53 protein-coding genes and 1 tRNA gene (2 of these 54 only partly in view) are annotated in these 57,671 nt (G+C 44.5%); 43 read left to right on the top strand and 11 right to left on the bottom strand.

The window, feature by feature from the left end:
- The 11 genes from AB1I50_RS03850 to AB1I50_RS03800 all read left to right on the top strand — a co-directional run.
- On the top strand, nt 1-215 hold the 3' portion of the coding sequence (locus tag AB1I50_RS03850; protein WP_407724931.1) for a hypothetical protein. The gene continues 76 nt to the left of window position 1, outside the view; 215 of the gene's 291 nt are visible here — the last part of the coding sequence; the start codon falls outside the window, past its left edge; it ends in the stop codon at nt 213-215.
- A complete protein-coding gene (locus tag AB1I50_RS03845) occupies nt 206-451 on the top strand; it encodes a TOTE conflict system archaeo-eukaryotic primase domain-containing protein (RefSeq protein ID WP_407725316.1) in 246 nt (81 codons plus the stop codon). Before AB1I50_RS03850 ends, AB1I50_RS03845 begins: the two co-directional genes overlap by 10 nt.
- Nucleotides 452-1,045: 594 nt before the next feature.
- The gene (locus AB1I50_RS03840; protein ID WP_407724930.1) at nt 1,046-2,017 is read left to right on the top strand and encodes a helix-turn-helix domain-containing protein; all 972 of its coding nucleotides are present in this window, start codon (nt 1,046-1,048) and stop codon (nt 2,015-2,017) included.
- Nucleotides 2,018-2,054: 37 nt separating this feature from the next.
- Nucleotides 2,055-10,133 (top strand): BspA family leucine-rich repeat surface protein, encoded by an 8,079-nt coding sequence (locus tag AB1I50_RS03835; RefSeq protein ID WP_407724929.1) that lies wholly within the window; start codon nt 2,055-2,057, stop codon nt 10,131-10,133.
- A gap of 14 nt (nt 10,134-10,147) precedes the next feature.
- On the top strand, nt 10,148-11,602 hold the full coding sequence (locus AB1I50_RS03830) for an isopeptide-forming domain-containing fimbrial protein (protein WP_407724928.1): 1,455 nt from the start codon (nt 10,148-10,150) through the stop codon (nt 11,600-11,602).
- 125 nt (nt 11,603-11,727) lie between these two features.
- Nucleotides 11,728-12,609 (top strand): class C sortase, encoded by an 882-nt coding sequence (locus AB1I50_RS03825; RefSeq protein WP_407724927.1) that lies wholly within the window; start codon nt 11,728-11,730, stop codon nt 12,607-12,609.
- Nucleotides 12,602-13,510 carry a class C sortase gene (locus AB1I50_RS03820; protein WP_407724926.1) on the top strand — a complete coding sequence of 303 codons (909 nt, stop codon included), beginning with the start codon at nt 12,602-12,604 and terminating at the stop codon, nt 13,508-13,510. Before AB1I50_RS03825 ends, AB1I50_RS03820 begins: the two co-directional genes overlap by 8 nt.
- Nucleotides 13,494-14,189: a pilin N-terminal domain-containing protein gene (locus tag AB1I50_RS03815; RefSeq protein ID WP_407724925.1), complete on the top strand. Its 696-nt coding sequence runs from the start codon at nt 13,494-13,496 to the stop codon at nt 14,187-14,189. The genes AB1I50_RS03820 and AB1I50_RS03815 overlap by 17 nt, the downstream gene beginning before the upstream one ends.
- On the top strand, nt 14,189-14,821 hold the full coding sequence (locus tag AB1I50_RS03810) for a sortase (RefSeq protein WP_407724924.1): 633 nt from the start codon (nt 14,189-14,191) through the stop codon (nt 14,819-14,821). The genes AB1I50_RS03815 and AB1I50_RS03810 overlap by 1 nt, the downstream gene beginning before the upstream one ends.
- Before the next feature lie 390 nt (nt 14,822-15,211).
- Nucleotides 15,212-16,180, top strand: coding sequence for an aldo/keto reductase (locus tag AB1I50_RS03805; protein ID WP_407724923.1), 969 nt, complete (start codon nt 15,212-15,214; stop codon nt 16,178-16,180).
- A gap of 26 nt (nt 16,181-16,206) precedes the next feature.
- A complete protein-coding gene (locus AB1I50_RS03800) occupies nt 16,207-16,842 on the top strand; it encodes a GDSL-type esterase/lipase family protein (protein ID WP_407724922.1) in 636 nt (211 codons plus the stop codon).
- A 436-nt stretch (nt 16,843-17,278) separates the two neighbouring features.
- On the opposite strand, the gene AB1I50_RS03795 is transcribed toward AB1I50_RS03800, so the two are convergent.
- The 7 genes from AB1I50_RS03795 to AB1I50_RS03765 all read right to left on the bottom strand — a co-directional run bounded on the left by AB1I50_RS03795 (nt 17,279) and on the right by AB1I50_RS03765 (nt 23,085).
- Nucleotides 17,279-17,713 (bottom strand): hypothetical protein, encoded by a 435-nt coding sequence (locus AB1I50_RS03795; RefSeq protein WP_407724921.1) that lies wholly within the window; start codon nt 17,711-17,713, stop codon nt 17,279-17,281.
- On the bottom strand, nt 17,714-18,157 hold the full coding sequence (locus tag AB1I50_RS03790) for a LytTR family DNA-binding domain-containing protein (protein WP_407724920.1): 444 nt from the start codon (nt 18,155-18,157) through the stop codon (nt 17,714-17,716).
- Between the two features lie 2 nt (nt 18,158-18,159).
- Complete coding sequence (locus AB1I50_RS03785) at nt 18,160-19,512, bottom strand: alpha/beta hydrolase (protein WP_407724919.1); 1,353 nt, start codon at nt 19,510-19,512, stop codon at nt 18,160-18,162.
- Nucleotides 19,513-19,623: 111 nt separating this feature from the next.
- Complete coding sequence (locus AB1I50_RS03780; RefSeq protein WP_407724918.1) at nt 19,624-21,582, bottom strand: amidohydrolase family protein; 1,959 nt, start codon at nt 21,580-21,582, stop codon at nt 19,624-19,626.
- Between the two features lie 17 nt (nt 21,583-21,599).
- The gene (locus AB1I50_RS03775) at nt 21,600-21,800 is read right to left on the bottom strand and encodes an AbrB/MazE/SpoVT family DNA-binding domain-containing protein (protein ID WP_407724917.1); all 201 of its coding nucleotides are present in this window, start codon (nt 21,798-21,800) and stop codon (nt 21,600-21,602) included.
- Between the two features lie 344 nt (nt 21,801-22,144).
- A complete protein-coding gene (locus tag AB1I50_RS03770; protein WP_407724916.1) occupies nt 22,145-22,693 on the bottom strand; it encodes an NAD(P)H-dependent oxidoreductase in 549 nt (182 codons plus the stop codon).
- Nucleotides 22,690-23,085, bottom strand: a complete 396-nt coding sequence (locus AB1I50_RS03765; protein ID WP_407724915.1) for a DUF4298 domain-containing protein — start codon at nt 23,083-23,085, stop codon at nt 22,690-22,692. Before AB1I50_RS03765 ends, AB1I50_RS03770 begins: the two co-directional genes overlap by 4 nt.
- On the opposite strand from AB1I50_RS03765, the gene AB1I50_RS03760 reads away from it, so the two are divergent.
- Nucleotides 23,024-23,302 (top strand): aldo/keto reductase, encoded by a 279-nt coding sequence (locus AB1I50_RS03760; RefSeq protein ID WP_407724914.1) that lies wholly within the window; start codon nt 23,024-23,026, stop codon nt 23,300-23,302. The two genes, AB1I50_RS03765 and AB1I50_RS03760, sit on opposite strands and share 62 nt — an antisense overlap.
- A gap of 128 nt (nt 23,303-23,430) precedes the next feature.
- Here the strand turns inward: AB1I50_RS03760 and AB1I50_RS03755 are convergent, their stop codons facing one another.
- On the bottom strand, nt 23,431-23,664 hold the full coding sequence (locus AB1I50_RS03755) for a winged helix-turn-helix transcriptional regulator (RefSeq protein WP_407724913.1): 234 nt from the start codon (nt 23,662-23,664) through the stop codon (nt 23,431-23,433).
- Between the two features lie 200 nt (nt 23,665-23,864).
- Here AB1I50_RS03755 and AB1I50_RS03750 point away from each other — a divergent pair, with 200 nt between their 5' ends.
- Genes AB1I50_RS03750 through AB1I50_RS03740 form a run of 3 tightly spaced genes read left to right on the top strand, consistent with a single transcriptional unit; the run spans nt 23,865 to nt 25,744 of the window.
- Nucleotides 23,865-24,506 (top strand): flavodoxin, encoded by a 642-nt coding sequence (locus tag AB1I50_RS03750; RefSeq protein ID WP_407724912.1) that lies wholly within the window; start codon nt 23,865-23,867, stop codon nt 24,504-24,506.
- A 15-nt stretch (nt 24,507-24,521) separates the two neighbouring features.
- Complete coding sequence (locus AB1I50_RS03745; protein ID WP_407724911.1) at nt 24,522-25,160, top strand: NAD(P)H-binding protein; 639 nt, start codon at nt 24,522-24,524, stop codon at nt 25,158-25,160.
- A 14-nt stretch (nt 25,161-25,174) separates the two neighbouring features.
- Nucleotides 25,175-25,744: a flavin reductase family protein gene (locus AB1I50_RS03740; RefSeq protein ID WP_407724910.1), complete on the top strand. Its 570-nt coding sequence runs from the start codon at nt 25,175-25,177 to the stop codon at nt 25,742-25,744.
- 57 nt (nt 25,745-25,801) lie between these two features.
- Here AB1I50_RS03740 and AB1I50_RS03735 read toward each other — a convergent pair whose 3' ends face one another.
- Nucleotides 25,802-26,440, bottom strand: coding sequence for a flavodoxin family protein (locus AB1I50_RS03735; RefSeq protein WP_407724909.1), 639 nt, complete (start codon nt 26,438-26,440; stop codon nt 25,802-25,804).
- A 231-nt stretch (nt 26,441-26,671) separates the two neighbouring features.
- Between AB1I50_RS03735 and AB1I50_RS03730 the strand changes: the two genes are divergently transcribed.
- Together AB1I50_RS03730 and AB1I50_RS03725 are read left to right on the top strand one after the other, a co-directional pair.
- The gene (locus AB1I50_RS03730; protein ID WP_407724907.1) at nt 26,672-27,817 is read left to right on the top strand and encodes a ribonuclease III family protein; all 1,146 of its coding nucleotides are present in this window, start codon (nt 26,672-26,674) and stop codon (nt 27,815-27,817) included.
- A gap of 2 nt (nt 27,818-27,819) precedes the next feature.
- Nucleotides 27,820-28,032: a hypothetical protein gene (locus AB1I50_RS03725; protein WP_407724905.1), complete on the top strand. Its 213-nt coding sequence runs from the start codon at nt 27,820-27,822 to the stop codon at nt 28,030-28,032.
- A gap of 63 nt (nt 28,033-28,095) precedes the next feature.
- On the opposite strand, the gene AB1I50_RS03720 is transcribed toward AB1I50_RS03725, so the two are convergent.
- Nucleotides 28,096-28,575 (bottom strand): hypothetical protein, encoded by a 480-nt coding sequence (locus tag AB1I50_RS03720; protein ID WP_407724904.1) that lies wholly within the window; start codon nt 28,573-28,575, stop codon nt 28,096-28,098.
- Nucleotides 28,576-28,701: 126 nt separating this feature from the next.
- Between AB1I50_RS03720 and AB1I50_RS03715 the strand changes: the two genes are divergently transcribed.
- The 19 genes from AB1I50_RS03715 (at nt 28,702) to AB1I50_RS03625 (ending at nt 49,437) form a co-directional block, all read left to right on the top strand.
- Nucleotides 28,702-28,944 (top strand): helix-turn-helix domain-containing protein, encoded by a 243-nt coding sequence (locus tag AB1I50_RS03715; RefSeq protein ID WP_407724902.1) that lies wholly within the window; start codon nt 28,702-28,704, stop codon nt 28,942-28,944.
- Between the two features lie 130 nt (nt 28,945-29,074).
- Nucleotides 29,075-29,341 (top strand): DUF6809 family protein, encoded by a 267-nt coding sequence (locus tag AB1I50_RS03710; protein WP_407724901.1) that lies wholly within the window; start codon nt 29,075-29,077, stop codon nt 29,339-29,341.
- A 755-nt stretch (nt 29,342-30,096) separates the two neighbouring features.
- Entirely contained in the window at nt 30,097-31,512 is a 1,416-nt protein-coding gene (locus AB1I50_RS03705) for an IS30 family transposase (RefSeq protein WP_407723566.1), read from the top strand.
- A 450-nt stretch (nt 31,513-31,962) separates the two neighbouring features.
- Entirely contained in the window at nt 31,963-33,378 is a 1,416-nt protein-coding gene (locus AB1I50_RS03700; protein ID WP_407724899.1) for an IS30 family transposase, read from the top strand.
- A 451-nt stretch (nt 33,379-33,829) separates the two neighbouring features.
- Nucleotides 33,830-35,245, top strand: coding sequence for an IS30 family transposase (locus AB1I50_RS03695; RefSeq protein ID WP_407723566.1), 1,416 nt, complete (start codon nt 33,830-33,832; stop codon nt 35,243-35,245).
- Nucleotides 35,246-35,695: 450 nt separating this feature from the next.
- A complete protein-coding gene (locus AB1I50_RS03690) occupies nt 35,696-37,111 on the top strand; it encodes an IS30 family transposase (RefSeq protein ID WP_407723566.1) in 1,416 nt (471 codons plus the stop codon).
- A 388-nt stretch (nt 37,112-37,499) separates the two neighbouring features.
- Nucleotides 37,500-37,901 carry a hypothetical protein gene (locus tag AB1I50_RS03685; RefSeq protein ID WP_407724897.1) on the top strand — a complete coding sequence of 134 codons (402 nt, stop codon included), beginning with the start codon at nt 37,500-37,502 and terminating at the stop codon, nt 37,899-37,901.
- A 24-nt stretch (nt 37,902-37,925) separates the two neighbouring features.
- Nucleotides 37,926-38,552 (top strand): SIMPL domain-containing protein, encoded by a 627-nt coding sequence (locus AB1I50_RS03680; protein WP_407724895.1) that lies wholly within the window; start codon nt 37,926-37,928, stop codon nt 38,550-38,552.
- Nucleotides 38,553-38,704: 152 nt separating this feature from the next.
- Nucleotides 38,705-39,700 (top strand): hypothetical protein, encoded by a 996-nt coding sequence (locus AB1I50_RS03675; RefSeq protein WP_407724893.1) that lies wholly within the window; start codon nt 38,705-38,707, stop codon nt 39,698-39,700.
- A 22-nt stretch (nt 39,701-39,722) separates the two neighbouring features.
- Complete coding sequence (locus AB1I50_RS03670; RefSeq protein WP_407724891.1) at nt 39,723-39,863, top strand: hypothetical protein; 141 nt, start codon at nt 39,723-39,725, stop codon at nt 39,861-39,863.
- Between the two features lie 55 nt (nt 39,864-39,918).
- A complete protein-coding gene (locus AB1I50_RS03665; RefSeq protein ID WP_407724890.1) occupies nt 39,919-40,401 on the top strand; it encodes a hypothetical protein in 483 nt (160 codons plus the stop codon).
- 72 nt (nt 40,402-40,473) lie between these two features.
- Nucleotides 40,474-40,761: a hypothetical protein gene (locus tag AB1I50_RS03660; RefSeq protein ID WP_407724888.1), complete on the top strand. Its 288-nt coding sequence runs from the start codon at nt 40,474-40,476 to the stop codon at nt 40,759-40,761.
- 36 nt (nt 40,762-40,797) lie between these two features.
- Nucleotides 40,798-41,295 carry a hypothetical protein gene (locus AB1I50_RS03655; RefSeq protein WP_407724886.1) on the top strand — a complete coding sequence of 166 codons (498 nt, stop codon included), beginning with the start codon at nt 40,798-40,800 and terminating at the stop codon, nt 41,293-41,295.
- Complete coding sequence (locus AB1I50_RS03650; RefSeq protein ID WP_407724884.1) at nt 41,285-41,656, top strand: hypothetical protein; 372 nt, start codon at nt 41,285-41,287, stop codon at nt 41,654-41,656. The genes AB1I50_RS03655 and AB1I50_RS03650 overlap by 11 nt, the downstream gene beginning before the upstream one ends.
- A 287-nt stretch (nt 41,657-41,943) precedes the next feature.
- On the top strand, nt 41,944-42,657 hold the full coding sequence (locus tag AB1I50_RS03645) for an SAM-dependent DNA methyltransferase (protein WP_407724882.1): 714 nt from the start codon (nt 41,944-41,946) through the stop codon (nt 42,655-42,657).
- Nucleotides 42,650-44,200: an Eco57I restriction-modification methylase domain-containing protein gene (locus AB1I50_RS03640; RefSeq protein ID WP_407724880.1), complete on the top strand. Its 1,551-nt coding sequence runs from the start codon at nt 42,650-42,652 to the stop codon at nt 44,198-44,200. The genes AB1I50_RS03645 and AB1I50_RS03640 overlap by 8 nt, the downstream gene beginning before the upstream one ends.
- Before the next feature lie 10 nt (nt 44,201-44,210).
- On the top strand, nt 44,211-47,135 hold the full coding sequence (locus tag AB1I50_RS03635) for a GIY-YIG nuclease family protein (RefSeq protein ID WP_407724879.1): 2,925 nt from the start codon (nt 44,211-44,213) through the stop codon (nt 47,133-47,135).
- Nucleotides 47,136-47,156: 21 nt separating this feature from the next.
- Nucleotides 47,157-48,947, top strand: coding sequence for a GmrSD restriction endonuclease domain-containing protein (locus tag AB1I50_RS03630; RefSeq protein WP_407724877.1), 1,791 nt, complete (start codon nt 47,157-47,159; stop codon nt 48,945-48,947).
- Nucleotides 48,948-49,089: 142 nt separating this feature from the next.
- Nucleotides 49,090-49,437 carry a DUF4160 domain-containing protein gene (locus AB1I50_RS03625; protein WP_407724876.1) on the top strand — a complete coding sequence of 116 codons (348 nt, stop codon included), beginning with the start codon at nt 49,090-49,092 and terminating at the stop codon, nt 49,435-49,437.
- Nucleotides 49,438-49,723: 286 nt separating this feature from the next.
- On the opposite strand, the gene AB1I50_RS03620 is transcribed toward AB1I50_RS03625, so the two are convergent.
- Nucleotides 49,724-49,799: transfer RNA gene (locus AB1I50_RS03620), tRNA-Trp, on the bottom strand.
- Between the two features lie 557 nt (nt 49,800-50,356).
- Here AB1I50_RS03620 and cas3 point away from each other — a divergent pair.
- The 7 genes in view from cas3 to cas2 are tightly spaced (at most 13 nt apart) and all read left to right on the top strand, a layout consistent with a single transcriptional unit that may run on beyond the window.
- A complete protein-coding gene (gene cas3 / locus AB1I50_RS03615; protein WP_407724875.1) occupies nt 50,357-52,531 on the top strand; it encodes a CRISPR-associated helicase Cas3' in 2,175 nt (724 codons plus the stop codon).
- Nucleotides 52,532-52,544: 13 nt separating this feature from the next.
- Nucleotides 52,545-53,270, top strand: coding sequence for a type I-C CRISPR-associated protein Cas5c (gene cas5c / locus AB1I50_RS03610; RefSeq protein ID WP_407724873.1), 726 nt, complete (start codon nt 52,545-52,547; stop codon nt 53,268-53,270).
- The gene (gene cas8c / locus AB1I50_RS03605) at nt 53,264-55,084 is read left to right on the top strand and encodes a type I-C CRISPR-associated protein Cas8c/Csd1 (RefSeq protein ID WP_407724871.1); all 1,821 of its coding nucleotides are present in this window, start codon (nt 53,264-53,266) and stop codon (nt 55,082-55,084) included. The genes cas5c and cas8c overlap by 7 nt, the downstream gene beginning before the upstream one ends.
- Entirely contained in the window at nt 55,078-55,929 is an 852-nt protein-coding gene (gene cas7c / locus AB1I50_RS03600) for a type I-C CRISPR-associated protein Cas7/Csd2 (protein WP_407724870.1), read from the top strand. The genes cas8c and cas7c overlap by 7 nt, the downstream gene beginning before the upstream one ends.
- Nucleotides 55,926-56,558: a CRISPR-associated protein Cas4 gene (gene cas4, locus AB1I50_RS03595; RefSeq protein WP_407724869.1), complete on the top strand. Its 633-nt coding sequence runs from the start codon at nt 55,926-55,928 to the stop codon at nt 56,556-56,558. Before cas7c ends, cas4 begins: the two co-directional genes overlap by 4 nt.
- Nucleotides 56,555-57,577: a type I-C CRISPR-associated endonuclease Cas1c gene (gene cas1c, locus AB1I50_RS03590; RefSeq protein WP_407724867.1), complete on the top strand. Its 1,023-nt coding sequence runs from the start codon at nt 56,555-56,557 to the stop codon at nt 57,575-57,577. Before cas4 ends, cas1c begins: the two co-directional genes overlap by 4 nt.
- Nucleotides 57,578-57,586: 9 nt before the next feature.
- Nucleotides 57,587-57,671, top strand: the beginning of a protein-coding gene (gene cas2, locus AB1I50_RS03585) for a CRISPR-associated endonuclease Cas2 (protein WP_407724865.1). Its footprint extends 206 nt past the window's final position; 85 of the gene's 291 nt are visible here — the first part of the coding sequence; it begins with the start codon at nt 57,587-57,589; its stop codon lies beyond the right edge, outside the window.

Here is a 57,671-nt window from a genome sequence, read left to right as displayed (position 1 = left end):
CAGCTGTGCTCTTCGAGAATGAGCACGGCTGTTCTTTTATCTGCCCGGTTGAAGCTTGGCTTGAAAATGCAAAACGCGAAGAGCCTGCGTTCAATAAATACGCATCGCCCGAAAAGAAAATAGCGTTGTTCAAATCCTTATTTATCGGCAGGGAAACCGGAAAGATGATGTCACCGCTGTCAGAACCGTGTGAAGACAATTCGATATACCGTTAGCTGTTGAGCGTTCCCGTTCAGGGAACGGCGCACATGATTGGCTGTTTTTTGAAGAATCTGTTACGGCGGCAATCGCGCGGAAGCTCGGCAGTGCGATTTTGACAACAGAAAAAAATCAAATCAGCATTCAACGGTGTAAAGAATTTTTTATCAGCATTCCTGTTAGATTATCAAATGAGAATATAATAATCTCCGATAGTGAGAAAACCTATTATGAGGGGCTGTGTGAGGGGTGATCTCATGGCTGCTTAAGAAAGTCGAACGTCAAAGATTTTGTGTACTATCAGCCCGTCAAGATTACTTTTGACTCAAAGGAATACGCGGGCTGTTACTCGGATAATTTCAGGGTGAAGAAATGACAGTAGTTTGGGTTGTAAATGAAATTTTATCGGTGCACAATCCTTTTGTCGGAATGTGGCTATGATGTCAATTAAATGATTTACCGTTTGCGGGAGGTTTCATCACCTCTCGTGTTTTTGTGCTAAAAGCAGAAAAACCAAAAGAAATACATTTGCCGCCGAAACACTGTCATGTTAAGCAATAGGGTGATTCTACGAGCGCACGTTGCAGGTGCAGACATCACAGAAATCAGCGAAACGATAATTTTGAAAATTGAAAACGAGACAAGACAATTATATCATGTCCTTTTGTACTGATTTTTTTTCGAATAAAGCCAAAATAATAAGAAAATTTTACAAATCATTATGCAGATGGAATAAAAATTGACAATCGGGATAGAAAAAGTATTAAAATAGTGCTATTATCTACAATATAAGAAATTGCAAGCACATTCATTGTTATCGTGTAATATATTGGGAGGTATTGAGTATTTGACATATAACGATGTAATTAACGATAAGGATAACCGCAGGCTTGAGATATCGCTGAAAAACGGCGGAAGAATAGTTGTGTATTGTCCTTTTGAAGGAGTTTATATCTTTGCCTGTAATATAATGTGCGGAATACAAGAGGAAGTAAAAAGACTGATAATGAATAATTTATCACGGGGTCACTTTATTCTTTCTGCCGTATGCTTATCGGGTACATACAAGCATAAGAAAGACAACTGCATCAAGGTGCTTAATCCTCGCGATGGAGTTGCAGAACGGAGATTAGACGATTATCCGTTTCTTGATGTTTCGTCTGATTATCTCGGCTTGGTAACTGTATTATATTTAGATAAAATGCCTAAGGGTGATAGTATTTATTCGCTTTTGAAAGATAAAGTGGGAAAATTGGGCTTGAATAAAGAAAAAAAGGATTCCCTGTTTTATTTCCGACAGTCAAACTTGACTCGCCGTGCGGTGGAGACCCTTTTAGGCATGTGCTTCTCAAACGAGAGTCAGGACATGATTTTGATAAAAGCGATTGAAGTTGGATTGCGTTATATAGATGATATCAGCACTTCAAATTCGGGAAGCCGCAGGTTAGTAAAAAAATCTCAGCTGAAAATTGCAGAGGAGATTATGAACTGTTTAACAAAACGCTATGACGAGCCATGGACAACCAAGCGTTTTGCTGAAAAATTTAAAATAAGCGGTACCACGCTTAATAAGTATTTTTTTAGCGTGTACGGTTACGAAATAAAGGAATATCAAATAAAAGTGCGTATGGAGCGTGCTGAGGAAATGCTGCGCGAAACCGATTACTCGATCGGAGAAATAGCTCAGCGTGTCGGTTATGCTACACATACAAAATTCGGGACTATATTTAAGGATAGATACGGCGTAACACCGCGTGAGTTCCGCCGCAGATATTGTATTATGCATTTGAAAAAGCAGGATAATAACTTTAACGGATAACGAATATTGTTTTTAAACTAATGAATGGAGGGAAAGAATGATGTTGAAAAGCATTTTCTCTATTGTGATGATCAGTGTATTATTGATCAGCTCTAATCCGATCACAGTCATGCAGGCGGCTGCGGCATCGCAGGGCAAAGCGTCGAGTGACAGCGCGCTCGGCAAACCTACGTATGAAGAAGTGTTTGTCAGTGAATCGGGCGGCTTGGTTGACGCTTCAGACGGCAGCTACGTCGGTATCCCGTCAAAGAGCTACGAGCCGAGGCAGACCTTCGAGGGTATCACAATCGATGATTCCAATAAAATGAAGGACGTTGACGGCGAGGAGATCGGAACATACTCCGACCAGCTGACGGGCAAGGTCAGTGAAGAGGAGCTTGCTGCGCCCAGAGCGCTCCTGCACCTGCGCGGTACCGACGACAGCGCTCAGCAGGATATCGAGCTTAACGATTTCCGTGCGGTAGTCCGCAGCGGAGCAGTGCTCAACAGCGACGGCGACTATGTGTGGACGGCGGAGAACAGCAATTCCGGTCACAGCTTCACCTATCGCATCTTCTACGCCTTCTCGGGAGTCGGTGAATACGAGAAGAATCAGATACAGATCACGATTCCGAAGTCTATTTTGTGCGACAGGGACGGCAATTTCGCCGATAGCTACGAGCTGCCGATCCCCGAATACACGGAGGATGATCTGCCGGACAGCAATCTGTTTGTCTACAAGGAGGACGGTGAGAAGCTCGTCATCTTCAACCGTCGCTCCTGCAGCGCCGCGCAGAGCGGATATATCGAAGTCAGCTATAAGACAACTAAGCCGACTTTTGATTACGCCGACTATCTGTCAGAAGACTCATACAACGAAAATGGCGGATCCAATCCGTTCCAAGCGACAATCGTGATTGATAACGGTTCGGCTCATTGCTCCCGCGAAACACAGAAGGTTCCCGTATACATCGACACCACCGCCACATTGAGGAAAGTCGAAAAATTGAATCCCTACTCGGCATATACCGCATGGAACGACGCGTGGGGCAACACGGTCAAGCCCGAAAATCCCAACGACTATGAGTATCTGATCTGGACGATCAATACGGAGGCAGACGCTACCCAGCCATACAATCTTACGTTCAGCGACACCTTCAATGAGAAAGACGCGATGCTGTTAGGCTACAGGGACAGGGGGGCGGACGAAAAAACCTATCAGCGCTCTCTCACGATCACGAATTCACGTTCCGAGTATATGACCGTATATGTGCTGACGGCGCACAAAAAATCCACCTATGACGAGCTTCTTGAGCAAAACGGTCGCTATTCGCTGAACAATTCCGTTTCTGTCACGTTACAGCCCGCCGACATGGTCGATTCCACATCCACCCTCACGAGCCGCGCGACATATTATAAGCAAGCTCCGCGTTTTGAGCATCCGAGCGGTCACTTCTATTCCACAAAGAACGGCTATGATGTCTCGGATAGATATGTGTATAACTCTGACTATATCCGCGATTATTCGCTGCTGGAGTTCAATCAGGATGACAGCGCGACGATCGGCAATCTGAAATATTATACCGACGTATACGGCTACGCCTATCCGTGGACGCTGCCCGACGACGTCACCCTCGATCAGGCAGCTGCCGACCCCGGCAGATACTACGGTCAGAATCCGGTCACCTATACGCTCAGCGACAACACCTTCTATCTCAAAGAAATCTCCGATGAGGAATACAGCGACAAGAAGCTGACTGCCGACGACTATGAGTTTGAGAAGCTTACCCTGTATTACTACACCGTCATAGCGACGTATAACGAAGAGTCAAAGGACTTCGATACGCAGAGCTCCCTCTCTCCGGACGACGTGATCACCGTCTACGCCGAAGTCGGCGGCAGCGGAGACTATATCGAGATTGCGGATTACACGCCCTACACCGGGCAGTACGACTTTACCGACGCCGCAGAGGACATCGTCGACACGAAAAAAACAGGCGGCACGAACCTTTTCTTCCGTGGAAACGTCACGGGCTTCTGTCTTAAGACCACTAACGCCCACTGGTACACCTTGCTTGGCGCATATCCCTATGTAAAGCTGAAGCATTCCGATACGGTGGACAAATATGCAGACTCCGCCATCGGTGAAAACAGCGTATCGAAGCTCTGCCTGAAAAACACCTCCGCCTCGAAGATCAGTCAGTCAAGCAGCACCATCATCAGCTTCACGCGCAGCGCCGATGACTACATTACGGGAAAGAACAAGAGCAGCTTGCTGAAAAAATCTTTCGTGGGCGCCACCAACAGTGACAAGAAAAGGGAATATACCGTTACATGGAACGTCTCCATGTCCGAGAGCTACCGCGACAACGAAGGCACTTATCCCATTCCTCAGCAGTCGGGCGTTTTTTACGACCTGCTGCCGGACGGCGCTGTATACAAGAAGGATTCACTGTCGGTCTATGCCGGCAGCACAAAGCTGGAAAACTGGAAATACACCGTCACCGTGGATGATAACTACCGTAATTCGGGGCGGACGATGCTGAAAATCGCGATCAATGAGAGCGCGGACAGCTACCGCCTCGTCTACTCCACCGTTCATCCGTGGGAAGCGATCGCCGACTACGGCACAAAGCTTTTGAACACTGTTGCCTATGAAACGGGCAACAGCAGCATAACCGACGGCAAAACCTCCTCTCAGATGCCGGATATCAAAGAGGCGGAGCTGATGCAGAACCTCGACCTCTCCGCGGGCGACAGCAAGCGCTTTCTGTATACAGAGGACGCCCACGACGCGTCGCTGCTGGTAGCCACCAATCTCGGACTTGAGAAGAAGGTGCGCGGCACTGATGATACAAGCTATTCGCAGTCCGCGGTCACTTATAATGATAACAATTACTATTACAACGTCCGCTTCGCGACCGACGACCACTCCAAGGCGTCAGAGCTGATTGCCTTCGACTCGCTTGAGAACTACGAGGTCGTATCGGGCAAGGACGCCGGAAAGACGTCCGAATGGCGCGGTATCTTCCAAAGTGTGGATACCCACCAGCTTGAGAGACTCGGCATCGCACCGAAGGTCTACTATTCCACGGTCAGTGGGCTGGTTATTGATGAAGCTCATAAAGACCTTTCCGATACCTCTGTCTGGACGCGCAGCGACAGCTTTAAAGACGATCTATCCTCCGTCAAAGCGATCGCGGTCGATATGCGTACCGCGAAGGACAACACCCCCTATGTGATGCCTGTCAATACCGGTGCACAGTTCACTGTCTATATGCGTGCGCCGCACGGCATTGACAGCAACGAGACTACCCCGAGGGCGTTCAACAATATCTATCTGAACAACAATACCATCAACGTTGAGACCGACAGTGCATCCGGCGAGCAGTTGATCCACCAGGATTACACCGAGATCACCTTGAAGATCGTCGCCGATTTGGAGCTGTTGAAGGTCAGCAGTGAGGATCATAATGTAGTCGTGCCCGGTATAAAGTTCAACCTCAGCGGTACGTCCGTCTACGGCACCAAGGTCAATGAGACGCTCTATACAGATGAAACCGGCAGGATCACCCGCCGAAATCTGGAGAGGGGTACATACACCTTAAAGGAAACCGGGACGAACAGCGACTTCTTCCTCAACGATACCGTTTTCACCGTTACGGTCGATAAGAACGGAGATGTAAAAATAAACGGCAGCGCGGAAGACAAGCCCTATATGATCGGAAACCCGCCGCGTGTTCACGGCGATCTGGAGTTTCTGAAGAAGGGTAATATTGACGGCACCACCGATACCGCCCCGCTCACGGGTGCGGAGTTTAAGCTCGAGGGCGTTTCCAATTACGGCAATTCTGTCCTCAAATACGGCACGTCGCAGAACGGCGGCGTTGTCACCATTACCGATATTGAATGGGGCACCTACAAGCTGACTGAGACCAAGACGGCGGACGGCTATATTATTTCTACAGAAGAATATTCCGTCGTGTGCGACAAGTACGGTATCGTTACGCTCTATCAGATTAAGGACGGTTCGCCCGTTGAGGTGAAGCCGACCGAGAACGGCTATTCCGTTATCCTCAACGAGCCGCTGCATAACTTCCGTCTGGTCAAATACGACCCGCTCAATAACGCCCTGCTAAGTGGCGCGGAGTTCACACTCAAGGGTACCTCGGACTACGGCACGCCCGTTGACATGACCGCGGTGAGCGCAGCAGATTTGGCTGAGGAAGGTATCGCGACCTTCAAGGGGCTCGAGCCAGGTCATTACACCCTGCAGGAGACAAAGGCGCCGGAGCACTATCAGCTTGACCCCACCGTGCGGACAGTTACTGTCAGCAGCGCAGGTGAGGTAACCGTCAGCGGGCTGAAGAAGATGCCCTCCGACTGGCACAGCGGTCTGTACGCCGACTGCTTCGGCGTTCCGAATACACGCGCGTATGAGGGCGAAATCACCATCACCAAGCGCTGGCTCGACGCCGACGGCAACCACATTACCGATTCGTCGGATCTGCCGATACCCGTTGTTCATGTGGACACGAAGGAGCCTGTCATCAGTATCCCAATGCCTGATGCGTATGTGCGATCAGACTCCACTCTGCGAAGTAATTTAATTAACGCGACGACCTTCAAAAAAGCACAGGGACCCTATACCATCTCCACGCTCCCGAAGGGCGCGGTAAGGGTAGACGACCAAAAAACCCGCGCGTCGATTTATGTGTGGAAAGAAGGCGGCACGGATGCGTACTGGTGGTCGGACGCCGCCACGGCACATTTGCCCGATGACAGCTATGCTCTGTTCGCGGGTACATCATCATTGGTTAGTGTCGATCTAAGCGGCTTTGATACAAGTAACGTGACCGATATGAGGTCAATGTTCAGCGGTTGCAGTAGTCTGACCGATCTCGACGTCAGCGGCTGGGACACCGGCAGTGTGACCAATATGAATAGCATGTTCAAAGGTTGCAGCAGTCTGACCACCCTCGAACTCAGCGGCTGGGACACCGGCAAAGTAACCAATATGAGTGGCATGTTCTCCTCTTGCAGCAATCTTACCACACTCAACCTCAGCGGCTGGGAAACCGGCAGTGTGACCGATATGAATAGCATGTTCAAAGGTTGCAGCAGTCTGACCAATCTCAATGTCAGCGGCTGGAAAACCGGCAGCGTGACGAATATGAGTTCCATGTTCGACGGTTGCAGTAGTCTGACCGGTCTCGACGTCAGCGGCTGGAACACCGGCAGTGTGACCAATATGGAATCCACGTTCAGCGGTTGCCGCAGTCTGACCTCCCTCGACCTCAGCGGCTGGAAAACCGGCAAAGTGACCGATATGGCTTTCATGTTCAACGGTTGCAGTAGTCTGACCGATCTCGACGTCAGCGGCTTTGACACCGGCAGTGTGACGACTATGAGGATGATGTTCTTCAATTGCAGCAGTCTGCCCGACCTCGACGTCAGCGGCTTTGACACCGGCAGCGTGAAAGATATGAGTTCCATGTTCGCCGGTTGCTGCAGTCTGACCTCCCTCGACGTCAGCGGCTGGGACACCGGCAGTGTGACCAGTATGTATGGCATGTTCGGCAATTGCATCAATCTTAATACCCTCGACGTCAGCCGCTGGAACACCGGCAGTGTGACCAGTATGCGTTATATGTTCGATTTTTGCGAAAATCTGTCCTACCTCGACGTCAGCGGCTGGGACACCGGCAGTGTGACCGATATGTCATCGATGTTCCGCGAATGCATCAGTCTGCTCAATCTCGAAGTCAGCGGCTGGGACACCGGCAGCGTGACTACTATGGATGAGATGTTCACCCATTGCAAGTTACTGACCACCCTCGACCTCAGCGGCTGGAAAACCGGCAGTGTGACGAATATGAGATGGATGTTCCGCGATTGCAGTAAATTGGAAACTGTTTATGTCGGCGGCCTGTGGACTACCGAAAATGTAAATTCCTCTGATTCTATGTTTTGCGATTGTAAGGTTCTCAAAGGCGGAGCGGGCACGACATATGACCAATCATATACAGATAAAACCTACGCCCGTGTGGATAAGGGAACCGATGAGCCCGGCTACTTCACATATAACACATATAAAAAATATGTTCCGCCGACCGGTAACAAGGACTCCGAGCCGGTTGGAGCCACTCTGAATAATGTACTGGGCGGACTTATCAACAAGCTCGTCAGCGCCGTTTTCGGTGACAGCAGCGCAGAAAACAGCCAAGCCGCTCCCGAAATACAGACGGTGAAAAAACCTGAGATGTTAGCCGCGGGCAGACCCGATATATCCGCAGCTATTGATTTTAAATCGGACATCGCCTTGGGTGACCCGGGCGACTCCGATACTAATACCAATACCAATACCGTGACATTCTCTCAGACCACCAACAGCGTAATGTATGACGGCACGGGCAGCGAAGACAGCAAGTGGATCGATAACGGCGACGGAACCTGGACGTATAAGATGAAGGTGTTCAACGTCCCGGCGACCTACTACATTTGGGAGGAGCCTATCCCCGGCTTCAAGTGCGACCTTGATAACAGTACAGGCTACACCGTTATCAACTACCCCAGACAGAACAGCGCGACCATAACCAACACCCGTACAATTACCGACACCTGCTCGCTCACCCTCAAAAAGGTGCTCACGGGCAATGCGTCGGACTATCCCGAATACGACCTCGCCGGTATGGATTACCACTTCAACGTCAAACTGACGGGCGCAGGCGTTGAGGGCAAAAAGGTATTCGGCTATACAAAATTCACCAACGGCACAGCGGACGTGACCCTCAAGGCAGGCGAACAGATGACCTTTACCAACATCCCGCGCGGTGTAACGTATACCGTCACCGAGCAGGAGGAGAATTATCAGGGCGTTTTCGATACCAGATATTCGCCCTCAGGCACTCTGACCGAAAATAACAGCGACGTCACCTTTACCGTGACCAATAATATCAAGCCAAAGAAGAGCTTTGATATCACAAAGCATGTCCTGCATTATGATAACGGAGAGCTCGACGCGGAAGACCTTGACCGTGTGTTCACCTTTAACGTTGATCTGCACGCGGACATCAACGGCTTGTTCGGCGACCTTATCTTCACGGGCGGAACTGCAACGGCTTACCTAAAGCATGACGAGACCGTAAGCATAACCGGTCTTCCCGGCACGGTAGAGACCTACACCGTCACCGAGGCCGAAAACTCGCTGTACACCTGCGACAAGCCTGAACAGAGCGGAACTCTCACCGTGGGAGACACAGCTCACGTCGTTTTCAACAACAAAAAGATCCCCGAGACGGAGCGCGAGACAGGAAGCTTCACGCTCAAAAAGCTCATCAACGGCAAAACGACGACCGATAATGAATTCGCGTTCAACATCGCCATGAGCAAGCTCGACAAAAACGCGGTCTATACGCTCTCGGACGGCACGCAGTTCACCACCGACCAAAACGGTACGGTCAACCTGACCCTTACGCTCAAACACGGCGACAGCGTAACGTTCAGCGACCTGCCCGTAGGAGCGGAATACACCGTCAGCGAACAGGCGTGCAACTACACTGCGTCGTATACCATCAGCGGAACCGACAGAGTCGCACCGCTGACCGATAAAAACACCGTGACCGACCGCCAGCTTACCACCTCCGCCATCACCGTGCAAAAGGACGACGATATCACGATCACATACACCAACACCGATAAGCGCTATGATGTGCGTATCGCCAAGGTGGACGAGGACGATGAGTTCGTCACCGACGCGGTGCTGCAGATTATCGAGAAGGGCAACGAGGAGAACGTGCTCGAGGAATGGTTAACAGGCGAAGACTATCACACCGCTCAGATTCCGCAGGGCACCTATATCCTGCGCGAAAAGCAGGCTCCCTTCGGATATATGAAAGCGCCTGATATCGAATTTACCGTAAACGCAGATGGAACAATAACCTCGGGCGGCGAGAATGTTTTGATGCTTAAAATGGTGGATAAGCCCGTAGAGCTCGCTGTAACAGGTGCGGGCGGAGTGATACCTGTCGCGGCTTTAGCTTCAATTACCTTTGTAATACTGCTTGCAGCAGTTGTAATAAAGAACAGAAAAAATAATATTAAAGAGAAAAGGAGTACGACAAAAAGAGAACACTGACAAAAATCATCGCAATGACGCTGGCAGTCCTTATGCTGGCGGCTATGACCGTAGTCACATGCGGAGCAGTCTCAACCGCAACCGGAACAGTGACCGTAAAACAAGCAGTCGTGGACGAAAACCTCAAATTCTACCGCGTGCTTGACTATGTGGATTCAACCTGCTCTTACACAGTGACAAGCGATTTTAAACCGTTCTTTACTGCCAAGAGCTACAAAACAAACGACGAGATCATTGCGTATCTTGCGGGTGTGAAGTCCAACACAGCCGCTGCTCGGGATCTCGGCCGCGAGCTCGGAGAGTTTGCCGCCACCAAAAACGTTGCTGCCGCTGCGGATGTGACAGTTAACGCAGCTACCTACACTGTTTCGGGACTTCCGTACGGCTACTATGTAATGGCGCCCAAATTGCCCGGCAACACAAAGGACGCTGTTATCTACTCGCTCTTCAAGCTCGACAGCGCGAATGCGATCATCACAAACAAGCTGAGCGTGCCTACGCCCGAAAAGACTGTTTCCGACAGCGATGAGACAGACAAAAAGAGCAACATCGCCGCTATCGGCGAGAAAATGACATTTACCGTTACCGGCAAGGTGCCCAATATGTCTGAGTACGCGACTTATTACTTTGAGATCGCAGATAAAATGACCAATATGGCATATGTTGCAGATTCAATGACCCTGACCATCGGCGGAACAGACGTACCGATCTCTACTACCGACAGCACCGCAAATGTTTACGGCAAAGCATCGGGCAACAGCGTAAACGTTAAGATCAAAGACCTTAAGATCATTGCGGCTGCAACCTATGATGCCGAGATCAAGCTCACATATAAGGCAAAGCTCACAAGCAGCGCTGAAATGGGCAACACCGGCAACATCAATGAGGTAAAGTTTCTTTATTCCAATGATCCCGCAACAACAGAGAAGGGTGAATCTCCCACGAGCAAAACCAAGACCTTCACCCTCGGCATCGAGGTCAACAAGACTGACAGCAAAGGCGATGCTCTCAAAGGCTCAAAGTGGCTGCTCGAGAAGGGCAATGATAGGGTCGCTGAGATCGACGGCACAGCTCTCTCTAAGTTTGATTGGAAGGGTCTGGATGTAGGTACATACACCCTTACCGAGACTGCTGCTCCCGACAACTACACCAAGATGGAAGGCGCAATCACCATCGAGATCGTGGCTTCGGTTTCAAATCAGGTTGATACCGACGGAACATATCCTCTTACCACCTACACAGCTACAGTTAAAGGTCCTCAGGGCTATGTTACCAAGACAAACGCGAGCGGTTACGCTGATATCCAGACAGGTATCACCTCGCTCAACGTTAAGAACTTCCAAAAAGGTGCGCTCCCCTCGACAGGCGGCATCGGTCTGTATGTGATCCTCGGCTTGGCAGGCGCGGCATTTGCCGGAATGATAGTTGTTCTTATCATCAAGAAAAGGATCTCCTCTAAAGAGAAATAATACTTTTAGAGTTTAGGTGGTCCACGGTTATTCCGTGGATCACCCCCGCCTTGCGCGGGTTTGAGGCAGTAATTCTATTTAGATCGGTATTAGTGCTTCAAACGCACGCAAGAAAAGGAAGAAATATGAAAACGAAGGAAAAGAAAACCAAGCGCAATACGGTTTTTAATGTTTTTATTGTCGCTTTGTTTTTGATTTGCATTTCGCTTTTGCTTTATCCGTATATCAGCGGTTTGTTTGTAAGCAACGCGCAGAAGGAAGTTTGTGTTTCGTATGATAACCGCACGCGCGAACTGCCGGAAGCGGAAAAAAAGCGGCTCCTTGCCGATGCTCTGAGCTATAATAAAGAGCTTGCCGAGCACCCGGTGGGGTACAGCGTTGAAGAGGCGCTTACAGACGAATATATGAGCCTGCTTGACCTAGGCAGCAACGGGTTGATGGCAACTCTGGAGATACCGTGCATTGAGCTCAGCCAGCCTGTTTATCACACGGTTAGCGAGGAGATCCTGCAAATCGGCGTCGGCCATGTTCAGGGGTCATCGCTCCCGGTTGAGGGCTGTGACAGCAATGTTATGCTGATGGCGCACAGAGGACTTCCGAACTCCGAGCTGTTCAATAATATCGACAGACTTGAAGCAGGCGATACATTTCAAATCAAGGTGCTTGACACGGTTCTTGATTACCGTGTTGAAGAAATCAAAACCGTCAAACCGGATGACGTAGCAAAAATCGGGATCACAAAAGGGAAGCAGCTTTGTACGCTTGTTACCTGCACCCCTTACGGAGTTAATTCCGACCGTTTGGTCGTTTTTGCGGAGCTTACGGGAAGCAGACGCGTTGCGAACGATACAGGCGGAACAGGCGGATATTCATATACGCTGCCGTTCAGCCGCAAGGGAGGCCCCACGATTGAAGAGATACTTGCGCTGGCAGGCGTCTTGATGCTGATCATCGCGATAGCCATAGAGATATATCGCATTATAAAACGGAGGAAGAAAATTGAATAAAAAACGCAAATTTCTATCCTTTGTTTTGAATTTGATGATCGTGATGTTCTTTCTCGCATGCGTCACGCTGCTGCTGTATCCGTTTGTAAGCAACCATCTGATGTATGCACGGCAGTACGAAAGGATCGTCTCCTATGATAACCGCTCGAGCAAAATGGACGATGAGGAGAAGCAGCGGTATCTTTCGGCGGCGCGGGCGTATAACGAAAGGCTGCTGAATGATAAAATAGGCTACAGGCTGTCCGAAAAACAGATGGAGGAATACCTGTCGCTCCTCAACTATGAAAGTGACAACACTATGGGGTATATCAGGATCCCCAAAATAGATGTAAATCTTATGATTTACCACACGGTCGATGAAAAATACCTTTCTGCGGGAACGGGTCACGTGCCGGGTTCATCGCTTCCGGTCGGCGGAAAGGGAACCAACTCGATAATCATGGGGCACAGAGGGCTGACCAGCGCGACCTTGTTTACAAATCTTGACAGACTGGAAGTCAGCGACAAGTTCTTTATCAGCATTCTCGGTGATAAGCTGGCATATGAAATCGACGATATTTCTGTTGTAGAGCCTGAAAAGCTCCAAGATATTTCTATCGACCCCGATGAGGATATCTGTACGCTTGTGACCTGCACGCCTTACGGGGTGAATTCCCACAGGCTTGTACTGAGAGGCCACAGAATACCATATGATGCAGATGATGACAATCAGGGCGCAGGCGGAGAAAGCTATTACAGAATACGCGTGCCCGATATTTTGGGAGCTCCGGATCTTTCGGAGATATTAGCCATATTGGGAGCCGCTGTTTTGATAACAGGCTTGATCGTCATCATCGTTAAAAAGATAAAAAGGAAGAAATCAGATAAAGAGGGAGGAAATAAAAATGAAAAAGACAGTTAGCATTATCCTGTCAGTGTTCGTTTTGGCGTTAGCCGTATTGCCGTGTGTGAGTGCCGGCGCTGTTGAGGGTGAAAAAACACCGTCTCTGTCGCTGCGTTTCATCGCTGAAGGGATCCCGATGGATAATGTCAGTTTTTCGGCATGGAAGATCGCAGAGCCGGACGCAGAAGGCAAAATGCAGTCTAAGAAGCCGTTCGATATCAAGGATATCTCCGAAAAGACACCGGAACAGCTGGCGCAATTGTCAAAGGAACTGGAAACGTTTGTCAGCGAAAACGGTGTCGCAGCTGATGATACCGCAGTGACAGACGATCAGGGAAAGCTGCGGTTTGAAAAGATCGACAGCGCCGGAATGTATCTGGTTTTGGGCGATAGTAAGACAGTAGAGCAGGATGTATATTCGCCGACGCCGTTTATAATCTCTCTGCCGTACACTGACGAATACGGCAGGCTGATATATGAAGTAGAAGCGGATGTGAAATATGAAAAATCTACCGTGCCGCCCACGGAGCCTTCGACCGAGCCTACAACGGCTGTAACCACAGTACCGCCGACTACGCCTCCCGGAAATGATATACCTCAGACAGGTACGATGCTTTGGCTTGTTCCCGTTCTTCTGATAGCGGGCGCGGTATTGGTTGCGGCAGGAATCATAATCAAAAAGAAGATTTCCAAATAATGAAAAAACGCTCGATAATCAAAATTACTTCAACGCTTTTGATAATTTGCGGCATACTCTTGGTGCTCGGCGCCGCCGCGCTGTTTGTCAAAGTAAGCAATGACGATGCAAAGGCAAAGGCTTTTTCACAGGAGATAGTCAGCCGGCTCAAGGACAAAACGCCCGAAGCGGCAACTTCGCCGTCAGAAAAATCAGCTGACGCCGGAGAAAGCACCGTGGACCGCGTAGTATCGGAAGACGGAGAAACCCTCGCGGTCATAGATGATGTGAATTATCTCGGCTATCTCAGCTTCGTGGGGTATGATGTCACACTTCCCGTATTTGCCGACTGGAGCTTTGAAGCGCTCAATTACGCGCCGGCGCGTTATTCGGGAACTGTCAAAGGCAATGACCTTGTTATTGCTGCTCATAACTATTATTCTCATTTCTTTTTGCTCAATGAGATGGTAGAGGGGAACGAGGTCGACTTGACACAGGCGGACGGTTCGACCATCCGTTACATTGTAAAAAAGGTCGAGACCTTGGAACCTACAGAGTTGAACAAGCTGACCGCGGGGGAGTATGACCTCACGCTGTTTACCTGCACTCCCACCGGCCGCGCAAGGGCGACGGTTCGGTGCAATAAAATATGAAAGAATATACCTTTATTGTGAATCACCCCCGGTAAATGCTACGCGCTCACCGAGGGTGATTTTTTGCTGTTAGATTGATGGTTGACTTTATGAGCAGCGAGAAAATCTGACGCGCCCTGTCAGAATTTTAGCATAGTCATATCGTTTCTTTATCTTCTTCAACTCCAACGCTCCTTCCTCTGTGAGTGGTTTATCCGAACTAAGATAATCCTCATATGTATCCCTCACAGGCGATTTGTCGCGGTTTGTGGGGCAAAATTGAAGACAGTGGAAACAACGCTGAATGTTTCCACTGCCTTTACTCCTGTAAGCATTTCCTTAACTTTTTTAGGATAGATTTTAGTTTCTTTTGTGCTCCGTCTTCGGTTAAGCCCAGCAGCAAAGACGCTTATGTTAGCTGTTATGGCGGCTTGTACTCAATCGCAAAAGGAACAGCCGAAAAGCGTAACGGAAAAGGAGAATACAACAGCGGAAATTACTGCACAACCTACCACTGAACAGCCTGATGCTAACAGTGAAACATCCGCGTCGGAGTTTGATTTCGATTCAAAAACCGTGAAGCTGAACAGCGGATATGAGATGCCGATTCTCGGCTTGGGAACGTGGACGCTGTCCAACGAGGAAGCGGAAAATTCGGTCTATCACGCACTCAAAGACGGATTCCGTTTGATCGACACAGCGCGTTACTATCAATGTGAAACCGGCGTCGGCAAGGAAATTAAAAAAGCGGTTGAAGAAGGCATTGTGAAGCGCGAAGATGTGTTTGTCACAAGCAAAATCATGCCGAGCGATTACGAACGCGCCGCGCAGGGGATCAACGACTCACTGCGGGATTTAGGGCTTGATTATATCGACCTGATGTTGATCCATCAGCCCGGCAACAATGATGAAGCGGTTTACAAAGCGATGGAGCAGGCTGTGCGCGACGGTAAGGTGCGTTCCATCGGCATTTCCAACTATTACACACCCGAAGCCTTTGACGAGGTGATGTCATACGCGCAGATTCCGCCCGCCGTTATTCAAAACGAAAATCACATTTATTATCAAAACACCGCTTTGCAGGAATACGTTCGTAAATACGGAGTTGTGGTGGAGTCGTGGTATCCGTTCGGCGGCAGAGGTCATACGTCAGAGAATTTTAACAATGAAACTGTCACGGCGATTGCAAAAAGTCACGGAAAAACTTCGGCTCAGGTCATACTGCGCTGGCATTTGCAGGCAGGCTATATCGCAATTCCCGGTTCATCCAATCCCGACCATATCGCCGAGAATTACCGTATTTTTGACTTTGAACTGACCGATGATGAAATGCGGCAAATCGCGGCGGTCAATAAAAACCAACGTTATGAGAATTGGTAACAGTATAAAAAGCATGGAGGTTTATTATGAAAAGAATTCTTGCCTACGGCGATTCCAACACATGGGGCTTTGACCCGGTAACATGGGGTTCTGTCCCGATGACATTAGAGCGGTATCCCGAAGAAATCCGCTGGACAGGCTTGCTGCAAAAAGCCCTCGGAAAAGACGCGCCGGTACTTGAAGAAGGCTTGTGCGGCAGAACGACCGCTTTTGATGATGAAGAATGTGACGGAAGAAACGGTCTTATGGCATTGCCTGCGATACTGAAAGCAAATCAACCGCTTGACGCGGCGATCATTATGCTTGGCACTAACGACTGTAAAAGCGCTTTTAACGCTTCGTCAAAGGAGATCACGGCAGGCTTGGAGCTGTGCCTTAAAAAGCTCCTTGATGTTGTTGCCCCTGAAAACATCTTGCTGATTTCTCCGCTTTATCTTGAAACGGCAGCTTTTGATTTTGGCTTTAATGACCGTTCCATTGCGGTGAGCAGAGAGTTGAAGCAGGATTACAAGGAATTGGCGGATAAACACAATACTGCTTTCCTCGCCGCGTCTGATGTCGCTATAGCGAGCAGCTTAGACGGACAGCACTTGACAGAGGAAGGTCACCGCACGCTGTGTGAGGCGGTTTTGAAAAGTATTGTTTCGATGAATTCGAGATAATAATGTTCCTTGCGTTGGTATAAACGAAATTCTCATTGGAGTTGAAAATGAAAAATTATTTTTTAAATAAGTTTAGGAAGCGTAAGACGAATCACAAATGACAAAAGGTCGTGTTTATGTCACTCTCGACAGTGAAGGAAAACCAAAGTTCATTTCCTGCTATGATAATAGCAACAAACGCATAAAACAAATCGATTTGGATAGACCTCACAAAGGCGCCCAACATGGAGGAGAGTGAATCCATAGATATCCTCCTGCCGTGGAATGTGCCGGATTGCTGCCGTTCTAAAGCCGCTCACTCAACTGAATAAATTATCATCAAATAATCTCATCCGCCACGAATGCCAAAACGGTATCCGTGGCGGATGTTTCTTTATCTTATTTGACGGGTACGATGAAGTCGTATTTCTTCAACAAATTCCTTATTTAAACGCGCTTATTCTGTCTTGAGGTTTTGAAGATTATGAAGTTGTTCGGTGAGCTTTTTGGATTGCTGAACCTTTTGCAGCCACATCATCACCATCGTCAAAAGATATATGACTGCGATCACTGCGCCGAGAACAATATAAAACAGAGGTTTTTCTATTCCTTCGGGCGGCGTGATAAAGAGCATAACCACTAACTCGATCAGACTGAGCTCTATGATTTGTCTGATGATATACTGCCTGACCGTCGGCTCCTTTTTATAGTATGTTACACAGGTCGGCAGAACACAGCAAGCGGCGATCAAAATGGGGCTGAAAAAATGGTAATAGCGCAGTTCCATATCAGGCTGATAGACTAATCCCATCACAGCGCTGGCGGTCAGTATCAGCGTTACCAAAAAGAAAAATATCTGAACACGCGATATGATAAATTCCTTTACTGTCATTTAGCTATCTCCTTTCAGAGCTTTTTTCAGCGCGGGTACATATTTTCGTGTAATCACGACCTGCTCGCCTGATTGCAGTACCGCTGTGAAGCGGCTGTTCAGCGCGGGCTTTATCGCACTGACTTTCATCAGATTAAGCAGGGTCGACTTTGACACGCGGAGGAAATGCTTTTTGCTCAGCATTTCCTCAAGCTCATATAGCTTTTGCCTTGTTTCGTAAACCTTACTTTTTGTGTAGATAAAGGCTTTATTATCCACCGATTCGATATAGAAGATGTCCGATATGGATATCTCATATTGTCTTTCGTCGGCAATACCCGTAAGTTGCCCCTGGCGGGATTTGACGAAAGCGACGATCTCACGCACCTCTTCGCTTACACTATGGCATTGTATTTCAAGCAGTTCGGGCTTATCACGGTCGATTTTTGTGATCCTTGTATGCATAATCAATACTGAGCTTTTATATCAAGCGTTCCCTCGTTCTTTAAGTAATAGTCGAACCAGTTAAGAACGATGCTGTTTATTGTGCTTAGTGTTTCATCGTGATTCACATCTCCGCTGCCGAGCATTGAGGCAAGGAACGGAGAAATCAGCGGAAGGTCGGTAAAATCCATATGCTCAACGTCTTTAAATACGACGGTCTTGCTGACCTTTGCGTTATCGGTAATGTATTCATTGACGTAAGGATAACCCTTTTCGCTCTTATACTGTTCTCTATCATTATAGTCCGTTTCCTTTGTAAAATCAAGAACGGGAACAGGGTATGGCTCGCTGTAATACACATTTTTGCCGTTTTCAACGCCCTTGATCTCACCGAGCATTGTGCCGTCAAGATCGATGACCGCGTCTATATCACTGCGCTCTCTTCCTAAAGATACTGCTGTCGCGCCGCCCAAAGAATGACCCATCAAGCCTATTTTTTCAGTATCGGTGTGTTCGAGAACACTGATAATTCCGGTTTGATCATCTGTGTGCCATCTTTCGTCAAGCGACTTGTTTTCTTTTGCAGCTTTAATGGTATCAAGTACAAAATTCTCATCGTCAACTCTGAGCTTGAGCCAGCTCTGCGAGATGGTATATACCTCCTCGTCGCTTGTGTCTTCATTGATTTTGATAACGTCCTCGATGAAATCCGTGTCGACCGTTACGGTCTTTCCGTCGGTATCAGTAGTAAAGAATGAGTGGTGCGGATGGTCGAGGGCTACTACGATATATCCGTTGCTTGCAAGTTCGGCGTAGGTTGAAAAGTTACTTTGATAATAACCAAACGCGCCGTGAGAGAAGATAACAAGCGGATATTCACCCTCGGCATTCTCGGGATAATAGAAATGCGCAGGTACCTCTCTGTATGAGCCGTCGCTTTCAAACTCGTCAACTCTGTTTTTGTCGACAAAGATCACGCTTGTCTCAATCACCTTGTACTCACCCGTTGTCGGCAATCCGCTGTAGTTGGTGAAGATAAACGCGGGAACGAGCGAGAAGGCGATCAGAACCACGGATAGCACGCAGCTGATGACCGTTACCGGCTTTTTTCTCAGCCCGTTGGCTCTCTTTCGCATGACAAGCCAGACGATACCTGCGATCAACAGACGAACTGCCAAAACGATCAGTGCTCCGAAAAAACGCCACTTCATATTGACCGTCGGAATGAGGATCATGCCAAGCAGCAAACCCACCTCGGCGGTTCTGATGATCGCACGGTTTCTCCGCCATGCGACTTTCTCACGGAATTTGGTGAATGTCAAAACGACCAGTGCGATTTCTGCCAATGTGAATAAGATGAAAAAAATAATGCCCATAATCAATCTTCCTTTCGGGGTTGTTATGGGCATAGTATAGCTTGTTATTTTAATTTTGAAAATAGATTTTGCGGTAAGGTGCAAAAATCGACAGTAAGATGCAGAACCGTATTATTTTTTATAGGTCAATTCCTTTAACTGCCATTCCGGTTTTTCTTTATTCCCTTTTTTAACACCGCTTTGGACAACCTGACCGGTTGCGGTATCGACCCAGAAAAGCCCCGTCCAAGCCCAAGAGAACATGGTGAGTACCAGACTGATTTTAATGCAGGAATAGGTTTTGTCATCAATACTCACTTTCTCGGTACCGATCTTCTTGGCTGCGAATTCGCCGAGCGACATTGCGCCGCGGTTATCGCCTGTGCCGATCGGATAGAAAAGGATCTCGTCGAGCTTCGAATCAGCAAAAGCAGGGAAGCACATATCCATCATTTGATACCATAAGCCGTCGCCAATCTGAAAGCTCTTGTCCTGCGGCTTGCCCTTAAAGCTGCCTGTCATCTTGATCACGCCGTTTTCCTTAACGGCATTGATTTCGGTGTTGTCGGACGGACGGATATATATCCATTTTGTTGCCGAAAGGCTGCGACCGACCGTGAATTCTTCCTCCGCCCATTTTTCACCGTTTTTATATGTGATTTGTGTGATGAGCTGCTCGCTCTCGTAACGGTCATAATTGATTACACGGCGCTGCTTGCCGTCCGTGCTGACATACTCGGCGGAAACCAAGCCCTCGGGGTAGGAGTAGTCGGGGATATCAAAGGACTGAATGGGCTTCTGCGAATATACCACCTTGCCCCTGAGGAAAACTCTGTCGATAAACTTGATGTTGGAGATATTCTCGGCAGGATTTTTCTCCATCAGAATTAAATCCGCCTCCATACCGCGCTTGACCTGACCCTTTCTGTCTTCGATTCCGAGATGCTCCGCGCCGTTTTTGGTGGCAAGCACGATAGCCTGCATGGGCGTCAGTCCTGCTTCGACATAGTAAGCAAGCTCCTTGTGCTCGACCTCGCCCGACATCTGCTCAAGCATATTGTCTGTACCCATAGCAATCGGAATTCCCGCGTCGTACAGCACCTTGAGATTGTGTATGCTGTGCTCCATTCTTGTCGGATCTTTCTCATATGTCATGGCGTTGACGGTCGGAACAAAGTGCGCGCCCGATTTTTTCCAAAGAGTGATGATCGGGTCGTCGGGTTCAATATCTCTGTCAAGAATGCCGTGTTCTATGCCGTATATGCCCGCTTCAAGCAGTTCCTTTACGTCGTCATAATAAAAAACGTGAGCGGTAGAGTTCAGTCCGTTTTCCTTACCCTCGCGGATAATCTGCTTCATTAACTCCTTGTCTATCTTCTGGATTGTCAGCTTATTATCAAAATACCAGTAGTCGCCGCCTTGATAGGTGAATTTCAAAAAATCAACACCCGCTTCTTTGAGCTCTTTAATTCCAGCGGAAACCTGCTCGGGAGTATTGACCTCAATCGCCATCTCAGATCTTGCCCATTCGCTGTTGGAGCCGAGCGTATTGGCAGGATGCCCGTCGGGAGCCGTAAAGTTCGGACCTACTATCAATAACTCGGGACCCTGAATTTCTCCCGATCTGATTTTATCACGGAGCTTATAGATAAAATGCTTCGGCGCGTCTAAATCCTTAATAGTTGTTATGCCATACGGCAGCACATTCTCATTGAAAATCTGCGGCATTTTTTCGCCCAGAAAAACGTCGCTTTCATCTTCATTGTGACAGGAAAAGCCGCCCTGAATATGAATATGGCTGTCAATCAGACCGGGCATCAGTGTTTTGCCCGCGCCGTCAATCATCTGCACGTTTTTCTTTTGGATGGGCTGCGCGGAGATTTCCGCGATCAAGCCGTTTTTGATATAGACGTTCTGATGCTCCTGCTCTGTTCCGTCACCGACGATGACATGAACGTCATTGATTATATACTCGTCCTTTTTATTCTTTTTTGGACGGGTTAAGAATTTGATCAATAAAAAAACTAAAATACCGGTTCCGAGAACCATTTGAATAAATCCGATAAGCGGAATACCGAATATACTGGGCATATCTTTTTGCTCCTTTATTATTTGCCGAAAATTTTTCCGAAGAAATCGGAAAATTGATTCTTTGGCGGTATCGCCATTCCCTGATCCTTGTCGCCTAAAATAATCAAGGTATCTCCGGGTTTGATGTCAAAAACATCTCTCGCTTCCTTTGGAAGAACGATCTGTCCTTTTGTGCCGACGGTAACTGTCCACGCGTACTTGCCCTCAGACTTAGCCACAATATCACTCCTTCTAAAAAAAGTATGTTTTGTTAAACTTAACATACTTATGATAACAAAAAACCCTTCCTTTGTCAAGCACATTTTTATACAAATGAAAAAAGCAATTTCTATACAAATGAAAAAAGCAAGTTCGCTGCGGATTACGCCAATTATATGGATTATGACACAGTTTATCATAGAGTCACCTAAGAGAAAGAGGCTTTACCGTGCTTAAACTGATTCAATATGAAGGTGAACCGCATTCAAAGCTGAGCTTCAAATATGTTCAGCTTTTACCGTTGTACTAAGGTAGTTTAAAACAGCGTGCAAGCAGTGATTCCCTCACCGCTTGCACGCTGTAATTATGCCCATTTTTCAATTTCCTGCTTCAAAATCTCCTCCGCGTCGTTGCCGGTGATGTCGAGCATTTCGGCTTTTACCAAATGCGTGGTAGGAATACCGAAAAAATGCTTTGCAAGACTTTCAACATAGCCGTAGCTGTAGGTCGGGTCATAGGGACCGCCTGCGGTGGTGACATAATAGAGCTCCTTCGCCCTGCATAAGCCGCGCGGTAACCCGTTCTCGTCATATTCGGAGACGATTCCCGTTATATAAATGTTTTCAAAATACGTTTTCAGCACAGCCGGAAAGGAAAGATCCCAATACGGCGCGGCAATCACGATTGTGTCGGCAGAAGCGAATTGCTTAGCATATTCAAACATTCTGTCGCTGTAATCGCCGCTCTCAATCAGCGCGGTTCTTTTTTTAAGCGTTTCCTTGTCAAGCGGCTTGAGGTTTTCTTCATAGAGCTTTCGTTCCGCAAAATTGCCGCCGAGCTTTTGCAGAACCGCTCTTGCCAGTTTGTTTGTTCTGGATTCTTTTCTGACGCAGCAGTTGATGTAAAGTGTCATTCAGATACCTCCCTGTATTTCTCCAAAAGATTGTAAATCCCGTCCTCGGAAAGTACACCGCGTTTTAAGTTTTTCGGGAGCAGCCCGGCTTCGTCGTTCTCAAAGTCCTTTCGCCATTTTACGCTTTCGTAATACGCTTCCAATTCGCTGACCAAGTATTTCAGCCTGTCTGAGTTCTCACCGGCGCATAACAATTGCCGAGCCTCATTTAGATAGCTTTCGTATTTCTTGATCCGCGCAATTTGAGGTGTTTGCCAAATATAAAAGCCTGATTCGGATACTGCCTTCCGAAGCAGCGAAAGGATTTCCTTTGTCGGATGATAGACGGTTATGTATAAATCCTCCGCCTGCAGAGAAATCAGTGTATCCTCCTCGGGTATCAGCAAATCCACACATGAAACGGTCACGGCGATTGCCAAAAGTCACGGCAAAACCTCGGCTCAGATTATACTGCGCTGGCATTTGCAGGCAGGCTATATCGCCATTCCCGGTTCATCCAATCCCGACCATATCGCCGAGAATTACCGTATTTTTGACTTTGAGCTGACAGATGATGAAATGCGGCAGATCGCGGCGGTCAATAAAAATCAACGCTATGAGAATTGGTGACCGCATTTTCAAGCGCAAGAGATAATTTGCCGTTTAACTGTTATAGCTATATAGCATAAGAGTGTGCAGGCAGTTTAGTTGATCAACTGCCGTCACGCTCTTTTTGTTGTTATTATGGTTGTTGAAATTCATTCTACCGGTCGGTTTTCTGTTCCCCATGTGCATAACTGATCCAGTACCTTCATTAATGAATGACCGCGTTTTGTCAAAGTGTATTCAACCTTTGGCGGTATTTCAGGGTACATCTTTCGATTGATCAAGCCGTCACGTTCCAATTCCTTCAATGTTTGACTCAGCGTTTTGTCAGCCGCGTTACCGAGATATCGGCGCATTTCATTGAAGCGTACAGGTTCGTACTCCATTAAGCAGTAAAGAACAAAGACAGTGTGTAGCTGTATCCGGTATCGCTGAATTTTTCTTCCGATAATTTTCTTCCGTTCATAACTTACCTCAAAGTAAGTACCTAACAAAAATGCCAGTACTTGTGTTCTTTATGATGTAATGTTATCATTTTAGTTGTAAGAAGTCAATATTATTTTTACTATCAAACCCGGAGGTTATTATGATGAAAAAAGTGCTTGCTTTATTGATGTCGATCGCCCTTGTTGTTTCGCTCGCTGCCTGCGGCGGAAATATCGGCACATCAAAAGAAGGATCCAACAGCAGTAAAACCGTTGAAACCCCTGCTGCAAGCGGCAAATCGATTGTAGTATATTTTTCTCGGACAGGAGAGCAGGATAAGTTCGGCGTAATCGAGAAAGGAAATACAAAGATCGTTGCCGAGATAATCGCCGAAAAGGTCGGCACCGATACCTTTGAGATCGTACCGAAAAACGATAATTATCCGATGACATTTGACGCGCTTTGTGATGTTGCAAAAGAGGAACAGAGCAATAACGCACGTCCTGAGATAAAGGATACCGTTAAAGACTTTGACACCTACGATACCATTTATCTCGGATATCCGATCTGGTGGACAGACCTGCCGATGATTTGCTACACATTCCTTGAAAGCTACGACTTTAACGGCAAGACTATCGTTCCGTTCTGTACGCACGAAGGCTCTGCCGACGCGGACACTCAGAAAATGATTCAGGACGCTGTTCCCAAAGCCACGGTAAAGGAAGTTTTAGCTATTCGCGGTCAGGACGCTCAGAATAATCAGGATGAAGTAAAGAAGCAAATTGAAGACTGGTTGAAATGATCCGGAGGATATGATATGAAGATTTTTATTGTAGGAGCAACAGGAAGAGTTGCCAAGTGTGTCATTGATAATTTAACTGCCGAAGGTCATATCGTTTACTGCGGAAGCCGTCACGTCGAAAATGTTACTGAAACGGAATTGATAAAGCCCGTCTTTTTTGATTTGCATTTCAACAAAAACGAAATGGCGGAAATCATAAAAGATATGGACGCTGTGTATTTTCTTGCCGGTTCGCGCGGAAAAGACCTATTGCAGACAGACGCCTTCGGCGCGGTTAAGCTGATGCAGGCGTGTGAGCAGGTCGGAGTCAGGCGTTTTGTGATACTCAGTTCTATTTTCGCTTTAGAGCCTGAGAAATGGGCTGAGGAAGAATCTCTGCAAAACATCACAAATTACAATATCGCCAAGTTCTTTGCCGACAATTATCTTGTAACGAACACCGATCTTGACTATACGATCGTCCAGCCGAGCGTTCTCAAAGAGGAAGAAGGCACAGACAAAATCGAAATCAATCCCGAGCACGACGGCAGCAACCCGATCCCCGATGTGGCAAAGGTGCTGTCAAGTGTTCTGACAATGGAAAACACCTACAAAAAGGTCATTAAAATGCGTTCAGGTGATACGCCTATCGCCGGCGCGTTATCAAATATTTAAGCGAGGTAATGAAAATGAAAAAATCTTTAGGTTCCTTCCCGGGCGTTTATCCGATGCCTGTACTGATGGTAGCCGCATACGATGAAAACGGCAGGGTGAATGTGATGAACGCCGCGTGGGGTATGATCTGCGCTATGGATAAGATCGCGCTGTTCATAGATGAGGATCACAAGACCACACAGAATCTGCTGAAAACAAGAGCCTTCACCGTAAGCATCGCCGACAAGGAGCATATGGACGTTGCGGATTTCTTCGGGATTGCCACAGGCAACAAGATGGCTGACAAGTTTGAGAGAACAGGCTATCACGCGGTTAAAAGCGATGTTGTCAACGCACCGGTTATCGATGAATTCCCCTATGTAATGGAATGTGAGCTTGCCGAGGTGATCAACACCGAGAATATGTACGCGATCGTCGGCAAGATCGTCGATACAAAAGCCGAAGAAAGCATCCTTGACGAAAATGATAAGGTCGAGGTCGAAAAGCTGCAGGCTCTTATCTTCGACCAGTTCAAGCACGGCTACTATGTCAGCGGAGAAAAGGCAGGCAAGGCTTGGAACGCAGGCAAGGACTTGATGAAATAATCTCCCGAAAATAAACCAACAGCTTCCGCAGAAAGTTTGCGGAAGCTGTTATGTATATCAGGTATTTACCAACGCCGCGCCCTTTTGGAACGCCTTTTGACATTCAAGGGGAAACACGGTTTCATGGCGGCGCTGTTTTTCTTCGGGATTGAACATCGTCCATTCCCAGTCGGTTTTGCTGTAGTCCTTAAGCTGTAGAGTGTTGCCGCTGATAAGAGTTTCGGTAGGACCGATAAAGCGGCTCAGCGTTTGCTGATAATTTTGAACCAAATGATGATACATCGTGTCGGGCGCGTTGCTCGTCATAATCAGCAAAACAGGAATCTGCTGCTCGTTGCAGCAGGGCGTTTCGAGATTGTATGTCAAATTCTGAAAAATCAAACGCTCATACAACGCGCGGAATGAAGCCGTCATCTCGGAAAGATAATTCGGTGAGCCGATAATCAAGCCGTCCGCCTCGCGAATCGCGTCAAGCACAGGTTTAAGACCGTCGCGCAAAACGCAGCTGCCCTTGTGAGCTTCCTTTTTACAGCCGAAGCATGACACACAGCCGGTGTATTTTTCCAAGCGGAACAAATCGAATTTCTGCACCTCCGCTCCTTGCGCCTGAGCACCCTTTACCGCTTCGTTAATCAAGGTGTCAGTATTCCAACCCTTTCGCGGCCCGGCGTTGACCGCCACAATCTTTTTGCTCATTTCAAAACCTCTTTCCGTGATTTGTTCTGCTTTTATCATAGCATAATCGGTTGCAAAATTCCAGAGAATTTTGTTAAAAAACATTGACTTGAATTTGCCTTTATGATAAACTGAAAACAGCAAATAGGCGTAGTATTTTAAATTTAACGCATTGTTTTCAGTTGTTTATTACCGTTTATGCAAGTGAACCTTAGTAAACACAGGTTGACAAAGATTTGAATTTAATTTACCTTGTCTGACAAAGCTTTGCTTTCCCGGGGAGCAGTGCATCTTGTCAGCATTTTACGCCTTTTTGTAAATTTACAGAAAGGTGATTTTTTTATGAACAAAGAAGATTTAAGAGAGATTCAGAATAAGATATGCTATCCGTTCAACAATACCGATTTATTGCAACAAGCGTTTGTAAGGCGTTCTTATTCTCAGGAAAACGGCGGCGAGGATAATGAGGTTTTGGAGTTTATCGGTGACAAGGTACTTGATTTCATCATTGTAAAGCTGATTTCCGAGGAATATGGGGATTTTGCCGAAAACTATGAGGATTATGATGAAAACGAGGATTTTAATGAATATGTTTCCGATTACCGCGAAAACAAACTGACGGAAATGAAACGGTTGTTAGTGGAAGGAAAAACTTTGGCTAAAAGAATTGATATGCTCGGCTTTTCAAAATATCTAATCTTAGGCAAAGGCGATATTAAAAACAAAGTATACCGCAACGATTCGGCAAAAGAGGATTTGTTCGAAGCAATTTTAGGCGCAGTTGCTCTTGATTCCAATTGGGACATTCCGACACTTGAAGAAGTGGTTGACCGCATGCTTGATCCATACAGTTATATCTCTGATGATATTGAAGATCAATATATTTCGATAGTTCAAGACTGGTCAATTAAAAACTGCGGAAGATATCCAGACTTTATTTGCGAAGATAATAAAAACTATAATCATTCTATTTCGAGTTTTTATGTTAATACAAACAACCGCTGTAAATGTACACTTATTCTTGATGATGAAACAACATTTATTGAATACGGAGATACGTTTAGCGAGACACGAAGAAACGCAGCAAAGGCAGCATATGATTATCTTTACGATAATGACTTGCTCTATTCTATCAAAGATGAAATCGAGGAACCAAGCGAATCAATGGCAATCAATCAGTTGGAAACACTGTCAAGGCGCGGCTATTTTGACCTGCCGAAATACAAATACACCGAAAGTCATGATAAGAACGGAAACCCTAAATGGCAAGTAACATGTATGATTGACGACTTCGATAAGGTGTTCAACGCAACATCAACTTCAAAAAAAACAGCAAAGAAAAAAGCAGCGTTCAAAATGCTGAACTATATTTTGGAAAATTATGACGAGGAGGAATAACTATGTTTTTTGATATTTTTAATGGCAAATTCGGTTTTGAGATGTCAGATAATTTGGGTATGGATTCCGACGGAAATATGATGATGCGCGTGGGCGACAACATGGCGATGGATATGGACTCGGGCGAAATGCATATGGTATCCGGTTGGGATGACGATGATGATAATGATAACTTTGGTTTTCGCTCGTCGTGGAATGATGACGACGATTGGTAAAAATCCATAAGTACAAACAGAGCGTGTCGGCGGTTTATCTGCCTGCACGCTCTTTTACTTTTTTCAATCAAAAATCAAGTCCGAAAGATTTATTATTTTTGCTCCAACGCTTTCCGCGTATCGAAGCGTTTGATACGCGCCGCCGCTCTTATGCGTAACGCAGAAAACGCAAAAATCGGAACGGTCAACCATCGCTCTGTTTCGTATTTGAATAGCTGATTTCGGATGAGCGTTGGCAGATTGTTCGCAAACTTCAACAGAATCGTAGTAGTTATCATAACTTTCTTTATTCTTGAGATAATCCGCTTTCAGATAAGGCATAACCCAAATGACGGAGCAGTTTGCCGAATCAAATCGCTTTTTGCAACGAAGGATTGCAGAGGTTACTAGGAGGTCAAACTCGCCTTCGCGCCCGACGAGGAACTCAACATATTCGTGCTCATTGAGTAGCTTGTCAACAAGCACTTCGACTTTTTGCTCAACTGCCGTAAATTTATCTACCTGCCTATGCCCGAAAAAACATACCGTATAAACTGAAAACATAACATTCTCCTTTGTGGGATATATCGTAAATTATAACACATATTATTAATAATTGCGATATATCCCACACGATTTATCGCACATTTTTGTAGAATTAAATTACGATAAATCGCAAAGGAGAAGGCTATGAGAACAAAAGAAGCTGTCGCGCAGCGCATTTTGGAGCTGTGCCGTGAGAGAAAAATCGCTGTCAATGCCCTTGCAAATATTTCTGGCGTGTCGCCGTCAACCATATACAGTATGCTCAACCAAAAGAGCCAGAACCCGGGCGTGGTGTCTATCAAGAAACTATGCGACGGTTTTGAAATCACCGTCCGAGAGTTCTTTGACAGCCCGCTGTTTGATGAAACAGAACAAGAGATAAAATAAAACGAGCTATCCGATACATTTCGGGTAGCTCATTTTTTGTGACGCTGTAATCAAAGAAAACGATTATGAAAAAAGGTCTGGACTTTTTCGATTTTTGTGGTATTCTGTTGTGCTTGAAGGAGGTGTCTGCATGGACACAATCAGAGAGCTGTACTACGGCAACATCAATCCCAGCGAGCGCGATATTAATCCGGACAGCGAGAACGACAGGCTTGAAAAACTGGTTCTCCGCCATGAAGCGCAGCTTCAAAAGATTCTGAATGAAAGCGAGGCGGAAATTTTCGGCAAACTGAAAGACGTATGGGCAGAGCTTAATTGTCTGAACGAACGTGATTGCTTTATCAACGGTTTCCGGTTGGGAGTTAGGCTGACTGTAGAATCACTGCTGACAGAATAAGAAAACGCAGCTCTTTAGGGCTGTGTTTTTTGTGCCTTGTTGCGCCGAAAATCGCCCTGTGTGCGGTTTGTCGCGAAAAATAAGGAAAGTACCCGAACAAGGACATTTTCGCGGTGTCGGCTGTTTTTGAGCGGTTTGCAAAATAAAATATAAATTTCATCTCTCATTTTTGAAAAGAATTTGAGAGATGAATTGATTTTTGAGAGATGAAGTGCTTTTTAAAAAGAAATATTGACTTCTTATAACAGAATAGCTACTGGCAGAATGAAAAACGCAGCTCTGAATGGGCTGCGTTTTTACGCCTTGTTGCGCCGAAAATCGCCCTGTGTGCTGTTTGTTGCGAAAAATAAGGAAAGTACCCGAGCAATGACATTTTCGCGGTGTCAGCGGTTCTTGAGCGAGTTTTAAAATATGACTGTCAATCAAAGAAAAGCAGTCTGTCAAGCAATAATAATAATAATTAAATATTGCGATTATCATTAGAAATTATAATACAGAATTGCATTGTCCTTTAAACGGTACAATCTGTTTGAGATAATATAGATGTAAGCATCCTAAATTGACAAAGTGAAGTTAACGTTTTAAGGGAAAATTTGGAGAGTTAGCGAAAGCTCACCTTGACAAAAGTGCAGGGTATATATTTGGATATTTCCAGATTTTCGGAGCCTTTTAACGCAGTCACCGCCCTAAGGCGGCTTGACCTTGACGGGTTGGTGAGAAAAATGCTACACTCGTCATTTTGAAGGCGAAAACGTTTGGATATTTCCGAGTTTCCGTCGCCTTCAAAAACTTTTCAGCATTTTTCTCAGCGTTCAGTCAAGGTTGACGGTCGGTGTGGTAGAATGATTTCGGTTACTGCCTGCGGAAAGCAGGTAATTATGAGCAGAATCAATTTATCACAAAGAATCATTATTGAAAGTGGAATTTATCAACGACTTTCATTAACCGAAATTGCCCGTAGAATAGGCGTATCGAGAGCATCGGTTTCTAAAGAAATTCGGATGAACCGAACTCCTGCCAAAGGATCTAAGCCGCACGGAAATGACTGCCGGTTTGCCAACGAATGCGAGGAAAAGAATCTTTGCTGCAACTTTGACTGCAAACGCAAATGTGTTTGGTGCTTTGACTTTAATTGCAGAGAGCTTTGCAACAAGTACGACAACTCCCCCTGCTCTGTTCTCCAAAAGCCGCCGTATGTTTGCAATGTTTGTTCCCGCCGCAGGAATTGCAAATGCGACCGGTTTTACTACATGGCGAACCAAGCCGACGCGATGTCCAAAAAGCGTTATTCCAAGGCGCGAAAGAAAACCCACGCAGACGAGGATGAGCTGAAACGCATTGACTCAATTGTTTCCCCACTGATTCGCAAAGGACAGCCGATTTCGCATATCTATGCGGAACACGGCGATGAAATCGGCGTTTCACCGCGCACCTTGTACCGTTACATTGACATGGGTTGTTTGAAGGTCAACAACTTTGATTTGCGCAGGAAGGTTTCTTACAAGCAGAGAAAAAAGAAGCGTGAAGAATCTGAGGCGTTTCAAAACCAGAAGTTCAGACAGACGCGAACCTACCTTGATTTTGTGAAATATATGGAGAAGCACCCTGATATCAACGTTGTTGAGATGGACACGGTCAAAGGATGCCGGGAACAGGGAAAACGGATGCTGACGCTGCTGTTTCGCAAGACGAATCTGATGCTGATTATGCTGATGAGGGACGGCAAGGCGGCAACGGTTGTGGAACAGTTTGACTACCTGACAAGCCTTGTCGGGGTGGAAAATTTTCGCAAAATTTTCCCGGTTATCCTGACTGACAACGGCAGTGAGTTCAAGTACACACAGGAGCTTGAAAAGACGGATCAGGGCGTTCAGAGGACACGTTTGTTTTACTGTGATCCGCAGGCGTCTTGGCAAAAGGCTCAGCTTGAAAAGAACCACGAATATATACGCTATGTTCTGCGTAAAGGCAAAAGCTTCAACCCTTACACACAGGACGATATGGTGCTTTTGATGAACCATATTAACAGCACCAGACGGGAAAAGCTCGGGGGCAAATCTCCATTTGAAGCGGAAGATCGAAAGGAAGTAAAGCTTCTTCTGAAAATGCTGGGGTTACACGCGATTCCCTCCGATGAGGTCAATCTCAATCCCACATTATTAACAAAGTAAATTAACGATTTTGCGGGCAGTGACCGGCTATATTGCTTGAAAAGGCAGGTCGGTTTCACTTTGACAAAATCGAGAGGCGGTCTGTCAGCTTTGCTATGCACTGATGATTGCCACATTAAGTAAAACCAGCTTCGTTTCCGCGTTTTGAACGTCGAAACAGGCTCAAATTTCAATCAGCTTGGACGAAATTGACCGCTAACGTGTTTTTACCTTAGCTTCACTTTTTCATTCAAGCTAGATGTAAGCATCCTAAATTGACAAAGTGAAGTTAACGTTTTAAGGGAAAATTTGGAGAGTTAGCGAAAGCTCACCTTGACAAAAGTGCAGGGTATATATTTGGATATTTCCAGATTTTCGGAGCCTTTTAACGCAGTCACCGCCCTAAGGCGGCTTGACCTTGACGGGTTGGTGAGAAAAATGCTACACTCGTCATTTTGAAGGCGAAAACGGTTGGATATTTCCGAGTTCCCGTCGCCTTCAAAAACTTTTCAGCATTTTTCTCAGCGTTCAGTCAAGGTTGACGGTTGGCGTGGTAGAATGATTTCGGTTACTGCCTGCGGAAAGCAGGTAATTATGAGCAGAATCAATTTATCACAAAGAATCATTATTGAAAGCGGAATTTATCAGCGATTGAATTTAACTGAAATTGCAAATAAGATCGGCATGTCAGTTACTGCGGTTTCCAACGAAATCAAGCTGAACCGAACTCCCGCCAAAGGATCTAAGCCGCACGGAAATGACTGCCGGTTTGCCAACGAATGCGAGGAAAAGAATCTTTGCTGCAACTTTGACTGCAAACGCAAATGTGTCTGGTGCTTTGACTTTAATTGCAGAGAACTTTGCAACAAGTACGACAACTCCCTTTGCTCTGTTCTCCAAAAGCCGCCGTATGTTTGCAATGTTTGTTCCCGCCGCAGGAATTGCAAATGCGACAGGTTTTACTACATGGCGAACCAAGCCGACGCGATGTCCAAAAAGCGTTATTCCAAGGCGCGAAAGAAAACTCACGCAAACAAGGACGAGTTGAAACGTATTGACTCGATTGTTTCCCCGCTGATTCGCAAAGGACAGCCGATTTCGCATATCTATGCGGAACACGGCGATGAAATCGGCGTTTCACCGCGCACCTTGTACCGTTACATTGACATGGGTTGTTTAAAGGTCAACAACTTTGATTTGCGCAGGAAGGTTTCTTACAAGCAGAGAAAAAAGAAGCGTGAAGAATCTGAGGCGTTTCAAAACCAGAAGTTCAGACAGACGCGAACCTACCTTGATTTTGTGAAATATATGGAGAAGCACCCTGATATTAACGTTGTTGAGATGGACACGGTTAAAGGATGCCGGGAGCAGGGAAAACGGATGCTGACGCTGCTGTTTCGCAAGACGAATTTGATGCTGATTATGCTGATGAGGGACGGCAAGGCGGCAACGGTTGTGGAACAGTTCGACTACCTGACAAGCCTTGTCGGGGTGGAAAACTTCCGCAAAATTTTCCCGGTTATCCTGACTGACAACGGCAGTGAGTTCAAGTACACACAGGAGCTTGAAAAGACGGATCAGGGCGAGCGAAGGACACGTTTATTTTACTGTGATCCGCAGGCATCTTGGCAAAAGGCTCAGCTTGAAAAGAACCACGAATATATCCGCTATGTTCTGCGTAAGGGCAAAAGCTTCAACCCTTACACACAGGACGATATGGTGCTTATGATGAACCATATTAACAGCACCAGACGGGAAAAGCTCGGGGGCAAATCTCCATTTGAAGCGGAAGATCGAAAGGAAGTAAAGCTTCTTCTGAAAATGCTGGGGTTACACGCGATCCCCTCTGATGAGGTCAATCTCAATCCCACATTATTAACAAAGTAATTTTACGATTTTGCGGGCAGTGACCGGCTATATTGTTTGAAATGGCAGGTCGGTTTCACTTTGACAAAATCGAGAGGCGGTCTGTCAGCTTTGCTATGCACTGATGATTGCCACATTAAGTAAAACCAGCTTCGTTTCCGCGTTTTGAACGTCGAAACTGGCTCAAATTTCAATCAGCTTGGACGAAATTGACTGCTAACGTGTTTTTACCTTAGCTTCACTTTTTCATTCAAGCTAGATGTAAGCATCCCTAAATTGACAAAGTGAAGTTAACGTTTTAAGGGAAAATTTGGAGAGTTAGCGAAAGCTCACCTTGACAAAAGTGCAGGGTATATATTTGGATATTTCCAGATTTTCGGAGCCTTTTAACGCAGTCACCGCCCTAAGGCGGCTTGACCTTGACGGGTTGGTGAGAAAAATGCTACACTCGTCATTTTGAAGGCGAAAACGTTTGGATATTTCCGAGTTTCCGTCGCCTTCAAAAACTTTTCAGCATTTTTCTCAGCGTTCAGTCAAGGTTGACGGTCGGTGTGGTAGAATGATTTCGGTTACTGCCTGCGGAAAGCAGGTAATTATGAGCAGAATCAATTTATCACAAAGAATCATTATTGAAAGTGGAATTTATCAACGACTTTCATTAACCGAAATTGCCCGTAGAATAGGCGTATCGAGAGCATCGGTTTCTAAAGAAATTCGGATGAACCGAACTCCTGCCAAAGGATCTAAGCCGCACGGAAATGACTGCCGGTTTGCCAACGAATGCGAGGAAAAGAATCTTTGCTGCAACTTTGACTGCAAACGCAAATGTGTTTGGTGCTTTGACTTTAATTGCAGAGAGCTTTGCAACAAGTACGACAACTCCCCCTGCTCTGTTCTCCAAAAGCCGCCGTATGTTTGCAATGTTTGTTCCCGCCGCAGGAATTGCAAATGCGACCGGTTTTACTACATGGCGAACCAAGCCGACGCGATGTCCAAAAAGCGTTATTCCAAGGCGCGAAAGAAAACCCACGCAGACGAGGATGAGCTGAAACGCATTGACTCAATTGTTTCCCCACTGATTCGCAAAGGACAGCCGATTTCGCATATCTATGCGGAACACGGCGATGAAATCGGCGTTTCACCGCGCACCTTGTACCGTTACATTGACATGGGTTGTTTGAAGGTCAACAACTTTGATTTGCGCAGGAAGGTTTCTTACAAGCAGAGAAAAAAGAAGCGTGAAGAATCTGAGGCGTTTCAAAACCAGAAGTTCAGACAGACGCGAACCTACCTTGATTTTGTGAAATATATGGAGAAGCACCCTGATATCAACGTTGTTGAGATGGACACGGTCAAAGGATGCCGGGAACAGGGAAAACGGATGCTGACGCTGCTGTTTCGCAAGACGAATCTGATGCTGATTATGCTGATGAGGGACGGCAAGGCGGCAACGGTTGTGGAACAGTTTGACTACCTGACAAGCCTTGTCGGGGTGGAAAATTTTCGCAAAATTTTCCCGGTTATCCTGACTGACAACGGCAGTGAGTTCAAGTACACACAGGAGCTTGAAAAGACGGATCAGGGCGTTCAGAGGACACGTTTGTTTTACTGTGATCCGCAGGCGTCTTGGCAAAAGGCTCAGCTTGAAAAGAACCACGAATATATACGCTATGTTCTGCGTAAAGGCAAAAGCTTCAACCCTTACACACAGGACGATATGGTGCTTTTGATGAACCATATTAACAGCACCAGACGGGAAAAGCTCGGGGGCAAATCTCCATTTGAAGCGGAAGATCGAAAGGAAGTAAAGCTTCTTCTGAAAATGCTGGGGTTACACGCGATTCCCTCCGATGAGGTCAATCTCAATCCCACATTATTAACAAAGTAAATTAACGATTTTGCGGGCAGTGACCGGCTATATTGCTTGAAAAGGCAGGTCGGTTTCACTTTGACAAAATCGAGAGGCGGTCTGTCAGCTTTGCTATGCACTGATGATTGCCACATTAAGTAAAACCAGCTTCGTTTCCGCGTTTTGAACGTCGAAACAGGCTCAAATTTCAATCAGCTTGGACGAAATTGACCGCTAACGTGTTTTTACCTTAGCTTCACTTTTTCATTCAAGCTAGATGTAAGCATCCTAAATTGACAAAGTGAAGTTAACGTTTTAAGGGAAAATTTGGAGAGTTAGCGAAAGCTCACCTTGACAAAAGTGCAGGGTATATATTTGGATATTTCCAGATTTTCGGAGCCTTTTAACGCAGTCACCGCCCTAAGGCGGCTTGACCTTGACGGGTTGGTGAGAAAAATGCTACACTCGTCATTTTGAAGGCGAAAACGTTTGGATATTTCCGAGTTTCCGTCGCCTTCAAAAACTTTTCAGCATTTTTCTCAGCGTTCAGTCAAGGTTGACGGTCGGTGTGGTAGAATGATTTCGGTTACTGCCTGCGGAAAGCAGGTAATTATGAGCAGAATCAATTTATCACAAAGAATCATTATTGAAAGTGGAATTTATCAACGACTTTCATTAACCGAAATTGCCCGTAGAATAGGCGTATCGAGAGCATCGGTTTCTAAAGAAATTCGGATGAACCGAACTCCTGCCAAAGGATCTAAGCCGCACGGAAATGACTGCCGGTTTGCCAACGAATGCGAGGAAAAGAATCTTTGCTGCAACTTTGACTGCAAACGCAAATGTGTTTGGTGCTTTGACTTTAATTGCAGAGAGCTTTGCAACAAGTACGACAACTCCCCCTGCTCTGTTCTCCAAAAGCCGCCGTATGTTTGCAATGTTTGTTCCCGCCGCAGGAATTGCAAATGCGACCGGTTTTACTACATGGCGAACCAAGCCGACGCGATGTCCAAAAAGCGTTATTCCAAGGCGCGAAAGAAAACCCACGCAGACGAGGATGAGCTGAAACGCATTGACTCAATTGTTTCCCCACTGATTCGCAAAGGACAGCCGATTTCGCATATCTATGCGGAACACGGCGATGAAATCGGCGTTTCACCGCGCACCTTGTACCGTTACATTGACATGGGTTGTTTGAAGGTCAACAACTTTGATTTGCGCAGGAAGGTTTCTTACAAGCAGAGAAAAAAGAAGCGTGAAGAATCTGAGGCGTTTCAAAACCAGAAGTTCAGACAGACGCGAACCTACCTTGATTTTGTGAAATATATGGAGAAGCACCCTGATATCAACGTTGTTGAGATGGACACGGTCAAAGGATGCCGGGAACAGGGAAAACGGATGCTGACGCTGCTGTTTCGCAAGACGAATCTGATGCTGATTATGCTGATGAGGGACGGCAAGGCGGCAACGGTTGTGGAACAGTTTGACTACCTGACAAGCCTTGTCGGGGTGGAAAATTTTCGCAAAATTTTCCCGGTTATCCTGACTGACAACGGCAGTGAGTTCAAGTACACACAGGAGCTTGAAAAGACGGATCAGGGCGTTCAGAGGACACGTTTGTTTTACTGTGATCCGCAGGCGTCTTGGCAAAAGGCTCAGCTTGAAAAGAACCACGAATATATACGCTATGTTCTGCGTAAAGGCAAAAGCTTCAACCCTTACACACAGGACGATATGGTGCTTTTGATGAACCATATTAACAGCACCAGACGGGAAAAGCTCGGGGGCAAATCTCCATTTGAAGCGGAAGATCGAAAGGAAGTAAAGCTTCTTCTGAAAATGCTGGGGTTACACGCGATTCCCTCCGATGAGGTCAATCTCAATCCCACATTATTAACAAAGTAAATTAACGATTTTGCGGGCAGTGACCGGCTATATTGCTTGAAAAGGCAGGTCGGTTTCACTTTGACAAAATCGAGAGGCGGTCTGTCAGCTTTGCTATGCACTGATGATTGCCACATTAAGTAAAACCAGCTTCGTTTCCGCGTTTTGAACGTCGAAACAGGCTCAAATTTCAATCAGCTTGGACGAAATTGACCGCTAACGTGTTTTTACCTTAGCTTCACTTTTTCATTCAAGCTAAATGTAAACTATTTCATCAAAATTATTGATAAAACGAGGGAGTGCAATAAAGATGTGTAAAGTAACAGTAACTCGACCGCAGTGCCCTAAATGTGGTTCAAGAAATATAGCGGAAATCCGGTGGGGACGACAGAATATAACTGACGAATTATTGGAGAAAGAAGAAAGGGGTGAGGTTAAATTGGCAGGTTGCTTCTTGCCAAAGGACAGTAAAAATTGGCATTGCAATGAATGTGGTTTTGAGTTTGGAAAAACCGGGTTTGATGAAATTGTACGATTCAACAAAAAGAAAAAGCCAAAGCATATAGCTGCACACGCGCATTCGTTTATGAACTACACCGAGATTACTCAAAGTGAGAAGTGTGGTTGCTTCTACTGCTTGCACGTCTTTCCGAATAACATGATTTCTGAATGGATTGATGATAACCCGAATGAACCGACTGCGCTATGTCCTTATTGTCTTATAGACAGTGTTATCGGAGAAAAATCGGGGTATCCGATTACAGAGGATTTTTTGAAAGAAATGCGTGATTACTGGTTTGATGAATACTAATATTTCAGAAAAGGAGTTTTGATTATGGGAACAATGAAAATTATTGGAAAAGCAGAGAGGAAATTTAAATGCGATAGGATGACCATTGACATTCGTGTGATTGCCGATGAACCTACGCATGACAGAGCCGTTCACAAATGTATGAACGATTCAGAAGCGCTATTAAATGATCTTCAATCGAGCGGTATCGAGCTAAGTCAGATTATGCTGAATAATCACTCAGTATCAACAAGGCACTACGATGCCAAGCCATATATTGAAGCGGAAAGAGCAATCCGGATCGAGGCTTCGTATGATATGAAGTTGATTAATCATATTACGGATCTGATTGAGGAAAATCATTATAACGCTGATATTGATACTGAATTCAGCGTTTCAAATTTAGCGGATATCCATCAGCAACTCATAGAAGAGGCGTTTAAGGATTCCAGAAAAAAGGCAGATGCGATTGCTTCTCTGACAGGACAAAAGGTCTCGGGAATTGATAAAGTTATTGTCGGGGACGAGTATGACGATGACTATTTGGTCGAATGCGAGTTGAAGGAAACCCGTTTTATTTGCAGAGAAAAAGCATCACGCGCATCAGACAATTTATCAGCAACCGACATTGAAGAGAGTGAAACTGTCACGGTAATTTGGGCTCTTGAATAATAAAATAAAAAAATATTTTTGTTTACGCTAATCCCTTGTACTACATTTTCGGAATTTTGTTGTATGTGATTTTTTGATATGATATTCTTGAAGTATGAATATCGGAACAAGCTTTGCAAATCAAACAGTTTAACCAGAGAGGAGATGATCATATGGTACCGAGAAATTATCATCCACTAAATACGAGAAAAATAATGTATAAATTGCAGAAATCGAAAATGAATACAGAAAACGATTCTTCAGCTAAAACTTCTCAGATTTTTTCAGATTATTACCGTCGCAGGCAGAGCTTAATGGACAACCCTCATAACAAGTTTGCATTTTCGCGTGAGAAAAGAATAATACATGATAGGGAATGCCACTTGGTTAAACGCATCCCGGATGAACAGTTTGAGATGCTAACAGAGTTTGATGAAGAGATGGCACCCTGTTCGGCTTGTTACCGGCGTATGCTGATTCGTTCAGCCTTTGTTAATCAACATCGAAAAATCGGTCTTTATGTTAAGTTTTTTGATAAGATTGGTTGCGGAAATAGGAAACTGAAAAAGCTACTTTTCAAAACGGATACCCAATTGATTGATGTGGGGATTGACGACTTAACAATAAAAGTAAATGAAGATACTTGGTTCCTTCAAATTTGTAACGACGTGCTTGATTTATATCATAATAATTATTCTGTGAATGATGATTTTACTCGTACCTTTACGTCAGGTTACCATCTTCAAAACGTATATAAAAACCCGAAGTACTTTAGTTGTGCAATTTCTGAGATAATGACTTATTCTTGGAATGTACATATGCAGAACAGCAAGGGAAGTGCAGGCGTTACCTATTTTGAAGAGTTGAAATCAAAATTTAATACAGTAAATAATTACAAACAAGTGAAGGAAAGCCAGTATCACGCAACTTTTCACTTTTTGGATTATAATTATCAAGCAATCCAATTTATAGCAGCTGAAGATATTATTTTCAATATAAGAGGACAGCTGGATTGTGATTTTATAGGACGCGATGAACCGTATAGTCTGTTCCAGTGCCGAGTTAAAAAGAGCGATGTTCCTGCTTTTAAACACGCAATGAAGTTACTCAAAGACCGCGCCTATTCTGCAAAAGAGTATGAATATATCGAAGCATGCCAATTATTATAAAACTGAGAGGAGGTAAAAGTATATGACTAAGAAAGAAATTGCAAGATTGATCGAGTGGCTGAAGATAAAAGGTAAATCGGATGAAGAAATCGATCATTGCATCAGCTATATAACTACCGGAAAAGAATCATCTGATTTAATCGAAATGATTAATGAAAAATAAGACTGAGATTAGGAACAGTTGATTAAAGGATATGATTTGACAAGGAGGTTTGGGTATGAAAATTATAGATACTACCTGTCATAATTGTGGCGCGAATTTACATATTGATGCGGATCGCCAATCAGCATATTGCGAATACTGCGGCGCACAGCTATTGATTGATGATGAGGTACAGCACCTCCAAATTGACAACGCCGAAAGTGCCGGATATGCGTTTGAAAAAGGACGTCAGCGAGCTCAAACCGAGGCACAGACACAGCGGCATTATACAAGAAAACCTCAGCCTGCGCCCAAGAAGAAAAGTAAGATGGTTTGGTGGGTGCTTGGATGGATATTTATTTTTCCGATTCCGCTGACTATTATTATATCACGCAACAAAAAACTGAAAACAGGTGCAAAGATAGGAATTATAGTTGCAGCGTGGCTTGTTTATCTAATGATAGGAATAATCGGCAATGTTGCAAAGAGTGACGAACAAGCTGAACCGACATCATCACAGACAAGCTATTCGGTACAGGCGACTGAAAGCACAAATTGAATTAGAATTCAGAATTGATGAAACAGTTGATGTAACAGATAAGAATTTGACAAATGAAAGGAAGAAAAAGCTATGGTAGAAACAACAATCAAAATCACAATTAGATTCCGCGAGGGTGCGGATGTCCAAGATGAGGCGTACCGTTTCAGGCAGGTTTTCGTTAAGCACAACATTGTGCTGAAGGAGGAGACTTATACCAAAAACAGCGTTACTTATACCATTGAATGCACAGTATCCAGTATAGGAGCAATCACATCTTTGCTCGATAATAAGAGTTTGGACGTTGATGATGCTGTCGTAGATATCACGCTTAGTCAGGATCAGCAAATGATTCCCATCGTAGGAACTGTGAAAGCCTAACAGAGAAATGACAATTTTTATTGAGGAGGTGCTGTTATGTCCAATCATGATGATTTTATAGATGAATATATTGAATACAGGATTTTTGAGGAATCTATGAAAGAGTCCGGTAGAGGAAATTTGCGTAAGTCCAAGAAGGGTTCCGGCTGTGGAACAACAGTAGTGATAATTGTTCTTGTGATTATTGTTCTGGCTGTCTTTGGTTCATGCAGCAAGAGCAATCAAAAATCATACTCGTCCAATTTGTATAGGAGGTCGTACAGCTCCTCTTCAAGTTCATATTCCGGTAATGCTTCAAAATCCGGCAGTTCAGATTCTTCATACGTTAGTAAAACCGAGCCATCTGATGTTCAACCTACTACCAAAAAGAATAATTATAAATCAAGTGCCTCGAAGTCAAAGCCCAGCAAATCCAAGGATGAATTCAGTGCAAAGGACTATGTGGACGCGGATGATTTCTACTATGACCATTATGATGATTTTTATGATTATGAGGATGCGGAGGATTATTGGGAGGAGCATAATGGTGATTGATGACGATGACTACAAAAAAACTTCTGAATTACACGAATTGTATTATAACCGCTCAAGCTGCCCAATTGTTTCTGATGAAAGGATTACTCAACTTTCGGAAACTGAGCTCGCGGATTTGTTTTCAGAAGTTAGCAACAAAAGTAGTATGTACATGCATATGGTTGATGAAGATCCGAAATATAAAGCCATCTTTCAATCATATTATACTTTATATATCAAACTTAAAGACCGTATCTTATGGGTTCTGAAAAAAACAAATAACGGAGATATAAAATCTAAACCATACCACGATGCAGTAAAACCGTTTATGGAAAGCAATGGATATAGAGATGGTAGAGGCTGGTGGATCAAAATGGATTAATCATTCAGAAAAATTGTAATGAAGTATCCGAAATGTGGAAGTAAAAACAGAAGTCCAACGTAGGATGAGAAAGAATCAGCGAATAAAATTTAATTTATGAAGACCAAGGAGAATTCTGTATAGGATTATTTGACCCAATTGATTGGGATGGAGATGGCAAACATGATGTTTTTATGACGATGATGATTGGGAAAGAGAAAAAACATACTGATAATCTAAATAAAATAGTTGAGTTGTAGCGGTTTTTTTGCTATAATATTACCATATGAATTTTAATGGGTGAAAATATGGCAAAACAGGTAAAATCAAAAAAGCGTGTTGCCGATCATGGTGAGGTGTTTACCGCCGAACGCGAAGTCAAGGCTATGTGTGATTTAGTGGCGGACGAATGTCTGCGGATAGATTCAAGATTCTTGGAACCGGCTGTTGGCGAGGGTGTTTTCCTTGCGGAGGTGCTTACCCGCAAACTGTCGGTGGTAAAAGAAAAATACAAAAAAAGCGCGTATGATTACGAGCGAAATGCTATTCTTGCGCTGACAAGTATTTACGGCGTTGATATTCTTGCCGACAACGCGCAAGTGTGTCGTGACAAGTTGTTCGCGTTATGGAATGAGGAGTACACCGCTGCCTGTAAAAAAGAGGCAAGCGATGAAGCACGCGAAGCTGCTAAATACATCTTGAAAACCAACATCATCTGCGGTAATGCATTAAGTTTGATGTGTGTAGATGAAAACCAACAGGACACCGATGAACCGATTATTTTTGCGGAATGGACATTCCCGTTCAATGACGCGAGAATAAAACGCAGAGATTTTCGATTGGATGTTCTTTTGAAAGAAAACACCGAAGATCAATACTATGCCGAACAGTTCAGTTTGTTTGGCGATGACGCAATGGGGCTTGAAAATTGGATGATAGATCCCGTGACGCATGAAAAGGTGCCGAAGCCTATCAGGGAATATACTTTGATACACTACAGGAGGTTGACGGAAAATGGCTGACAACAGTTTATTTGGGAATATATATACTCCGGATGTTTTGACATGTATTGCAAACCTTTCCAATGACGAAGTGTTCACGCCACCAAGCGTAGCAAATGCGATGCTTGATATGCTGCCGCAGGAGTTGTTTGAAAATCCGGATACAACATTCTTGGATCCCGCCTGTAAAAGCGGCGTGTTCCTTCGTGAAATAGCTGTCAGGCTAATCAAAGGGCTTGAGTGGCAGATTCCTGATTTACAGGAACGTCTTGATCATATTTTTCACAAGCAACTTTATGGTATTGCCATTACCGAGTTGACAAGCCTGCTCTCACGCAGAAGCCTTTATTGCTCCAAGTACCCGAACAGCGAGTATTCTGTCAGTAAGTTTGATGATGCACAGGGTAATATCCGTTACAAGCGAATAAATCATCATTGGCAGAACGGCAAGTGCGTATTTTGCGGCGCCTCAAGTGGACAATACGAGCGTGGAGATGACCTTGAAACTCATGCTTATGAGTGGATTCATATGGTTAAACCGGAGGAGATTTTTAATATGAAGTTTGATGTAATAATAGGTAACCCACCATACCAACTTAGTGATTCAGGTGCGTTTGCAAGTGCATCACCTATCTATCATAAATTTGTAAGTCAGTCAAAAAAACTAAATCCAAAGTTTTTGTCAATGATTATTCCTTCGCGCTGGTTTGCAGGAGGAAAAGGATTGGATGGATTTCGTAAGGAAATGCTGGAAGATAATCGAATAAGAGTGTTACATGACTATCCAATAGGTGCAGACTGTTTTCCAGGGATAAGAATAGCAGGTGGAGTGTGCTATTTTTTATGGGATAGAGACAATCCGGGAGATTGTGATGTATATTCACATAAAGGCAATAGCATAACTTCAAATATGAAAAGACCTATGCTTGAAAAAGGAGCTGATACTTTTATTAGAATAAATGAAGCGGTTCCAATCTTGAGAAAAGTTCAAGCACTAAACGAAAAAAGCTTTTCCAGTATTGTATCGGCAAGAAAACCTTTTGGATTGCCAAGTGATTTTTTTGCTAATCCAAAGAAGTATAATTTGCCGGATATTAGTGAAAATCCGGTAAAAAATGGCATTTCTATTTTTGGCACTTACAAATATAAAACAGTTAAACGTTATGTTTCAAAATCTTATCCATTCCCTTCGGGACAACAATACATTGGTAAATACAAAGTGTTTGTATCGCAAGTGTTAGATAATGGTTTTGACTGGACAAAAGAACGACTACGTCCTTTTTTAGGAGGCCCTTATGACGTGTGTACAGAGACTTTTCTTTGTGTAGGGTTATATGATACAAAAGAAGAAGCTGAAAACGTAATTTCATATATGAATACTAACTTATTTCATTTGTTAATGCATTTGAAAAAAGTTAGTCACCATGTTGTAGCAAAGGTATACGGTTTTTGTCCAATACAAGATTTTTCTCGTCCTTGGAATAATTTGGATTTGTACAACAAATATGGACTTTCTGACGAGGAAATTAAATTTATTGAAGATAATATAAAACCGCTGGATTAGGAGAAGAAATATGTCATCCGTAAATTTTACTCCCCGACCAGAGGTAACGCCGACAATATATGTATATGAGTTAATCGGTGTTGGTTCTCACAAGGGTTATTTGAAAATCGGCTATACTGAACGTACAGCGAGAGAGCGTGTGGCAGAACAAATGCACACATCCGCTGTACCATATAAAATATTATTGGAAGCCTCTGCAATGCGTACAGACGGAACTTCCTTCAACGACCACGACATTCACCGATATATGCGCCGGCGCGGATTTAAACAGCTGAATGCAGGCGAAGATAAAAACGAATGGTACAAATGTACCATTAACGATGTAAAAGCTGCCATTGTTGCCGTGCGAAACAGAACCGAAAATGATGAGAACCGCACATTAAGCTTTCCAATGCGCCCTGAACAGGCGTATGCGGTGAAAAGCACGATGGCATACTATGAAAAAGCACAGAAATTGGATCCGACCCGTGCACCCAAATTCCTGTGGAATTGCAAAATGCGCTTCGGCAAAACTTTTGCTACTTATCAACTGGCAAAGAGAATGGGTCTAAAGCGTGTGCTGGTGCTTACCTTTAAGCCTGCGGTTGAATCGGCGTGGGCGGATGACCTGATGAGCCATATCGACTTTGAAGGCTGGCAGTTTATTTCCAACAAGGACGCACACAACCGCAGCGTCAATATCAATGATGCGTTTGAGGCTGCTGACAAGAGCAGACCGATTGTAGTGTTCGGTTCATTCCAAGACCTTCTCGGCACAAACAGCAGCGGCGGCATCAAGGTTAAAAACGAGTTTATTCACGCCAACAATTGGGATTTGATCGCCTTTGACGAGTACCACTTCGGCGCGTGGAGAGAGAACGCAAAAAAACTCTTTGAAAATCCGGACGAAGAAGCCGAAGCGGATTTCGACCAAGAAAAGTACAAGCGCGATGAAGCGGATAATGCCATCAATGAAACATTCCTGCCAATCACTACAAGCTACTATCTTTACTTATCGGGTACACCGTTCAGAGCAATCAATAGTGGAGAATTTATAGAAGATCAGATTTACAATTGGACATACTCCGACGAGCAGAGAGCCAAGGAGAATTGGAAGGGTACGGGAAACCCCTATATTTCTCTGCCCAAAATGGTTATGATGACCTACCGCATTCCCGACAGCATCCGCCAGATTGCCATGGCAGGAGAGTTTAATGAATTCAGCCTTAATCTGTTCTTTAAGGCGAAATATGAAAAGGGAGATATGCCGGAAAACTCGCGCTTCATCTTTGAGAGTGAGGTCAAGAAGTGGGTGCAGCTGATTCGCGGTTCCTATTTGCCGAGCAATGTTGATGAGATGAAGGTCGGTCAGCGTCCGCCTATGCCGTACTCCGATGCAAGGCTGCTTGCTGTGCTTAACCATACTTTATGGTATTTGCCGAATGTTGCGTCCTGCTATGCGATGTACAACGTTCTTAAGGAGGACAACTATTTCTCCGATTATAAAATCATCGTTGCGGCAGGCATTAAAGCCGGTATCGGTTTGGATGCTCTTGCTCCCGTACAAAACGCGATGGAAAATCCGCTGACAACAAAAACGATTACATTGTCATGCGGCAAACTGACGACAGGCGTTACCGTAAAACCGTGGTCGGGTGTATTTATGCTGCGCGATATGAGCAGCCCGGAATCATATTTCCAGACGGCTTTCCGCGTTCAGTCACCGTGGACGATAAAAGACGATAACGGCAACGAAATCATCATGAAGCACGAATGCTACGTGTTCGATTTTGCACTTGACAGGGCATTAAAGCAGATTTCCGATTATTCGTGCCGACTCAATGTAAATGAGGATAATCCCGAAAAGAAGGTCGAGGAATTTATCAGTTTCCTGCCTGTTCTCGCTTATGACGGCGCAAGAATGCGTCAGATTTCCGCGCAGGACGTGCTTGATATTGCCCTTGCCGGAACATCGGCCACATTGCTTGCAAGACGCTGGGAAAGTGCTTTGCTCGTTAATGTAGATAACGATACTCTGCGCAGACTTCTCGACAACAAGGAAGCGTTAGATGCGCTTATGAGCATTGAGGGATTCCGTTCCCTTAACAGCGATATCGAAACAATCATCAATAAATCCGAAAAGGTAAAGAAAGCAAAAAAGGAAAAGGACGAACTCAATAAGAAGGAAAAGAAAGAACTCTCTGAGGAAGAAAAGGAGTATAAGAGCCTTCGCAAGCAGATTCAGGAAAAGCTGATCAAATTTGCCACGCGTATTCCTGTATTCATGTATCTGACCGATTACCGTGAGAGTACGCTGAAAGATGTTATTACGCAGCTTGAACCGGGACTTTTCAGAAAAGTAACCGGCTTGAAGGTGAAGGACTTTGAACTCCTGTGTTCACTTGGCGTATTTAACGCAAGCCTCATGAGCGATGCTATCTTCAAATTTAAGCGTTACGAGGATAGCAGCCTTGAATATACAGGTATCAACAAGCACGAAGGCAAAGATGTCGGTGGTTGGGATACCGTTCTTAAGCGTGAAGAATATGAACGGTTGTTCTATAATCAGCAAGCTACGATGGAGCCGCCAAAGTTTACCCAACCGGAGATGATTCAGCTTCCACCGGAACCACCGAAGGAAGTGAAGAAAACAGTTACAAAAACAGCGAAACCAAAAATTGAACACAAAAAGGTTGAGCCAAAGTGGCAATCCACATATACGCCTCGTGTAAGGGTTGCGATCGGCACAAAACCGGGCAGAACAGAAACAAAGAAGTCTGACTTCGATATGTCAACCGTCAAACTTGGCGCGAAGGTTATTCATAAAGTGTTCGGCGAAGGCACGGTTGTTATGCTTGATATCAATGAGCTGCAAATCAGAGTGCAGTTTGAAAAAGGCGAGAAAACATTCTTGCTTCCCGGTGCTTTTGACGGTGGATTCTTGAAGTTGATGTAATAATGATTAGAGAGGATAATAATGTCAGAAATATTCAGTGTTACTTCATTTACTGTGAACCAGCTTATAGAAAAAATAGATACTGGTGAATTGGGATTACCTGAACTCCAACGTCCATTTATTTGGAGTGATACCCAAGTTCGGGATTTGTTCGATTCTATGATGCACGGATATCCGATTGGGTATCTAATGCTATGGGAATGTCCTGAACTTAATAAAAAAAAGACCATTGGAGCAGAAGCTCATAGTTATGATTCTCCCAAAGAGGTTATTATTGATGGGCAACAGAGATTAACATCTCTATATGCTGTTATGAAGGGCAAAAAGGTAATCAATAAAAAATTTGATGAAAAAACAATAGTGATCTCATATTGCCCGCTAAAGAATAAGTTTGAGGTTGGGTATTCTGCAACAAAAAAGGATCCTGAATGGATCTACAACATCAGTGAACTATATACCTCAAATAATACATTTAAGTATATAGGAGAATTCATTCAAAACTTACAGGATTATCGCATAAAAAAAGGTGACACGCTTTCGGAAGATGAACAGAGAGTCATACCTGAAAGAATAAATGCTGTGGTTAATCTTAGAAATAACACCTTGCCAGTATTTGATATCAAGTCTCACGCCGAAGAAGAGGCTGTATCAGATATATTCGTAAGGGTTAATTCCGGTGGTGTGAAGCTAAAGCAGAATGATTTTATTTTGACACTTCTTTCATTATACTGGGATGAAGGACGGCGAATGATAGAAATATTCAGCAAAGAATCAACGTATCCTTCAAAAGGAAAAACCACTTCGTACAATCAAATCACTACGGTAGACGCGCAGGACATTATCCGTGTTGTAATGGCATATGCGTTTGACAGAGCCAGATTGAAATACGGGTACAAATTGCTTCGAGGTGCTGATTTTGAGAAGCGTGGTGCTGTTGATGATAATCTTCGTATACAGCGCTTTGACACACTAAAAGGGAAGTTGCCTGATGTTCTTAATGTTCACAGTTGGCATGAATTTCTTAAGGCTATTATGAATGCCGGTTATTTATCCGGCGATCTTATCTTATCAAGAAATGCAATTTTTTATAGTTATGCATTTTATTTGATTGCAAAGCATAGATTTAATGCGTCCTATAATGATAATATGCATTTAGCATCTTTGTGGTTTTTTTATGCTTCTTTAGTTTCTCTTTATACAGGTTCATTTGAATCAACAGTCGAAAACCATTTGAACAGTATAAAAGAGTTATCAACTCTTGACGAGTATGCTGGTTTTATCCTTTCAAGAGTTAATGAGCGCTTAACAAATGATTTTTTTGATATTACACTCGTTGGATCTGAAGGCTTGGCTGTATCCGGACGAGGAAATAATGCATGGAATGCATATGTTGCATCGTTGAATATTATGAACGCGAAAATTTTGTTTTCAAAGAGTAATTTACTTGTTTCAAAATTGTTTGAAACTGGATCCGATGGAAATAGAAAATCACTTGAAAAGCACCATTTATTCCCAAAAGCATATTTGAAATCGATAGGCTATTCAGATTCAAAAATCAACCAAATGGCAAACTACGCTTTTATTGATTGGAAAGATAATATGGATATTCTTGACGCCGCTCCGTCAGTATATTATCCTGTCGTTTGCACGGAAATGTCCGAAGAAGCCATTTACCAAATGGAGGAAGAAAATGCACTGCCACATGGATGGGAAAAAATGGCATATGAAGATTTCCTTGTTGAGAGGAGAAAATTGATGGCTTTAAAAATCAAGGAGGCCTTTAATCTGCTTAAAAATAATATTTCGTTTTAGCCCCGCAATAGATTCTTTATTATAGGAATACTATCAAAAGGGGAAAAAGAATAGTTTGATTTAGGACTATGCTCGAAAACCAAATGTAAGATGTAAGAGTGTATTTTTTCTATCTATGTTTTTGATAGGAAGGGGGAATAAAATGGATCTTGCTGATGCTTTTGAGATAAGAAACTTTTGGTGTAATTTGGTTGGTATTAGAATCATTGAAAGAAGAGAACTAATTCAGAGATGCAATTCTTCCTTGAAGTTTTGTATATATGATGAAAAATTCGGCAAGCACGATAGACCTCATTTTCACGCATTTATAAACAACCAAAAAGTAGCTTCAGTATTCCTTGACACTTTAGAAGTTGATTATTTAGGGACACAAGTAAAAAAAAGGGATAAAAAAAATATTGAAAAATGGGTGAAAGATAATAAAAAATCTATACTGGAAATTCGACAATTGCCAGATGGAACCTTTGAGATACCTTTTGATAAGTTTTAGATATGAAGAAAAGATATATGCGACTATTTGTAATTATCAGCCCTAAATCCAAATATTACGGTATAGTCCTAAACGATATAGGTACAAATCCAAACGATAAGGGTACAACTCCAAACGATAAGGATAAAAAACTAAACGATATTATTTTATTACAATAGAAAAATCCCCGCGTGAGAGACCAATATATGCCTCTCGGCGGGGATTGTTATTTGGCTGTGTGTCTTAAAATGGCTTGCATATGCGAAAAATAAGACTCAGGGATTGTATCAATTCCTGAGTCATTAGGTGGCAGGGGCAGAAGGACTTGAACCCTCGGCACGCGGTTTTGGAGACCGCTGCTCTACCAACTGAGCTATACCCCTAAATATTTTATCGCTGCACGTGAGCCTCGCTCACTTGCAGGAAATATCATAGCATATACATGTGATTTTGTCAAGATGTTTTCTTGATAAAAACGCGGAATCGCAAGTCTTTTTAAAAGATTTTGCCCGGAAAGACGTGCGTTTCGCGTGCGAGTGGTAAAGCCGTTATGATAAACTATGCCGCACTATTCACACACATTTTCCGTGGTCTGTGACCGCTGCTCGACTTTATTTGCAACCAAACGTTTTGAGTTTATTTTTTCAGCGGCTGCGATGTGGCTGCCGAATTGAAGAAATCCCCATAGCTTGACAAAATGCCAAGTTGTGGGGATTTTTTATGCCCAATACCTTGTTGTCTTGTTGCGAGCATTGTCCTGAAAATGGGATAATGGTTTTGAGATAATAATGGTATCGAAGCTATTATTTTATTATTTTACTGTAAGGTTAAGGGTATAAAGCAAGCGAAATTCGGGAGTTTGCACAATTATATCTTGAACTTGCTTAAAATATTTGGTATAATATTTTCAAAATTTGTTTATTCTTACGGGGGATTCTTGGTGAAAATAGCGCATATTAACGAAATAACGCAAAAGGAGCAAACAATCCAGGAGCACAGCGAAGCGACCGCGAAAATCGCCTCCGGTTTTTCCATTGCGCCGCTCAAGACATTTATTTATAATTTGGGGTTACTGCACGACATCGGAAAGTATCAGCAATCCTTTCAGGAAAAGATTGTGGATGGTAAAAACATCCGTGTAGAGCACGCGGCTTGTGGTGCAATTGATTTTCCTAAAAGAGTCGGAACGGTATTTGATTTAATGGCGCAATTCTGTATCGCCGGACACCATACCGGTCTGCCGGATGGTGGAAATATGGCAAATGATACTTATGATTCAACACTCTGCGGACGGCTTTCAAATCCGAACAGATTTGACGATTATTCTGATTATTTAAATGAATTGAAACCGCTCCAAACAGACGAAAAAGAAATCATTTCTCTTTTTAACGATGTACGCAATGATAGAGAAGCCTTTTTGGAGCGATATGCTTTTTTGACGCGTTACTGTTTTTCCTGTCTGACAGATGCCGATTCGATAGATACAGCCCATTTTTGCGCAGGTAGAGAGGAGAGAACGCTTATAAGTGATTTTTCAGCGTGTCTTGAAAGGCTCAACTGCCGTTTGGATTCGTTTGTCAGTGTGACTGATTTGCAGCGCGCCAGATCGAAACTTCAGACACAGGTATATGAAAAATCCGGCGAGGATGCTCAAATATATCTGCTGGATATGCCTACGGGCAGCGGCAAAACCTTGTGCAGTATGAAGTTTGCGTTAGAGCGTGCGCTCAAAACAAACAAAAATCGGATTATATATGTTATTCCGTACAACAGCATTATCGACCAGACAGTTAATGTGTTTGAGGAATTGTTTGGAGACAGCGCGCAGATTTTGCGTCATCAATCCTCTTTTTGCGTGGACGACTGCGATTATAATGAAGACTATAAACAATTATTGAGAAATGTCACGGAGAATTGGAACGCGCAGATTATTGTGACAACCTCCGTTCAGTTCTTCGAATCCGTTTATAAAAACAAACGAAACCGGCTCAGGAAGCTGCATAACATGGCAGACAGTGTGATTGTTCTTGACGAGGTACATATGATGCCGATGCCATATTTGCAACCCTGTTTGAGGGCGATGGCGCAGATTACCGGATTGCTCAACAGTGAAGCATTGTTTTTGACAGCCACCATGCCGGATTTTGAAAAGCTGGTTCATACTTACGCCTTGCCGGATACAAAAATTTGCGAAACGGTTGAGGATAAATCCGAGTTTGCACTTTTTCGCAAATGCGAATACAAGAACATGGGAGAAGTCAGCGCGGATATGCTGATGGTCGATGCACAGAGCAGTCCGTCTGCTCTAGTCGTAGTGAGTCGCCGAAAAACCGCGGCAGAACTATACAAAATGGCTTCGGGCAGGAAGTATCACCTGTCTACCTATATGTCAGCATTTGACCGTCAGTTGACAATCTCTGCCATCAAAGAAGATTTAGAAAAGCTGTGCGCCGATTATCCTGATTTGAAAGATGTACCCGAGGAAAGACGGGTGACGGTGATTTCCACATCATTGATAGAAGCAGGCGTTGATTTGGACTTTTACGCAGTTTACCGCGAATTATCGGGACTCGACAGCATATTGCAGGCAGGAGGAAGATGCAACCGCGAAGGAAAGCGGCAGAACGCTGTTGTTAAGGTGTTTGAATTGGATAGAGTATCCAATGAGGCAAAGGTAAATATAACCAGGCATCTCATAAAAGAGTATCGGGATATTTCCGATGAAAAATGTATTCGTGAATATTACAGAAGATTAGTAGATTTCGAGGACGAGGAAATCAAAAGCAACACCATTTCAAAAGACTGCGCAAAACCAAAAGACTTACCATTTGCTGATTACGCCAAAAGGTTTAAAATGATTGAAGATAATTCGGTTGCCGTAGCTGTTGCAGCAGATGAGCAAAGCAAAGAACTGATAGACAGGTTGATGGATACCGGATACACCGATTATCGCAGACTTCAAAAATATACCTTTACGGTGTATGAAAATGAGCTGAATGATTTGATAAAGCAAGGTGCTGTCAAGGAATACGGCGGAGTGTTTTGCTTGATAAATCCCGACTACTACAACAGAAAAACAGGAGTAAGCTTTGAAGCGCCGGATTATTATATTTGACAGGAGGTCATACATGAAAGGTTTTAAGATTATAGCAGAGGGAGACTACGCGCTGTTTACACGTCCGGAACTTAAAGTGGAAAGAGTCAGCTATGATGTTCCGCCACCCGGAGCGCTGGAGGGAATGTTGAAATCTGTCTATTGGAAGCCGGCTATCCGCTATGTGATTGACAAAATCATCGTATTCAAGCCTATTCGTTTTGCCAACGTGCGGCGAAACGAGCTAAAGGATAAGGTTTCACTCCAGAAGATAAAAAGCCAAATGAGCGGAAAGGGCGCAGACCCGTGCATCTTTGCCGCGGAGGAACGCACACAGCGGGCGTCTATGTTGCTAAAGGACGTTTGCTACGGCGTAGAATTTCATTTTGAAATGACCGGCGTCAAGAGCGATAAAGCCGACGAGGACGAGAAAAAGCATTATAACATCATCAAACGCCGTCTTGAAAAGGGGCAGACCTTCCGAACGCCGTGCTTTGGCTGTGCTGAATTTCCTGTCAAGCGTATTGAATTAGTGGAAGATTTTGATTACTCCAAAATTCATCCGGAAATTATGTCTATGGGCGATACCGACCTTGGGTTTATGAGCTACCGCGTGAATTTTGAGGACAAAGGTATTCCGCTGAACGGCGATTGGGATAATCCCGTGTTTTCTGACAGAGCAACGACAGCGTATTACCGACCACACATGGTTGGCGGCGTGATTGATGTGAGAAAATACCGTGAGGTGATAAAATGCTGATATCTGCGCTGTGCGAGTATTATGATGATTTGGCGCGTGACGGAAAGGTTGTGCCGGAGGGATATTCCGAACAGGCTGTTGATTTTTTGGTTGCCCTTGCTCCGAACGGAAAGATAGAAAGTATCATCGACTGGCGGCTGACAGAACAAGTCCCCATGAAAAGCGGCAAGATGAAGGAACGAAAAACATCAAGAACGGTTTTGCTGCCAAAACGCACGGAAAAGCCGGGCATTGATTTCAATTTTATTGAACACCGTCCGCTTTATATCTTTGGTTTGAATTTTGATTCCGGCAATCTGACGCCCGACGACCATACAGATAAAGCCAAAAAATCACATGCATTATTCCGTGAAAAAACCTTGACCACACTTGAGGGCTTGGACTCTCCTGTTATTAATGCGTTTCGTGAGTTTGTCAGCGATTGGAACCCAAGCGCGGAAACCGAAAATCCGGCACTGCTTTCCCTAGGGAAAGCCTACTTAACCGGCAAATACGCATTTTGTTTAGGCGGTCACCCGGATGTGCTGCTGCATGAGGATTCGCAAATAAAAAGCGCGTGGCAGTCATTCAGAGAAAAGACAAACGATACATCCGAAAACCTAACGCAGTGCGCTGTCACAGGCGAAAACCTCCCTATTGCCCGTATCCACAACAAAATCAAGGGAGTTGCCGGCGGTCAGGCTTCCGGAACGGTTTTAGTGGGATTTAAAACTACCGCCGGCTGTTCCTACGGAAATGAGCAGTCATTCAACAGCAATATTTCTGAAAACGCCATGAAAAAGTATACCTACGCGCTCAATACACTGCTTGCGGACAGAAGACACAAACAGTTGTTGGACGATATAACCGTTGCGTATTGGGCAGTGGGCGGAGAAAAGCACGAAAAATATGTCGACTGTCTCAGCTATTGTCTTTTCGGGGATGACGACAAGACGGATAAAGACGAAGCCGAAAAAATGCTGCACAGCTTAGCGGAAAAATCACGCGAGGGAACCGTTTCTGCTAATATCTTAGCTTCCTTTGATGAGATAGACGAAAACGTCACTTTCTATATTTTGGGAATCAAGCCGAACGCCTCGCGGTTATCTGTTAAGTTTTTTTACCGGCAAAAATGCGGTGATTTGTTCAAGGCAATAGCGCAGCATCAAACTGATATACAAATCGGAAAGGATTTCAGACCTATTCCGCTATGGCGGCTGAAAAACGAGTTGAAATCACCGAAAAGCAACAAGGAAAACATCGACGCTTCTTTGCTGACGGCAATTTTCAAATCCGTTATTTACGGAACTCCGTATCCCGGCTATTTGCTGTCGGGTATGATGACCAGAGTTAAGACAGACCGTACAATGAATGATGTGCGGACAGGCGTTATTAAAGCGTGTATAAACAGAAAAGCAAGAGCGAGAGGACAAAAGGAGGAATTGCAATTGGCTCTCGATACACAAAACACCAACCAGGCGTATCTCTGCGGAAGGTTATTCGCCGTACTCGAACACATACAGCAAGCTGCCGCAACCGCAAAACTCAACCGGACAATCAAGGATGCTTACTTTTCGTCGGCAGCTTCAAAGCCGGCGCTGGTTTTTCCAAAGCTATTGATGCTTTCGCAAAATCACATAAAGAAGCTGAACGAAAAAAACACCGTGTTTTACAATAAACTGATTACGGAAATTGTCGATAAGCTAAATGGCGAATTTCCCAATACATTATTGCTCGAAGATCAGGGCAGATTTATGATTGGCTACTATCATCAAGACCAAATGTTCTATCAAACAAAGACACAGGATAACAAGGAGGAACAATCATTATGCTGAACAACCGCTATGATTTTATCATGCTTTTTGATGTAGAGAACGGAAACCCCAATGGTGATCCGGACGCAGGCAATACACCTAGAATTGACGCGGAAAGCGGCTACGGATTTGTTACGGACGTTTGCTTAAAACGCAAAATCCGTAATTATGTGGAACTGGTTAAGGATACGGAGCCGGGCTACAATATTTTGATAAAGGCAGACAAGTCGCTTAACACCAAGTTTGCCGAGGCGTATGACGCCGCAAATCTGAAAAAAGGTCAAAAAGGAAAGAATCCTGACGACGTACAGATTGCCAGAAGCTATATGTGCAAAAACTACTTTGATGTTCGTGCGTTCGGCGCTGTTATGTCCACGGGCGACAACCCTTGCGGCATTGTCAGAGGTCCCGTGCAGATTAATTTTGCGCGCAGTATTTCGCCTGTGAATATTCAGGACATCACTATCACACGTCAGGCGCGCACTACAGACGACAGAATGGAAACAGGTGCAACGGAGATGGGCAAAAAGAGCATTGTTCCTTACGCCCTCTACCGTGCCGAAGGCTATGTTTCCGCCGCGCTTGCCAACAAGGTGACAGATTTATCCGAGGAAGATTTGGAGCTGCTGTGGACGGCAATTATCAATATGTTCGAGGAAGATCACAGTGCCGCGCGTGGCAAGATGTGCATGAGAAAGTTAATTGTTTTCAAACACGACAACATTCTCGGCAATTGCCCCTCGCATATTTTGTTTGACAAAGTAAAAGTGGAGGAAACTGCGTATCCTCCGCGCAAATTCGATGACTATAAGATTACGGTTGACGCCGAAACGCCAAACGGTGTTGAGCTGATTGAAAAAATATGACAGAGGAATATATTTCCATACGTTCAATCCAGCATTGGCTTTACTGCCGTCACCGCTGGGGATTGCTGGAAATTAATTGTGCATGGGCAGAAAACTATTATGTCACAAAAGCAAATCTGCTGCACAGAAGGGTACATGAAGATAACCGCTACGTTTCAAAAGCAAAGATTTCTTATACCGGCGTAACGGTTTTTAATGATTTGCCGCAGTATAATTTAGTCGGTGTCACTGACTGTCTGGAGGAATTGCAGGGGCGTTATACCATCGTGGAGTATAAACCCACCCGGCCGAAGCACGAATTATATCGTCACGAGGATTTAATGCAGGTTTTTGCACAGAAAATTTGTGTGGATTATGTGTTTCGCTGCAACAGCACAGGCGTATTGTATTATGCAGATACGCGAAAGCGGGTTGAATTACCATTGCAGGAAAACTATGATGATTATGACGCTGAACTGAAGCAAATTTTGCAGGAAATGCGAAAGCTTATGCAAGAAGGAGTCATTCCGCCTATCGAAAAAGGACAAAAGTGCGGCGGGTGCTCAATGAAAGACCTGTGTATGCCTGCCCGCGGAAAACACGTCAGTTTGCAAAAAACCATTAATCAGCTTTTGGAGGAGAACCCATGAGAAAGCTGCTAAACACCATTTATGTGACAAACGAAAACGCTTATCTTGCTTTGGACGGAGAAAACCTTGTGTGTCGTTTGGACAACAACGAGAAATTCAGGATACCGTTCGACAATATTGAAAATATTGTGTGTTTCAGCTATCTTGGATGTTCACCTGCGCTGATGGGAAAATGCGTTGAAAAAAACATTCCGATTAATTTTATCTCACCTTACGGTAAATTTCTTGCAAAGGTTTGCGGAGAAACGAAAGGAAATGTGTTTTTGCGAGTATCTCAAATTGATGTTTTCCGTGAAAACGCGCTTATTCTGTCAAAAAACACAATGGCTGCAAAGTTTTGCAATTCGGTTCAGACAATAAAACGTACCTTGCATGATGTGTCTGAACTGCGCAATAATTCAGAGCTTCAGGCAGCTGTTGCGGTGTTGAGCAAAGGAGTAGAAAATCTGACAGCGGCGAACAGCATTGAACAAATTCTGGGAATAGAGGGAAATTGTGCACAGGCATATTTTTCCGTATTTGATAAGCTAATTACCCGGCAAAACAGTGATATTCATTTTTCGTACAGAAACAAACGTCCTCCGCTTGACGAAGCCAACGCACTGCTTTCATTTGTCTATACGCTCTATACCGCCGAATTTGCCGCTGCTCTCGAAACCGTGGGGTTGGATAGCTACATTGGATTTTGCCACGCTCTGCGAAGCGGACGACATTCGCTTGCCTGTGACTTAGTGGAGGAAGCAAGGTGCTTGGCTGATAGATTTGTTCTGACATTAATTAATCTGCAAATTGTTAGAAAAAAAGATTTTGATACACAGATTTCCGGTGCAGTGTGGTTGAATGACAACGGCAGAAAAAAGGTGTTGTCAAAATGGCAGGAAAAGAAACGAACGGAATACCTGCATCCATATCTTAAACAAAAAATACCATTTGGATTAATTCCGTATGTCCAAAGCAATCTTTTGGCAAAATATGTTCGCGGAGAAATAGAAGAATACCCATGTTTTTTATTGAAATAGGAAATTGTTATGATGGTAATCATCAGTTATGATGTTTCAACCTCTGACCCCGGAGGAAAAAAGAGACTGCGCAAGGTTGCAAAGGAATGTCAAA

The sequence above is a fragment of the Ruminococcus sp. NATIVEDY161 genome (genome assembly GCF_045819895.1).
In the GTDB taxonomy this organism is placed as follows: Bacteria; Bacillota; Clostridia; order Oscillospirales; family Acutalibacteraceae; genus Ruminococcoides.
The sequence above is the reverse complement of the archived record's forward strand: the minus strand, read 5'-3'. Positions and strand labels throughout refer to the sequence as shown.

Bases quoted from the DNA above. Each gene is read 5' to 3' on its own strand.
- AB1I50_RS03760 (WP_407724914.1), top strand. From the start codon at position 23,024: ATGTATAAATCCTCCGCCTGCAGAGAAATCAGTGTATCCTCCTCGGGT.
- AB1I50_RS03630 (WP_407724877.1), top strand. From the start codon at position 47,157: ATGTCAGAAATATTCAGTGTTACTTCATTTACTGTGAACCAGCTTATA.
- AB1I50_RS03755 (WP_407724913.1), bottom strand. From the start codon at position 23,664: ATGGAGTACGAACCTGTACGCTTCAATGAAATGCGCCGATATCTCGGT.
- cas5c (WP_407724873.1), top strand. From the start codon at position 52,545: ATGAAAGGTTTTAAGATTATAGCAGAGGGAGACTACGCGCTGTTTACA.
- AB1I50_RS03625 (WP_407724876.1), top strand. From the start codon at position 49,090: ATGGATCTTGCTGATGCTTTTGAGATAAGAAACTTTTGGTGTAATTTG.
- AB1I50_RS03770 (WP_407724916.1), bottom strand. From the start codon at position 22,693: ATGACACTTTACATCAACTGCTGCGTCAGAAAAGAATCCAGAACAAAC.
- AB1I50_RS03715 (WP_407724902.1), top strand. From the start codon at position 28,702: ATGAGAACAAAAGAAGCTGTCGCGCAGCGCATTTTGGAGCTGTGCCGT.
- AB1I50_RS03720 (WP_407724904.1), bottom strand. From the start codon at position 28,575: ATGTTTTCAGTTTATACGGTATGTTTTTTCGGGCATAGGCAGGTAGAT.
- AB1I50_RS03750 (WP_407724912.1), top strand. From the start codon at position 23,865: ATGATGAAAAAAGTGCTTGCTTTATTGATGTCGATCGCCCTTGTTGTT.
- AB1I50_RS03635 (WP_407724879.1), top strand. From the start codon at position 44,211: ATGTCATCCGTAAATTTTACTCCCCGACCAGAGGTAACGCCGACAATA.
- cas1c (WP_407724867.1), top strand. From the start codon at position 56,555: ATGAGAAAGCTGCTAAACACCATTTATGTGACAAACGAAAACGCTTAT.
- AB1I50_RS03660 (WP_407724888.1), top strand. From the start codon at position 40,474: ATGGTAGAAACAACAATCAAAATCACAATTAGATTCCGCGAGGGTGCG.
- AB1I50_RS03725 (WP_407724905.1), top strand. From the start codon at position 27,820: ATGTTTTTTGATATTTTTAATGGCAAATTCGGTTTTGAGATGTCAGAT.
- AB1I50_RS03670 (WP_407724891.1), top strand. From the start codon at position 39,723: ATGACTAAGAAAGAAATTGCAAGATTGATCGAGTGGCTGAAGATAAAA.
- AB1I50_RS03710 (WP_407724901.1), top strand. From the start codon at position 29,075: ATGGACACAATCAGAGAGCTGTACTACGGCAACATCAATCCCAGCGAG.
- AB1I50_RS03655 (WP_407724886.1), top strand. From the start codon at position 40,798: ATGTCCAATCATGATGATTTTATAGATGAATATATTGAATACAGGATT.
- cas8c (WP_407724871.1), top strand. From the start codon at position 53,264: ATGCTGATATCTGCGCTGTGCGAGTATTATGATGATTTGGCGCGTGAC.
- cas7c (WP_407724870.1), top strand. From the start codon at position 55,078: ATGCTGAACAACCGCTATGATTTTATCATGCTTTTTGATGTAGAGAAC.
- AB1I50_RS03780 (WP_407724918.1), bottom strand. From the start codon at position 21,582: ATGCCCAGTATATTCGGTATTCCGCTTATCGGATTTATTCAAATGGTT.
- cas4 (WP_407724869.1), top strand. From the start codon at position 55,926: ATGACAGAGGAATATATTTCCATACGTTCAATCCAGCATTGGCTTTAC.
- AB1I50_RS03665 (WP_407724890.1), top strand. From the start codon at position 39,919: ATGAAAATTATAGATACTACCTGTCATAATTGTGGCGCGAATTTACAT.
- AB1I50_RS03790 (WP_407724920.1), bottom strand. From the start codon at position 18,157: ATGCATACAAGGATCACAAAAATCGACCGTGATAAGCCCGAACTGCTT.
- AB1I50_RS03650 (WP_407724884.1), top strand. From the start codon at position 41,285: ATGGTGATTGATGACGATGACTACAAAAAAACTTCTGAATTACACGAA.
- AB1I50_RS03640 (WP_407724880.1), top strand. From the start codon at position 42,650: ATGGCTGACAACAGTTTATTTGGGAATATATATACTCCGGATGTTTTG.
- AB1I50_RS03835 (WP_407724929.1), top strand. From the start codon at position 2,055: ATGATGTTGAAAAGCATTTTCTCTATTGTGATGATCAGTGTATTATTG.
- AB1I50_RS03805 (WP_407724923.1), top strand. From the start codon at position 15,212: ATGTTAGCTGTTATGGCGGCTTGTACTCAATCGCAAAAGGAACAGCCG.
- AB1I50_RS03675 (WP_407724893.1), top strand. From the start codon at position 38,705: ATGGTACCGAGAAATTATCATCCACTAAATACGAGAAAAATAATGTAT.
- AB1I50_RS03740 (WP_407724910.1), top strand. From the start codon at position 25,175: ATGAAAAAATCTTTAGGTTCCTTCCCGGGCGTTTATCCGATGCCTGTA.
- AB1I50_RS03645 (WP_407724882.1), top strand. From the start codon at position 41,944: ATGGCAAAACAGGTAAAATCAAAAAAGCGTGTTGCCGATCATGGTGAG.
- AB1I50_RS03830 (WP_407724928.1), top strand. From the start codon at position 10,148: ATGACGCTGGCAGTCCTTATGCTGGCGGCTATGACCGTAGTCACATGC.
- AB1I50_RS03680 (WP_407724895.1), top strand. From the start codon at position 37,926: ATGGGAACAATGAAAATTATTGGAAAAGCAGAGAGGAAATTTAAATGC.
- AB1I50_RS03795 (WP_407724921.1), bottom strand. From the start codon at position 17,713: ATGACAGTAAAGGAATTTATCATATCGCGTGTTCAGATATTTTTCTTT.
- AB1I50_RS03735 (WP_407724909.1), bottom strand. From the start codon at position 26,440: ATGAGCAAAAAGATTGTGGCGGTCAACGCCGGGCCGCGAAAGGGTTGG.
- AB1I50_RS03785 (WP_407724919.1), bottom strand. From the start codon at position 19,512: ATGGGCATTATTTTTTTCATCTTATTCACATTGGCAGAAATCGCACTG.
- AB1I50_RS03810 (WP_407724924.1), top strand. From the start codon at position 14,189: ATGAAAAAACGCTCGATAATCAAAATTACTTCAACGCTTTTGATAATT.
- AB1I50_RS03745 (WP_407724911.1), top strand. From the start codon at position 24,522: ATGAAGATTTTTATTGTAGGAGCAACAGGAAGAGTTGCCAAGTGTGTC.
- AB1I50_RS03825 (WP_407724927.1), top strand. From the start codon at position 11,728: ATGAAAACGAAGGAAAAGAAAACCAAGCGCAATACGGTTTTTAATGTT.
- AB1I50_RS03800 (WP_407724922.1), top strand. From the start codon at position 16,207: ATGAAAAGAATTCTTGCCTACGGCGATTCCAACACATGGGGCTTTGAC.
- AB1I50_RS03815 (WP_407724925.1), top strand. From the start codon at position 13,494: ATGAAAAAGACAGTTAGCATTATCCTGTCAGTGTTCGTTTTGGCGTTA.